Here is a 47,309-nt window from a genome sequence, read left to right on the forward strand (position 1 = left end):
GGCATCGGTTAAGTCGGCATTAATTAGGTTGGCATCGGTTAAGTCGGCATTAATTAGGTTGGCATTACTGAGGTCTGCATTACTGAGGTCTGCATTACTGAGGTCTGCATTACTGAGGAGAACACGACTTAGTTGAATACTGCTTAGTTTAGCGCCTTTCAAACTAGCATAGCTTAAGCTTAATTCAATAGAATCCCAGTTACTTATAAGTTCTGCATCGACTAGAAATCGTATAATAATACCTTTCCGTTCTCCATCTTTGTCAAGGCTACGCAGTGTAGTAAGCGTTCTTGCATATATTATATTTTTTATCAGTTCTAATAAAGGATCGTTGGGTTCTAGGGTATTTACTTTGTTATTAATCAGTAAATCTGATACACGGTCTAGATAACTTTGTAGTGCCTCCTCACGGAGAAAATTTATGTCTGCTACTTCTTTATCTTTGTGCTGAAGTTGATTACCTAGACACAAAAGCAGAAATGGAACTGCTAATAGTTCTAGAAAATCCCAAAGTGTTTTTCCAGACTGATCTTCATCAGTGAAAGTAACCTTTTCAATGGAACCATTTTCTCCACCTTTTCTCTCTGTGCTCTTTTTTTTGATTGTGTCTTCTCCAATTCCAGTCCAGTCAGCCCATTTCCATGCCCAACTTTTGCTTGCTAAAACTGGAGAGACTAAAGATATTCCAGCAGTAATTACAGAGCCTAAGGCGACTCCTGCAATTAGTAAGCGCCAACGATTAAACAAAGACGTTTCTCCCTTTGTACTGCTACTTAAAAGATATATATAGCAGTCCTAAATCATTTGTGAAAATTCTATATCTCTTTCTTCTTTCTTCCCTTTGTGTCCTTGGCGTTCTTGGCGGTTCGTTTCCTTATTTATATTTTTCACGACTCATTTAGGATTGCTATATAGCAATCCGATTTGATTCCTGAAGCTACTTTTATAGGTAAAGGACAGCGAATAGAGAACTTTTAACAGTAAAAGAGGAAGGTAGAGATGTACTAAGTTTTTTCAAAAATCAAATAGGATTGCTACGATCGCTGTTCAAAAATCTTAAACGAACTTAATCTTAATGTATAATGAACCTTTTAACTTATTAGTGATTGTTCCGAACCACCTATTTTTAAAAGGTTGTTTGCTCCATTGAGAAACATTCTTGAACCCAACCAGATGCTTCTAGTTTGAAACTTTGAACTAGAATTATAGTATCTCAGTCCCTCTTCACAAACTAGGACAGTACCACTTGCAATTTGCAAAACTCCATTTAAATATTCCTGAAATCTTTCTTTGATTAGTTGATAATCAAAATTATTACGATCAAATGTACGACCAAATTCACTCCTAAACGTTATTATCTTTGTATCAAGGTCTTGTAGTGATGGCAGGTTGATTTTAATTTGGTTATTGATGAAAGCGTCGTAGCTTACTACGCAAGAGTTGTCAAATTTATTTAGCCAATCTCTTTCCTGGTCAAATGTAGTATAGGACTGGCTCTTTGCCAGATCAGTATTAATGTGTTTGACCATTGGATCTTTATTCATGTAGTTTCTGAGATTGATGTATTTTCTCAATGTATCTGAACACTTATCCGCTAGGGTAAGTAGTTGCCCAACGTCTCTATATGTAATTTGATTTATATCATAATTATTCTCCTTAAACTTTCTTGCGATTATTACTACTGAACGCAAATGACCTTGTGCATTTTGTAAATGATTACTGCGTTCATTTTTGAGTGTACCTGTTGATGGCTCTCTATACTTTTCTTCGCTCATATTATTTCCCAGCACACTGTGTAAGTTACAGTATCAGTTCCAAAATACCAAAAACTTAGTTTCTTTAGGCTTAGTACTGTCCGTTCGCTTATTTCGACCTCAGTTTTCTTTCTTACTCACGACAGAATTGATGTTTCAGGCTTTCCAAAAATTGCGTAGGCATAGCCCGCCGCAGGCATCGCCTATGCGATCGCAACTTAGTAGTTCATTTGAACTATAAAGTGTGAATAAAAAGGGAGACGAAAAATTGTCTACCAAGGTCAAAACCCCTATCAGACATAGGTTTTAGAAATTAAAGTAGATGTCAAAATAATGAGGAACGGACAGCTAGTAAATCATTTTGGATCTTCTTTACAAGCACTAAAAGAAACCGAGTTTTTATCCTCGATTTTGAACAATCGACTAATGTTCTATATCTTACAATATCAACAAAATAGGTTGCTGAAATAAATTTAGATATGAAAGTTTTAGATGTGTTTTAGCTGAGGAATTTTCAGATGGATTAAAACTGAAAATAATTGCTGTGGGACAAGAGCATCCAAAAACTTGCAATTATTTTTCTTTTAACCTCTTGCTAGCTGTTCCTTAATCTAACTGGGATAGTTTAATGTGGGAGGTTTGGGAAGTTCTTAACCTCCAGTGATGGGACAGTGTGACATTGGTATCCAAGCTTCTACCTTGGGAAACGAAACTACTTACCTCAACTACTTTAGCTTTGAAGACTTACGTCCGGCGTTAAATGTGATATTTAGGTGCGATCGCTCTGATGGGCGTGGCCATCCTTTTTGGGCTGGCAAGAAGTGCGACTAACTTTGGACAAATTCCAAGGGCGATCGCACTTACATAAGTAAGCGCTCGCAGCTTATCTACAAGCTTAAAGAGAAATGCTCACTCAGTTTGGTTAAATAACCACTGTGCCTCAAGCACTCTTAATAGAAACAACTACACACAAATTTTTCACGAAATCATTCAAGGTAAAGACAAATGGCAGCAATTAATTTCACCGGGACTACTTACACTGAAAATTTTAACACCTTGGCGAGTACTGGAACGTCCAGTATTCTGCCAACTGGATGGGAGCTTTTGGAAACTGGAACAAGTGCCAATGTTAATACAAGTTACACTGCTGGTACTGGAAGCTCTAATGCGGCTGATACCTACAGCTTTGGGTCATCTGGCACTACTACAGAGAGAGCATTTGGTGGATTGCGGTCTGGTACTTTAGTACCCACCATAGGGGTAAGTTTTACAAACAATACAGGCAGTACAATTACTTCATTAGCAGTTAGTTATCGTGGTGAACAATGGCGATTGGGTACATTAAACAGGACTGATCGCTTAGATTTTCAATACAGCTTAAATGCAACTTCTCTCTCAACCTCATCTGGCACTTGGATAGATGTTGACTCTTTGGATTTTAGTTCACCCACTACATCTGGTACAATAGGCGCTCTTGATGGCAATGCTGCTGCTAACTCTACCAGTATTTTACCAACAACAATTTCTGGGCTGAATATTGCCAATGGTGCAACATTCTATCTGCGCTGGCAAGATTTGGATGCTAGTGGTGCTGATGATGGTTTAGCGATCGATGATTTTTCCTTAACTGCAACTACTGCTACTCCTACTGCACAAGGTGTCACTATTACCCAATCTGGCGGTAGCACAGATGTAACTGAAGGTGGTGCAACAGATTCTTACACAGTGGTCTTGAATAGCCAGCCAACGGCAAATGTTACCATCAATATTAATGGTGGCACTCAAACCACAACCAGTCCAACCACCCTCACCTTTACCTCTGCCAACTGGAACATCGCGCAGGCAGTAAGTGTGGCTGCTGTTGATGATACCTTAATAGAAGGAAATCACAATGGCACTATCATTCACACAGCAAGCAGTACAGATACCAATTATAACGGTATTACTATTGCTTCCATCACTGCTAACATCACTGATAACGATGTCATTGTAGCTCCATCAGTTCAGATTAGCGACATTCAGGGAGCGGGACATATCTCACCCTTGACAGGTCAGACCGTCAGCAATGTAGCGGGAATTGTAACGGTTACGGCTAGTAACGGTTTCTACTTGCAAGATCCTACCCCAGATAGCGACGATCGCACTTCTGATGCTATTTTCGTTTTTACAGGATCAGTAGCACCAACCGTATCCGTCGGAAGTTCCGTATTAGTCAGTGGAACAGTCACGGAGTTTCGTCCAGGCGGCAATGCCGATAATTTAACTAAAACACAAATCACTGCTCCTACAATTGTCACCGTTTCCACTGGCAATGCGTTACCATCTGCCACGATTCTAGGTGATGGCGGCAGAACCATCCCCACAACGGTAATCGATAACGACACTACTGGTAATATCGAAACTGGAACAACCACCTTTGACCCTGCTCAAGATGGCATCGACTTCTACGAAAGCTTGGAAGCAACGCTGGTACAGATCAATAACCCAGTCTCCACTTCACCTACTGCAAACTTTGGGACATCAGAAGAAATTTGGGTATTAGCAGACAACGGGGTAAACGCCACTGGGCGCACGGCTCGCGGCGGTAGCCTAATTAGTGCCTCAGACTTCAATCCTGAGCGGATTCAAATAGACGATCTCAACAATGCTTTAGTGCTACCTCAGGTGAATGTTGGTACGCAACTTAGCAATATTGTTGGTGTAGTTGACTACAACTTTGGTAACTATGAAGTTTTAGTGTCCACTGCTCCCACAGTAGTACAGAACAGTACCCTTGAAAGAGAAGTCACTAATTTAACTCCTACCACCAACCAACTGACAGTTGCTACCTTCAACGTCGAAAACCTTGATCCAAATGATGGTGCAACCAAGTTTAACAACCTTGCCAACCTGATTGTTACTAATTTGAAATCGCCAGATATCATTAATCTGGAAGAAATTCAGGACAATAACGGAGCGACTAATGACAGTGTAGTAGATGCCAGCGTCAGCTACAACACATTAATTGCTGCGATCGCTGCTGCTGGTGGCCCCACATATCAATTTCGTCAAATTGACCCAGTAGACGATACTAATGGCGGTGAACCTGGTGGAAATATCCGGGTAGGCTTCTTATTTAATCCGGCTCGTGTTGACTTTGTAGATCGCCCCGGTGGTACTTCCACCTCTAGCACCACAGTTACCAATGTCTCTGGTGTTCCCACCCTTTCTGATAGTCCTGGTTTGATTGACCCCACCAACACTGCTTTTGATAGAAGTCGCAAACCGTTAGTTGGTGAATTCACTTTCAACGGTGAAACTGTTTATATAATTGGCAACCACTTCAATTCTAAAGGTGGCGACGACCCCTTATTTGGCGTGAATCAACCGCCAATTCTCAGTAGCGAAGTGCAGCGTCAGCAACAAGCTACCATAGTAAAAAACTTTGTCGAGAGTATTTTAGCGATCGACCCCAATGCCAATGTCATAGTAGCGGGTGACTTGAATGATTTTGAGTTTTCCAACCCTGTCACCACCCTAGAAAGCGCTGGACTGACTTCCTTAATTGAAACTCTGCCAGCAAACGAGCGTTATACCTACAACTTTGAAGGTAACGCTCAAACCCTTGACCACATTTTAGCGAGTAGCAACTTGGTTAGTAAGCTGGATGGGTATGATGTAGTTCACGTCAACTCAGAGTTTGCCGATCAGGATAGCGATCATGATCCTAGTTTGGCTCGGTTTAATTTAAACGATGCTCCCACAGACATCGCATTGAATGCCACCAGTGTCAACGAAAATGTTCCAGCCAATACGGTAATAAGTACATTTACCACTACTGACCCTGACACAGGCAACACTTTCACTTACAGCTTAGTTGCTGGAACTGGTGCTACTGATAACACTGCCTTTGCGATCGCAGGCGATAGCTTGCAAATCAAGGCTTCCCCGGACTTTGAAACAAAATCTTCTTACAGCATTCGGGTACGCAGCACCGATAATGGTGGACTTTTTGTAGACAAGGTGTTAACTATCCAAGTTAATGATCTCAATGAAGCACCTACAGGCGTAAATGATGCAGTCAGCGTTGCCGAAGACGCAACTACATCTAATCTCTATCTCAGCTTACTGAGTAACGATACCGACCCCGATGCTGGAGACGCTAGAAACATCATTGCTGTTAACACTACAGGCACAACAGGGACAGTCTTCTTTAACCAGAACACTCAAAACCTGACTTACACTGCCTCAAGTTTTAACTCTTTATCTGTAGGACAGACTGGAACTGATCGCTTTACTTATACGATCGCCGACACCCAAGGATTGCAGTCTACTGCTACTGTTAACGTCAGCGTTACAGGTGTCAATGATGCTCCCACGGTGCAACCCCTTGACGATCAAATCATCTCCACTAACAATTCCTTCTCTTTCAATGTCAGCAACAAATTTGCTGACGTCGACCAAAATGACACCCTCAGCTACAGTGCTACGGGTTTACCCACTGGATCTAGTATCGCCGCTAATACAGGTGTGATATCCGGCACTATCCCCCAAACAGGTATTTTTGCAGTCACAGTTACCGCTGCTGATGGCCAAGGTGGTAATGTTAGCGATACCTTTGACCTGACTGTTGCCAATAACAGAGCGACATCTGGCAACGACATTATCTTTATCGACCAACTTAATGGTTTAAACAGAGTCAATGCTCTAGCTGGCAACGATCGCGTCATAGGCACTACTAACAGTGAGATAATCGACGGTGGAGCAGGTAATGATTACCTTGATGGCAAGGGCGGCAATGACAGACTTTCTGGGGGCAGTGAGGATGACACGCTCTTAGGTGGACTTGGCAATGACACGCTCTTAGGTGGACTTGGCAATGACACGCTCTTAGGTGGACTTGGCAATGACAGACTTTTTGGCGGTAGTGGCAATGACCGCCTAATTGGTTGGGGAGGTGGCACCAACGAAATCGACCAACTCAACGGCGAGCAGGGTGCAGATACTTACGTCTTGGGTGATGCAACTTCAGTTTTCTATGCCAGTTCCAGCAATAGCGACTACGCCAATATTGTCAACTTGCAAGCAACCGATAAGATTGAACTCAAGGGAGTTGCTAGCAATTACTCGCTAGGATCTGCATTAGCTGTGTCTCCCGATAGATTTGATGTGGGCATTTTCACCAACAATGGAACGGAATTGATTGCTGTTGTGCAAGACGGGTTAACCCTCACTAGCAACTTGGCAACAGATACTCGTTTCGTTTTTGTTTAATCGGTAAATTTAAGCGATCGCCCTTAAGGAAACTTGAGGGCGATCGTTTGGCTCACGCAGAGAGTAAGAGTTTTAAATAAACGTGAGTTCAACAGACCTCTCACTCCTCTGCGAGCTACCGTGTACACACAAATCTTTTAGAGTGACTGCATAACATAAAGTAGATTAATTTTTGCAAGTCAATGCAACAACAATACAGTTCAGATAAGACGAAAACATTTGTAGAGACGGCGATTTATCGCGTCTCAAAAACCCAAAATTTTGTACCAGTAGCCCTTAACTGAACCGTATTGAATGCAACAAAGGTGCAAGCCAATGCAACAAAGATGCAAGCCAATGCAACAAAGATGCAAGCCAATGCAACAAAGATGCAAGCCAATGCAACAAAGATGCAAGCCAATGCAACAAAGATGCAAGTCAATGCAACAAAGATGCAAACCAAGAGACTTGTGTGTACACCGTAGCCCTTGGGAGGAGATCGAGGAGCAACAAAATAATCTAGTTTTAAGCCTTTCTCCTCGGAGGAGAGAAGTCAAATTCCAACTATCGAACTCATGTTAAATAAAGGCTTTTCAATTCCCTGCTCGCTACTTTCAATTTTCAAACCAGTCTAATATTTGGAATCTACTTCATTAACTATGGTAACTACAGGCACAATTCGTTTTTCTCAGTTCAATGCTTCCCTAAACCGCAACGCTGAAGGTCAATTAGTAACCGATTTATCTACCCAGGGTAATGCTCAGGCAAAAGCTGTTGCGGAAATCATCCAGCGCAATAACCCGGATGTACTTCTAATTAATGAGTTTGACTACTCCCCAGAGGCAGTTCAGCTATTCCGGCAAAATTACTTAGCCGTGAGTCAAAATGGTGCAGCTGCCGTTGACTATCCCTATTTTTACATCGCCCCTTCCAACACTGGTATTGCCTCCGGGTTTGACTTGAACAACAACGGCGCAGTGGTAACAACCCCAGGCGCAGCCGGATATGGCGATGATGCTTTCGGATTCGGGAGTTTCCCTGGTCAATTCGGAATGTTGCTGCTGTCCAAATATCCCATTGACACTGCCAACATCCGCACCTTCCAAAACTTCCTCTGGAAGGATATGCCCAATGCCTTACTTCCCGATGACACCGCGACACCACAGGCAAATGATTGGTATTCTGAGGATGAACTAGCAGTTCTCCGCCTTTCTTCTAAAAGTCACTGGGATGTACCTATCCAAGTGAACGGTGAGACAATTCATGCCCTTGTTAGCCACCCCACACCACCAGTATTTGATGGCCCAGAAGACCGCAACGGTAAGCGCAACCACGACGAGATCCGCTTTTGGGCAGACTATATTACCCCTGGTAAAGGTGATTACATCTATGATGATGGGGGTAAAAATGGTGGTATTAATGCTGGGTCAAGCTTTGTGATTATGGGCGACCAAAATGCTGACCCATTAGATGGTGATAGTTTTGACAATGCTATTCACCAACTGTTGCAAAATCCTGGGATCAATACTAATGTAATCCCTACCAGTCTTGGTGGCCCCCAACAAGCAGCTTTGCAGGGTGGTGCTAACGCTAACCACACGGGTAATCCGGCTTTTGACACCGCAGACTTTGCTGATACTACTCCTGGAAATCTGCGGGCTGATTACGTACTACCCTCGGCTGATTTGACAATTGCCAATTCAGGAGTATTTTGGCCGCTGAATACTGACCCAACATTCTCCCCAGTCGGTACTTTTCCCTTCCCTAGTTCTGACCATCGCCTAGTATTTGCAGATGTGCAAACTGGAGCAACGGAACCAGGTAAAACTATTCCCAGTGTTGGATTTCTAGCAGAAACTACCTTCGTTACTGGCTTCATTCCTGCTGGCGTGGCGGGAATTGTGGATGGGGTACAGACTCCTGTGGGTGGATTATCTGGTGTTACATACGATGCTGTTAATAACCGCTACTACGCCATCTCAGACGATCGCTCTGTGAATGCCCCCGCCCGCTTTTATACTTTCACTGCCGATACCCAGGTGACTTTTACCAATGTCACCCCCCTGAAAGATAGCACTGGCAACTTTTTTGCAATTAACACTCTCGATCCTGAAGGCATTGCTTTAACTAACAATGGCACTGTTTTCATCTCTTCAGAGGGTGAAGCTAATCTTGGTGCAGGTCGTGTTAGCGATCCCTTTATTAAAGAGTTTTCGCTGACCACAGGGCAAGAAGTGCGTAGGCTTAGCCCGCCGCAGGCATCGCTACTTGTCCCCAGCAAATTCCTGCCACTAATTGAGGATACTAACGGCGATAGTATTGTCAATACAGGTGATACGCAGACATCAGGCGTTTACAATAATTTGGGATTTGAAAGCCTGACCATCTCACCTGACCAGAAAACTCTATTCACCGCCACTGAAAACGCCCTTTCCCAAGATGGATTAAGAGCTTCACTAACCAGTGGCAGCCCTTCCCGGATTTTACAATATAATTTGGTCACTGGACAGCCAGAAAAAGAATACCTCTACATCACCGATGCGATTCCCGAATCGCCCAATCCCAGCACAGGCTTCGCTGATAATGGTTTGGTGGATTTACTAGCGATCGACAACCGAGGCACCTTGCTGGCCTTGGAGCGTTCCTTTGCACAAGGTGTAGGCAACACCATCAAAATCTACGAAGTTTCTTTGCAAGGTGCAACAGACATTAGCTTTTACGATTCTCTCAATAATCTGAGTACTGAGCAACTAGCAGCGATCGCACCTGCTCAAAAACGTTTGGTGTTGAATTTAAATGACCTGGAGCTGCCTACCGATAACATCGAAGGCATCACCTTTGGCCCTAAACTAGCAGATGGTCGTCAGTCGATTGTGCTAGTGAGTGACAACAACTTCAACCAAAGTCAATTTACCCAAATCCTCACTTTGGGCGCAGACTTAGTTCCCACTGTTGCACCCACGGTAGAAACTCGCCCCGATTTGTTGGATGATGAGACACTCCCAGTCGATCAACGTGCCGACGCTGATGATCCTGCTGTCTATGTTAATGCCACAAATTCTGCTGATAGCCTAGTATTAACCTCAGTGAAAAATGCCGGACTGCGGGTTTATGACTTGTCTGGTAATTTGTTGCAAACAGTTAATCCGGGTGGCATTCGCTACAACAATATTGACCTGCAATACGGTTTTAAATTAGGCAATCAATCCATAGATATTGCCGTAGCTAGCGATCGCGGTAATGATAAACTAGCAATCTTCAAAATTAACCCCAACACCCCCGGACAATATCTAGAAGATATCACTGATAGCAATATTGGTACTATCTTCCAAGCAGCACCTTTTGAACCTCCTTATTCCGCATCAACTCGCAGTTCTTACGGACTTGCCTTATACCGTAGCCCCATCACTAATGATTATTATGTCTTTACCAGTCGCCGAGAAACTGGAGATATAGCTCAGTTCAAATTGATTGACAACGGTAACGGCAAAATTGGGGCTGAACGAGTACGAGAATTTACTGTACCGACAATTGGCGAACGCGATCCGCAAACAGAGGGTATGGTAGTAGACCAGGAAACTGGCTTCCTCTACATCGGACAGGAAAATGTGGGCATTTGGAAGTTCCAAGCAGAACCAAACGGTGGCACCACTGGCAAGTTGATTGATCAAGTCAAAGATTTGGGCGGTATTCACCTCACCGACGACGTAGAAGGACTGACCATTTATTACGGCAAAAATGGCACAGGCTACTTGCTAGCATCCAGCCAAGGCGACAACACCTTTGTTGCTTACACTCGTGAAGGCAACAACGAATATGTGGGTAACTTTGCCGTTGGTAACAATGGGGCAATTGACAGCGTACAAGAGTCAGACGGTGCAGAGGTAATTAACGTGCCACTGGGGCCTAACTTCCCATTTGGTTTGTTTGTCACTCAAGATGGTTCCAATGAACCTGCCACAATAGTTACCGATGGAGATGAAGCAGAAAACATCAGTTCTAACTTCAAGCTGGTGCCGTGGGAAAATATTGCCAATGCCTTCCCCAATTCTTTAGATATCGACACCACAAGTTACGATCCACGCAATCCAGTGGCTCAACCCAGGCTGACTATCTATGAATTTGAAAACCTACCCAAGTTAGGTACGACCTCTGAAAATCAAGATATTTTCTTGGGTGGTTTTTCTGGGTTGTATTTCCAAGGGTTTGCAGCAAATGGCAACCTAAAGTTTGTTACCCACACAGACCGAGGCCCCAATGGTGAACCCGTTGGCGCTAACAGACCATTTTTCTTGCCCGACTTCCAGCCAGAAATAGTCAGCTTTGAACTTAACCGCACCACAGGCGAAATCGGCATTACTAAGAGAACAGGATTATTCCGCCAAGATGGAACAACGCCATTAACGGGACTGCCTAATTTGCAAGCAGGAGCAAATGGCACAGCCTACACAGATGAAATTGCCGTTGACTTAGATAACAATGTCCTAGCTAACGATCCTTTGGGTGCTGATTTAGAGGGAATTGTAATTGCAGAAAATGGTGACTACTGGATGGTAGATGAGTATCGTCCGGCAATTTACCACTTTGATGTTAATGGTAAACTGATTGACCGCTTTATCCCTGAAGGAACTGCGATCGCACCCAGCCCAGATCAACCAGCAGGAACTTTTGGCACTGAGGCATTGCCAGCAGTTTATGCCCAACGCCGCAATAACCGAGGATTTGAAGCTGTGGCGCTGGAAGGTAATAAATTATATGCCTTTATTCAGAGTGCGATCGATAATCCAGATGTTGCCAATGACGCGACTTCTAGGGGTTCTTTCAACCTGCGAATTCTGGAGTTTAACATTGTCACCAAGCAGGTAATAGGAGAGTATTTATATCGCCTGGAAGGTCTACCGTTAACCGACAAAATTGGCGATGCAGTCTCATTGGGTAACGGCAAATTTGCGATCGTTGAGCGAGATGACAATGGTACATCTGCTGGCAATAAACTGATTTACCAAATTGATTTAGCTGGGGCGACCAACATCAACAACCCGGCTAACTTTACCTTACCAGCGGGTAAGACTATTGAACAACTGACCTCTGCGGAGTTAGCTGCTGCAAATATTACCCTTGTGACCAAAAGTTTGATTGCTAATGCTGCTGAGTTGGGTTACACCGGAGTCGAAAAATTAGAAGGTCTGGCATTAGTAGCACCGAACACTCTAGCTTTAATTAACGACAACGACTTCAACGTTACGGGCAATACGGCTGCTGAAAAACTCGGTATTCTTGAACTACCCAATAACCTGCAAGTTGTAGAGCCTCCTTTCCCAAACAGCTTTGGTTCTAGCAACGACGATAATGTTACAGTTCAGCCAGGAGAATTGTTCTTTGCAGGTGACGGAGCAGACTTTGTAGAAGCTACTGAAGGTAACACAATCATTGCCGGGAACGGTGATGACACGGTGCTTGCAGGTAGTGACTCCTCAGTATCCGGGAATAACGGTGATGATCAGATATTTATTGGTCAAAACAGCCCTGCTGAAAAGACCAGTGCCGATGGTGGCAATGGTGATGATCTGATTGTCGTGGTGGAAGCTAGTGGTAGTAACAATTTGTTTGGAGCAGCAGGTGATGATACTCTCACAGTAGTTGAAGGTTCTCGCCAATTATTCTTCGGTGGCTCAGGTAACGATACCCTTACCAGTAACGGCAGCAATAACCGTCTTTACGGTGGTTCTGGGGATGACAAACTCTTCTCTAATATCAATGACTCGTTGTTTGGTGGCGATGGTGATGATGTGCTATTTGCTGGTCAAGGAGGTGGCGATCGCCTGAATGGTGGTACTGGTGCTGACCAATTCTGGATTGCTAATGGCAGTCTACCAACTAGCAAGAACATCGTGACTGATTTTGCGATCGGCATTGACGTGATTGGGCTAGGTGGTATTGGCATCACTCAGTTTAGCGCTCTAACGCTATTACAACAGGGTAGTGACAGTCTGGTGAAAACTGGAAATACTGAATTGGTTTCATTACTTGGAATTACATCAACTAGCCTCACAGCAAACGATTTCACTTTCTCTGTGAGTGTAGTGGCTTAGGATCTTGGATTTAATTGTAGGGTGCGTTAGTGACAAATACTTGATGACCTTAACCTGTCACCAATGAACTGTACAGATTTTTTTAAAGCGAGGGAGTATTATTCCCTCGCTTTTTGTGTTTATTACCTACTTCTGCATCTGCGGCAAGGCAAGGCTTGGTTAAGGTGCGTAGTCCTTAAAGATCCACCTTTTGTCCTGAGTTTGTGATTTAATTGCGTTCTGAGAGCGTAGTTTACCGCACTTCTCTGCGAGAGGCTGCGCCAACGGCAAGGCTCAGTGACCACCGTAGGCGATCGCTTGCAAGTTTTGCAAGATAAAATGCAAGAGTATATTGATAATGACATATAAATCGGTTGGTTAATTAATAGAAAACAACGCCAAGTTTTTATTTATCGTTCTAATACTGCTATTGAAGTTTTAAATAATCCTAAAACCCTTTGCGGTGAAACGTTGCTACCTGGTTTTATTTTTGATTTAAATCAAGTTTGGTAGGCAGTAAGCTAGTTTTATAGTACCGAAAAAGGCTAATCTAGATACAATACCAGTGTTTATACAAAGAGCTAAAACAGTTACACTCAAAGCATGATCAAATAAAAATGCTAGGAATCTATGCCAGCGAAAGACATATTCCATGATGCAGTAAGACGAGCTTTAGAGAAAGAGGGTTGGCTCATCACTAACGACCCGCTTTTCCTCCGTTTTGGTGGTTTGGATATGTACATCGACCTCGGTGCAGAGAAAGTTTTAGCAGCTGAACGAAATCAAGAAAAAATTGCGGTTGAAGTTAAAAGCTTTGTTGCTCCATCTACTACAACTGAATTTAGTACTGCTCTAGGACAGTATCTCAAATATCAATTAGCACTTGAAGAAGAACAACCTGAGAGACTTTTATATTTAGCAGTTCCTTTAGACACCTATCGTTCTTTTTTTACTTTAGAACTGCCAAACTTATTAATCCAACGCTACCAAGTTCGGCTGATTGTTTTCGACCCAGAAGAGGAGGCGATCGTAAAATGGCAAAAGTAGAACAGTACCGTCAACTTATTCAAGAACTGTTGCTAGCTTACAGCGAAATTAAAGCCAGCAACGAAGAAGTCGAAGCAGAAGTTATTTTTGATAGAGAACGCGATCGCTACCAAGTTGTCAACGCGGGGTGGTCAAATAAGCGCCGTGTATATGGCTGTGTTTTGCATCTAGATATTAAAAACGAAAAAATTTGGATTCAACACGATGGTACTGAAGGAGGTATCGCCAATGAACTTATTAGTCGAGGTATACCCAAAAAAGACATCGTTTTGGCTTTTCATTCCCCCTTTAAACGACAATTTACCGAGTTCGCTGTTGGTTAATATAGCTGAGGATTGAAAGCAACCCAATCACTCTTGATTAATAGAGTTGAGTTAGAGTAATTTCAATCGCTAAACTTTTCGTAATTTAAGATATAGCCAGAAGCTCAACAAACGGCTAACTCTAGGCATGACAATATAAGTCAACAGCAAAACCATTGTAATGGTAATGATCAACGAAATAATCAAGGGTGGTAAACCACGAAGCAGAAGAACTAAGAACGTACTCAAAATATATGAACACAACACCCTCTAAAAGCGAAACAGATGAAATGTTCAAGTGGTTAAATCGTAACCGCCAGATGTTATTAGACTTAATATAAAAATCAATATATTGCTTACAATGCAAATGGAATAATTGCTCACAGCGAAAACTTACGCGAAGTTTTAGCATTAGGTAATGCTGCAAAACAGCCTTTTTTAATTTACCTAGTTCCCCGTCGCACTGCTTCTATAGAAATAAATTTTACCAATTCGCTTCAGCACCCTCACTCACCATGATTGTTAACAATCTGGCTCACTAGCTTAAGGGTTCAATCAACCCACGTTTGACAGCTTCGCTCAACGCAGTGGCTTTTCTTAAAAGTCCTTCTTGATATACCTGCATCAGGGTTTGTAACTCTAAGCGATCGTTTTCAGTAAGAGTCCCTGATTGTTGGCGATCGAGTAGTTCACTTAATCGTGCATCCTGTGCCGATTCCATTTGCAATTCAGTCAGCACCAGGACTTGTTCATCAGAAAGGGCAAATACAGGCTCAAGGTCGGTAATGTCCCCACTGACAGGCGGAATTGAAAGTTGAATGGTATCTACTAAAATACTGGCAACATCACGATTTGCCAACCGTGCAAAGCGTTCTGCACGTTGGTAAATCTCGTCTGGAAGGGTAATGATAATTTGGGTACTCATAGCTCTTGTAAATACTTCTCTCTATTCTCACTTGCAATTAGTAATTATGTGTTTCACAGTAACAAAAACTGAAGAATCTAATTTAAGACACTGTGCAGCGAAGCGTTACTACCTGGGTTTGTTTTAGATTTAAGTCAAGTTTGTTAGTAAAAATTTCAAAAGATGAGGTTTAAACATACATTATGGGCAAACTAACCTAGTGGTCAAATTATTATCACTAGATAAAAACCGAATCGGACAACACCATTATGTACGAACCCATCAATCTTGATAAATTAAGAGATCAATCTGCTAACCACCACTCTAAAACACCCTTCCAGCATCAAATTGAGGCATTTGAAGCCCTGAGTCAAACATTTAAATTTGGCAGTGAAAAACCGGGTAGTGGAATTTTAGTACTTCCTACGGGTGCTGGCAAGACATTTACGGCTGTCAGATGGTTATGTGATCATGTAATCCCTAAAAATATTAAGATTCTTTGGTTAGCTCCTTCATTTTACCTGTTGGATCAAGCATTAGCTACTTTTAAAAATAGTGCCACAAATATTCCAGAGCCGAAGAAAACGTTAAAGATTCGGTGCTTTTCTAGCAATCCTTCTCATGCGAAAGCATCATCAATACAACTAACTGATGATATTGTCATCATGACAATACAAACAGCTATCAATTATTTACATACTGATGGTAAAGACAACTCTGGTCATAAAGTTGAAACAGCGTTCAAGAAATTTATTGATAGTTGTAAAGAAACAGGACTTTTTGTAGTAGTCGATGAAGCTCATCATTCACCAGCCTATGGTTGCAGAAACTTATTAATTGGTGAAAAAAGTTCTGCTTTAGGGCTTCGCGGTTTAGTCCCAGGATTACATCTGTTAGGTCTAACAGCTACACCAACTTATAATGATAGGGCTAGAAGGGGTTGGCTTTGGAAAATATTTGAGAATGAAATTATTTATGAAGCTAAAAAAGAAAGTTTAATATTACAAGAAATTTTAGCTAGACCTAAGTATATTGAAGTTTCAACTGGGAAAGAATTGGAAGTTGATGACGGATTATATGATCGGTTAGTTAAACAACATAAAGACCTCCCAGAATCAATTATTAACAAGCTTGCAACTGATAAACACAGAAACAATTTCATAGTAGATACTTATGCATCAAATAAAGAAGCTTATGGGAAAACCATTATCTTTGCTGACCGTTGGTTTCAATGCGTCTATATAAAAGAAAAGCTTATCGAAAAGGGCAAGCTTCTTGAAAAGGAGATTAGAGTAGACGCAATTTATTCACATATAGATGCTGATCCAGGTTCTGCGGAGGCGAGAAATAAACGTACTCAAAGTGATAATCAAAGGATTATGGAGGAATTTAGAGATGGTAAGCTTGATGTTTTAATCAATGTACGAATGCTAACAGAGGGTGTTGATGTTCCTAATGTTCAGACAGTATTTATTACTCGCCAAACAACAAGCTCTATCTTAATGACTCAAATGATTGGTAGAGCATTAAGGGGTAAAAAAGTAGGAGGTAGCAGTGAGGCAAATATAGTTTTATTCTTCGATGAATGGAAACGTTTAATTGATTGGGCAGACCCAAAAGCTGGTGAAACAATTGATGATACAAAACCTGTTGTAATAGGACATTATCCACTGGAATATATATCAATTCGTCTAATCGAAGAATTATCGAAGTCAATTGTGACTGGTGGAGATTATCGAATAGAATACAAAAAAATATGTCCTATTGGATGGTATAAAACTGAAATTGTATATCCTAACGCTGACAATAAGCATAAATCAACGGAAGCATCTACTGAATTTGTGATGGTATATGAACATACGAAAGATAAATTTAAGGATTTTATTAAATTCATTCTTTCCGCAAACTTACTAGATGAATCGTCTAAAGAATATCTTGATGATGAATTGATGCAGCCTAAAGTTGAAAAATGGATAAATAAATGTTTCGACCGCAAAACTGATGATATTGGACAAAAGCTTGAGCCAGATTTAATTAAAATTGTTCGCCACATTGCTCAAGATCCATATCAATCTGCACCAGAATACCATTCATTTGAGCAAAGAGAAACCTATGACTTAGATAAAATTGCTTATAAAGTAATTGATTTTTCATCTCGCTTAAAATACGAATATTTAGACAAGGAGTTTTCTCAGCCCGAAACATTGTGGAAAGTTTTTTACAAAAGCTTGATTCGATTTGAAACAGCTGTTGATGCAGCAATTAGAAACATTATTAATCCTAAGCCTGAAGGTAAAATTACTCCATCTGAGATTATTCCACCAGAAATAATAGAACTAAACGAAGTAGAAAAAGAAGAAGTTAAAAAACGAGACGGGTATACTTGTCTATGTTGTGGAGTCAATACCAAAGGTAAATTACAAATCGATCATATTAAACCGTTTTCTATGGGTGGTGAAACATCTAAAGAAAACTCACAAACTCTGTGTGTTACTTGCAATAGATGTAAAGGCCAGCATGAAATTGATTTTAGGTGTAATACAACAAAATTGATTACTCAACAAAATCTTGATTTATCATTTATATCAGATCGTGAAAAGCCTATAAATACTCTAACAAGAGTAGTTAACTTCTTTTATCATTGCAAAGCAGTTTCCAAAATTGATTGGGAGGTATATACTTACACTTACAACATATATTTGTACCCTAGTAACAATCCTGAATGGTTGCTTCGACATAAAGCAGAACTTCTTAAGTTAATTAAAAATAAGCCTGATTGTCATGCTGAACACATCAATGTTAGTACGATGAAATAAAATTACTAATTTTAAATTAGTATTGACTAGACTAATTAACAAAATCATTCATATTGCATAAATTTTATTTAACACAACCGAGGACAAAATGATGACCATTATCACAATAGATGATGAACTAATTAATGAAATTATCGCACTCAGTCACTATGAAAATCCACAGGAAGCAGTCATTAAAATATTATCCAATTACTTGCAGCAGCAAAAAAAAGACCTGCCTTTGTTTGAGCGACTACGTTTTATAGACGACGAATCTGCCGAAGATGATATCGCCTCGTTGTTTGAACGTGATAGAGACACAGGCAGGAATTTTGAACTATGACTTATCTAATAGACACCTGTGTAATGTCTGAGTTTGTTAAAAAAGCTCCCAACCCCCAAGTTAGTCAATGGTTTAATCAGCAACCGATTGAACAACTGTTTTTAAGTAGTATTACCATCGCTGAAATAAAAAAAGGGATTTATAAGATCAAAGACTCACAACCTGAACTATATCAAAAACTAAAAATATGGCTGCAAAAAGTAGAAACTGAATTTTCTTCTCATATTTTACCGATAAACGATGATATTTTAGATAATTGGGCAAAATTTTCTGCTTCTTCAGAATTGAAAGGTAAAAAATTAGCCGTAATGGATAGTCTGATTGCCGCAACAGCACATCATTATAAATTAACTTTAGTTACCCGCAATGTTGATGATTTTAAACTGACACCAGTTAAAATTATAAATCCTTACAGTCTTGAGTGAATTATGACCACCCAACCCGAAGCCGAACTAGAAGAATCCTTAATCGCCCAACTGGATTATGCGTGTAGCTCAAACGCAAAATAGCCCTTATAAAAATCGGGACTGAGAAATAAATCTCAGTCCCGATAAAAAAGCGGGTTAACCGCTATTTAGATGGTTAACCCGTGCAGCTTTGGGAACGCGCAGAGGAATTGTTATTGCAATACCAACTTCACGTTAGCGTTTTGCAGACCGCGTTGTTTTACTTCAGCCAAAGTTTTGTTAACTGCATACTTTTGGTTGATAGAGTTGATCAACTCGGTTTGATTGTGCTTCTTAGCAACTCCCCACAAGTCAGCAATTAGGTCAAAAGAACCATCGCTGTTGCGAGACCAGCCGAGGTCATATTCGCCATCCAACATCGCAACGATGTCAGAACGGACACGCTGACCGTTATAACCACGGACATCAGCTTCAGTCTTTACGCTGATACCGAGGTCGCGCAAGGAAGCCTTGAGGATTTCGGCATCGGTGATTTTGGTACGCAGGGTGCTAAAGTGAGACATTTGGGTTTCCTCCAGTGAGAAGATTGAGAAAAACGACAACGGTTTGTTTTGGTCGAAGCCGCGCTTAACAGGATGCGGCTTTTCTTATAACTGCTAGCATTCAGAGCTAGCCTTTCCCCCTGGGATGGCAGAGGAAAGCTTTTAAAACTCCATTCGCTGATATTCAGCTACGGAGGATGCTGCGGGGCGTGCGCGCTGTCTGGCCCAATCTCTCAGAGCCGTTACTTGTTCTTGCATCGTTCGAGACAGCGGCAATGTTGCCTTCAGTGCAGCAATAATATCTAGTTGGGTGAACTCCCGATCTTGGGCAAAAGCTTCATACATTGCCGCAACGATCGCTTGCTCAACTTCTGCCCCAGAAAAGCCATCAGACATCTTGGCTAGTTGCTCAAGATCGAATCGAGAGATGTCTTCACGGCGTTTCGTCAGGTGAATATTGAAAATCTGCTGGCGTTCTTCAGGTGTTGGCAGATCCACAAAGAAAATTTCATCAAAGCGTCCTTTCCTCAAAAATTCGCCAGGTAAGCGTTCTACTCTGTTGGCAGTTGCCATCACAAACACTGGTGATTTCTTATCTTGCATCCATGTGAGGAAAGAGCCGAAGATTCTACTGGAAGTCCCCCCATCAGAATCAGACGAACCTCCACTACCAGCAAAGGATTTATCCAATTCATCGATAAACAAAATCGCTGGGGAAATAGATTCTGCTGTTTTCAGGGCGTTTCGCAGATTTGCCTCACTTCGTCCCACCATTGAGCCGTCGTAGACTCGCCCCATATCCAACCGCAACAGTGGTAAACCCCACAGCCGGGAAGTAGTTTTAGCAATTAACGACTTACCACAACCGGGAACTCCGAGAATTAACATCCCCTTTGGTTGAGGCAAACCATACTCTCTCGCTCTTTCTGTAAAGGCGTTGGAGCGTTGTTTGAGCCATCTTTTTAACTCTTCTAAGCCACCTACAGCATCAATGGTTTCATCTTCTTCGATGTATTCTAAGATGCCATTGCGCCGAATTAGTTGCTTTTTCTCAGATAAAACAATATCTACTTCATCTTCCGTCAAACGCCCTGTAGTTACCTGTGCCTTCCGATAGACTTTCTCAGCTTCATCTTTAGTTAAACCCAAAGCTGCTCTGAGAAGCTTTTCTCTGGCTTCTGTTGTCAGTCGCCGACCACGGTTTTGCTCTGTATGAGAAGTAAGTACTTTATTCAACTCAGCCATATCTGGCAATGTAAAATCAAGAACTACAACTTCCTTTTCCAGTTCTATGGGCACTTGCTGCATCGGCGACATCAAAATGATGTTCTTTTGCGTACCTTTGAAGCTGGCGATCGCATCGCGCAACGATCTGTTGGTTGCAGGCGCATCTATAAATGGATGTAAATCTTTAAGAATAAATATACTTGGTTCTTTCTGCCGGATGATCCACTCGATCGCCGCCTCTGGAGACACGGTATTATGTTGGGTGACATTCCGGGGTTGACCATACTCCACAATCCCGTGTGTTACTGTCCAAATAAATACTCGACGCTGGGGCTTTAACAACTGGGCGATGGTAGAAACTGCTAACTCAGCCCGCTCTTCCTCGGAGGTCACAAGGTAGATTAAAGGGTATTGAGCTTGAATTAGGATATTGAGCTCTTCTTTCATACTTCGACCTACTTGAGACCTTATAGAGACAGTAGAGACATTGCTTCTGGTAAAGATAACCGAATCATGAATAATTCATAATTCCTATCTAGCAAGGAACTAACTCTTCCTCACCCTTGGAATGGGTTTCATCTTCATCCATTTCATCAATAGAAAGATGTTGTTGACCAACTACTCCTGGTTGATTGCCCAAAGTAACCAGTTCGCCATCACGTAAGACTAGTGAACTATCACAAGTTGGGCATGAATAAACTCTATGAGTCCGCCCATAAGTAGAATCTTCTACCTCGTCAACCAATTCTGAATTAGATAGGTAAAAAACGAGGGCACGCTCGGCTAGTTCTGACATTGGTTCGGAATCGACTGCTGAACGAATCTTCAGTTTTCTGTGCAACTCTGGCGATAAATACAAAGTGACCTTTTGCTTAGTTGGCGTTTGCATATAACTCTTTAACGGTCTTACCCGGGTATGTATATCAAGTTATCGGTTCTTTTATTGGTTGTCAAGACTGCAAAACGTTTTAATGGCAATTTCGTTACATTTGTTTACATTTTGAGGTAAAATGCTGTTTAATTGGGCGATTAAATCCCTCATTACGAACCTCTCAGAATTAATCAGGATCTTAGGAACTCAAAACTTGAAACCTAGACGTTAATTGGCGATCGCTAAATCAACAATAAAGCTAATGATTGCCTGACCGAAGGAGGAAAGCATACAAACCCCTAAATTTATTTATGGGGATTTGAATTTTTTTGAATTCCCCGTTCGCGTAGCGTCTCGCAGAGAAGGAGTTGACTTGGCTTATTTTTTCATTATTTGGAGCGTAAGCGGATTAAAGTTGAACACCTTTCCGGTTGTAAACAACTGATATCCACAGGAGATGCCAGCGAATGACACCAGCATTGAAAAAAGAGAAACTGAGCCGATTACAACACCACTGGCAATAAATAGAGCAATTCCGATGCCAATCAACACCCATCCCAGTTTCCGATTATTGCCCCCACCCCAATTCAGAGCTACTACACCTCCCATACACAGCAAAATTCCAGGTGTGCTACGTAAATAAACACTGATATAAATGCTTGTACTTAAAAATGTAATCCCTGCGAGGATTAATCCTAAGCCAATAAGCTTACTGGCAAGGACTACTTGATCTTTCTCTTCTTTAGCGATCGCAGGCGCTGTAATTTTTGTTGGCGCGGAGTTTGGTGTAGGATTTTTTGTGGCAGATGCAGAGTGTTGCTGCACCCTAAACATAAAAGTTATTTTGTCTCCCTGCCCAAGGGAAACTCTGTCTCCCGGATGCAGGGGAGAAAAAACTTGAGGTTGAAGTTTTACACCGTTAATATATGTACCATTAGAACTGCCCAAATCGGTGATATGGTATTCATCCCCATTTACCCAAATTTGCGCGTGGATGCGAGATGCCACATCCGAATCTGGTAAGCCAGAAACATCAATGTCTGGTGGTTTTTGGTCGTTTGGCTTACCGATGGAAATCACAGAAAGATTCGGTGGAAATTGTAAAGATGTGTTGGTTTGGAAGTGAAAAAGCTCCAAAGTTAGCTCGTCGGCTGTCTGAGATACACTGTACATAAATTGTGTTATAAAGCACTTACTCTAAGTTCTTCTACCGGGAACTCAAAAGAGAATCGTAAATATCCTGAAAAAATATTAAATTTTTAATGAACGCTCTTCTGGTGCAGTTTATCCAGCAGTTTCCCGATTCGGGAATAACTCGTAAATTGGCGAAGGCATTGTTGGGGCGAAGAATTTATCGGTTTCCCGCCAGCGTTAGCGGAGCCATTGCCCTGTTTATAATTCTGTGGGGTTGTACTGCATTTGATTTTAATGCTGGAGCGATCGCCTGGAAAACTTATAGCAACTCGCGTTATGGCTTTGAATTTCCATATCCAAGTAACTGGATTTCTTTAGCAGCCCCAGAAAATGCTGATGGAATGACGTTTATTTCACCACTGGATAACACCGTAGAAATTCGGGGGTGGGCAAGTCATCAGCTACCAAATTCGTCTGTAAAAAAAATAAATCCCAACTTTCAGACTGCTCAAGGAGTATCTGGGATGATGGTTGTAGAAGTTGATCAACGAGTAGGTTCGATGACATTGACAATAACTCAGAATCAAGTGAAATACTCTTGGCAGGGACGAAGCAAGAGCCAAGAATTTCAAGATTACTATCGTTTGTTTTATTACATTGCCCAGCAGTATCGGATTTCAAAGTCTTGAAATATCGGGCATTGGGCATTGGGCATTGGGCATGGTTATTTTCCTTGTCCCCCTTGTCCCCCAAAATCCACATCTCCCTCAGAATAATAATTAATAGGGACATAAACCTGATAGATTTAGCTATCAGCGAGTAAAAACTGGTTAAGATGAAAGTCCTGGTTATTGGTGGCGATGGGTATTGCGGTTGGGCAACTGCTCTTTACCTTTCCAATCGAGGTTATGAAGTTGGAATTTTAGATAGTTTGGTGCGGCGGCACTGGGATAATGAACTGGGTGTTGAAACTCTCACCCCGATCGCACTAATTCAGCAACGTCTCCAGCGCTGGCAAGATTTGACAGGTAAATCTATCGACCTGTTCATCGGCGATATTACTAATTACGAGTTTCTCAACAAAGCGTTACATCAATTTCAGCCAAACGCTTTAGTGCATTTTGGTGAACAGCGTTCGGCTCCATTTTCGATGATTGATCGTGAACACGCAGTTATCACCCAGGTAAATAACGTAGTTGGTACGTTGAACTTACTGTATGCCATGCGGGAAGATTTCCCAGACTGTCATTTGGTGAAGTTGGGGACGATGGGTGAATACGGTACACCCAACATCGACATCGAAGAAGGGTACATCACCATTGAACACAATGGACGCAAGGATACCCTGCCTTATCCCAAGCAGCCTGGTTCAATGTACCATTTAAGCAAAGTCCATGATAGTCATAACATCCACTTTGCTTGCCGGATTTGGGGATTGCGGGCAACGGATTTAAATCAGGGTGTGGTTTATGGTGTCTTAACCGAAGAAACGGGGATGGACGAATTATTGATTAATCGGCTGGATTACGATGGCGTGTTTGGTACAGCACTGAACCGCTTTTGCATTCAAGCTGCGATCGCACACCCCTTAACCGTCTACGGTAAAGGTGGGCAAACTCGCGGATTTTTGGATATTCGGGATACAGTCCGATGTGTGGAATTAGCGATCGCTAACCCTGCCGAAGCTGCTGAATTCCGCGTATTTAACCAATTTACCGAACAATTCAGCGTCGGCGACATCGCATTGATGGTGAAAAAAGCCGGTAACGCTATGGGATTGAAGGTAGAAATCAATCACCTAGATAATCCTAGAGTCGAGAAAGAAGAACATTACTTCAACGCTAAAAACACTAAATTGCTCGATTTAGGTTTACAGCCTCACTTGCTTTCTGATTCTTTACTCGATTCTCTGTTAAACTTTGCCATCAAGTATCAGAAACGAGTTGATCACAAACAAATTCTGCCTAAAGTCTCTTGGCATAGAACTTAGGGTAAACCCCAGTAAATCGTGGGTTTAACACTGGTCGTCATGTCTTAGCACAATATGACGACCAATTAGTTATTATTTACCCTGCGTATCGTCCAGTTATTAAGCTGATGCGCGTCTAAACTATATAAACACTTTTGATGTTGTTGACTGTTGACGTGTTTTCAGTCATCAGTCATCAGGTAAATGTACAAATTAAATGCGTAACAGCTTATTAAATTTGCTTTTACCATAGTTATTTTGACTGTGCAGAATTGATTACAGCACGCGAGACAGTTTACTCTGGATTTAATAGCAAAATGCACTCTAAGCTGAGATTATCTGCCTGTACTAAATAGTTTTATATGAGAATTGCCCTATTTACCGAAACCTTCTTGCCCAAGGTTGATGGCATTGTAACGCGCCTGCGCCATACTATTGATCATCTACAGCGCAATGGTAATCAAGTGCTGGTAATTGCCCCTGATGGAGGCATCACAGAACACAAAGGCGCTAAAGTTTACGGCGTTACTGGCTTTCCTCTGCCATTGTATCCAGAATTGAAAATGGCACTTCCCCGCCCAGCCATTGGGTACGCTTTAGAAGAGTTTAAGCCAGATATTATTCATGTCGTAAATCCAGCAGTTTTGGGTTTATCTGGGATATTTTATAGTAAAATCCTCAAAATCCCCTTAGTAGCGTCTTATCATACCCATTTACCCCAATATCTTCAGCATTACGGCTTGGGGATGCTGGAAGGTTTTCTTTGGGAACTGCTCAAAGGCGCTCATAATCAAGCAGCTTTGAATCTGTGTACCTCCACAGCAATGGTGGAGGAACTGACAGCACATGGTATTGAACGGGTAGATTTGTGGCAGCGTGGCGTGGATACGGAACTATTTCACCCCGATTTGGCTAGTGTAGAGATGCGATCGCAACTATCACAAAATCATCCAGAAAGTCCCTTGTTACTTTACGTCGGGCGGCTTTCGGCTGAAAAAGAAATTGAACGCATCAAACCAATTTTAGAGGCAATTCCCCAAGCGCGGTTAGCATTGGTTGGGGATGGCCCCCACCGTCAAACACTGGAAAAACACTTTGCTGGCACAAACACTTATTTTGTTGGGTATCTCATGGGGCAAGAGTTAGGCTCTGCCTTTGCTAGCGCTGATGCCTTTATCTTTCCCTCCCGTACAGAAACACTAGGCTTAGTACTACTAGAAGCGATGGCTGCTGGCTGTCCGGTTGTAGCAGCTCGTTCTGGAGGAATTCCCGATATTGTGACAGATGGGATAAATGGATATCTTTTTGAGCCAACAGCAGACGTTCAAGGAGCGATCGCAGCTACTGTCCGCCTCCTACAACAAAAACGACAACGAGACATCATTCGTCAAAATGCTCGCCGGGAAGCAGAAAGTTGGGGTTGGGCAGCTGCCACCTGTCAGCTACAAAATTACTATCAAAAGATGATATTTTCTGAACATTTGGCAAAATTGGGGAGTAGGAAGTAAAAGACAAGGGTAACTAGAGACTCGTTCATCTCCCTCAAAGACTCATTAGACTTCTTGCAAAATTCCTTCTTTTCAACTTCTTCTTTGCGCCTTTGCGCCTTTGCGTGAGACAAAAAATTATTTATGCAAGAGGTCTATTAATGAAGCTCAGAACCTCAAACCTCTCAATCCCCAAAATCTAAAATCTAAAATCTAAAATCTAAAATCTCCATGACACTCCCCAATCCTGGCAGCGTCTTGGCTACATTAACTGAACTTACTCAAGTTAATCGCACTCACGCCTTACTAGGTCGCGTTAAAGACTTATCTGTTAATGAATTTGTTTGCTTACTCGACTTCATAACCGCCGAGTTCCAGCAATTTCTCAGAGCCATTGAACTAATCAATAATGAAGCTCTAGAAACTATGTTGGAAAAGGTGCTAGAAGCTATCACACTCAAAATTGGTCAAATTCTCCAAGCAGAACATACAGCTATTTTTTTAGTTGACTATGACAAAGGTCAACTGTGGTCAAAAGTTCCCCAAGATAATACCCAAAAATTCTTAGAAATTCGTACTCCCATCACAGTGGGTATTCCTGGTCATGTTGCTAGTACAGGTCAATATCTAAATATATCTGAAACTTATACTCACCCCCTATTTAGCCCAGAACTTGAAAAACAAATGGGCTACAAAATCCACAATATTTTATGTATGCCTGTTATCAGTAGCAAAAACCAGACTGTAGCGGTAGTGCAACTCGCTAATAAAACTGGGAATATTCCGTTTAATCATGATGATGAAGAACGTTTTCGAGACTTTGCCGCTTCTATTGGGATTATCCTGGAAACTTGTCAATCTTTCTATGTAGCAGCTCGCAATCAAAGAGGTGTAACAGCTTTGTTACGGGCAACTCAGACATTGGGGCAAAGTCTGGATTTAGAAGCAACTTTGCAGATAGTCATGGAGCAAGCTCGAATTTTAATGCAAGCAGACCGTAGTACGCTGTTTTTGTATCGTAAAGAGATCAGCGAACTCTGGACAAAGGTAGCGACGGTGGATGGCACAAGCTTGATCGAAATCCGCGTTCCCGCTAACCGTGGCATTGCTGGCTATGTGGCTTCCACTGGTGAAGCCCTAAATATCTCCGATGCCTACAAAGACCCCCGCTTTGACCCGACTACAGATAGAAAAACTGGATATATAACTCGCAATATCCTATGTTTGCCAGTATTTAATTCTGCAAATGAATTGATTGGGGTCACGCAATTAATTAATAAGCAACAAAGCAGTTTTACTGCTTCTGATGAAGAATTTATGCGGGCTTTTAATATTCAGGCGGGAGTTGCTTTAGAAAATGCTCGCCTGTTTGAAAATGTGCTGATAGAAAAACAGTATCAAAAAGACATTTTACAAAGTCTGTCAGATGCAGTAATTTCTACAGATATGGCAGGACGGATTGTTACGATTAATGATGCGGCACTGGAGTTGCTGGGTTGTCCGAGAACAGACGCTAATAGCAAAAACAACAAGCTTTTGTGGGAACAAAATTTGATTGGCCGCCTAGTTTGGGAAGTTGTGCCGATTGAAAATCTCCAAATGCGACTAGAAGATAGTTTAAAAACTGGAGCTAAACATTATGTTCCAGAGCAAAGTTTGATAGTGGGACTATATCAAGTTATGAGTGAGGAGTTAGAAGTTAAAAGTGAGACTCAATACTCAAGACTCAGGACTCAGCATTCAATTTTAGCAGTACGCGATCGCACCAACCCCGATGTTTTCATTGCCTGGAATCTACCCCTCACTCCCCAATCTGAGTTTCTCACCTCTGATCAGGTGCAAAAATTAGAACGCAGTATCAATCTCACTGTTAATCCCCTAACTAACCCAGAAGGCAGTGTCAGAGGTGGTTTGGTGGTGTTGGAAGACATCACTCAGGAAAAACGGATGAAAACTACCATGTCCCGCTACCTAACGCCTCATGTAGCTGAACAAGTTATGGCACTGGGGGAAGATGCTTTAATGGTGGGTGAGCGGAAGGAAGTAACCATCTTGTTTTCTGATATTCGAGGTTACACAACACTTACCGAAAATCTCGGTGCAGCTGAGGTGGTATTGCTGCTCAATCAGTATTTTGAAACGATGGTGGAGGCGGTTTTTAACTATGAAGGCACTCTCGATAAATTTATTGGTGATGCCTTAATGGCAGTATTTGGTGCACCATTACCACTTACAGAAAATCATGCTTGGAAGGCAGTGCAATCAGCCTTAGACATGAGACGCCGCTTAGAGGAATTTAATCAGAGGCGAATTATCGAAGCGCAGCCACAAATTCGTATTGGCATTGGGATTAGTTCTGGCGATGTGGTTTCGGGTAATATTGGTTCCCGCAAACGCATGGATTACACCGTAATTGGGGATAGTGTAAATTTGAGTTCGCGCTTGGAAGCGGTAACTAAAGAATATGGTTGTGATATTCTCTTGAGTGAATTTACTTACCAATTGTGCAGCGATCGCATTTGGGTACGCCAGTTAGATAAAATTCGCGTTAAAGGCAAGCACCAGGCAGTGAATATTTACGAGCTAATTGGCGATCGCACTACTCCCCTTGATGCCAACACTCAAGAGTTTTTATTTCATTATCATACTGGACGAATAGCTTATTTATCGCGCAACTTCTCACAAGCGATCGCCTCTTTTCAAGCCGCCAAATGCATCCAACCCCAAGATCAAGCTGTTGATATCCACCTAGAACGGGCGCGTAATTACCAACAAGCCCCGCCCCCAAAGTCCTGGGATGGTATTTGGACAATGCTTACTAAATAGTCATGGAGCATTGGGCATGGGTTATTAATTCTTCTCCCCCTGCTCCCCTGCTCCCTGCTCCTTCAACCTTCAACCTTCAACCTCCCCCTGGTCATCCTGAAACGGGTCTTCGCCAATTCTTAGCTCTTTTTTTGAGCGTTTCAACTGTTTCCATAAATCCTTTATTTGTTCGTAAGCTTGACCTGGAGGCATTTTTCCACCTGTTTCTAAATTGCAAATGTAGCTTACTCGTTGGGCAAATTCCTGTAGATTCGCATTAAAAACCAAGTTTTCTGGCTTTACCTGACCGTAGTAGCGACCACGAGGGTAGAGAAAATCATCCTTATTCACTATTTTGTTCTCCAATTTATTCAACTCCCCTTCTGTTTTAATTTCTAAAGCTGAATCACTAGCTACCCTGATCTTTACTTTCGTCAGACTACGGCAAATCGAATCATCGAATTCCTTTTACAATTATTTATACGGGAATTGTTGCTTCAGATTTTCTGACTAGAGGACTAAGCTTGAAATACTTAACTGTAAATGTTACAAAAAAAGTTTATACTAAGGGACTAGAGAGAATGTTTGACTTTCCTCCCAGTTGTCAATTTATCTCATCTTAATTTATGAAGTTCAGATTGTAATTAACTTCAGTTGAAACCCTGAGCTACAAGCTATTAAAGCATATCCGTATGTGTTAGTAATTATTTGTGCAAAAATAATTACTAATTTTTTGAGGTCAAACTACTTAGGCAAACACACTATGCACAAAGTTAATTGTCCTCATATAAAAGTTAGAGATTTACAACTGAATCTTTAGCAACTTTCTACTGATCAGTGCCCAAAAAGAGGTAAAGGATTAAGTAGGGTAGAGGGGAAAATCTTCCTCTTTACCCAATTAACCGTGTCCCCGCATCCTCTTCAATAATCATCAATGGCTAATAGTTAAAAACTAAAGATAAAATGGTGAAGCCTCAAAGGACAACTTTTGTCCATCGCCTAGAACTTACCTGCCACCATGTCTGTTAATTCCAAGTTATACGAAGGCAAAGCGAAAATTCTTTACACAACGGACGATCCAGAAGTCTTGTTGGCGGATTTTAAGGACGACGCCACGGCGTTTAACGCCCAAAAGCGTGGCAGCATCCAAGGGAAAGGAATGATTAATTGTAGTATTTCCAGCCAACTTTTTAAACAGTTGGAGGCAAATGGTATAAAGACTCACTTTATCGACAGCCCTGCCCCGAATCAGATGCGGGTAAAGGCAGTAAAGATTTTACCCTTAGAAGTAGTTGTCAGAAATATTGCTGCTGGCAGTCTGTGTCAGCAAACAGGGTTACCACTGGGTAAGGTTCTGAAAAAGCCTTTGGTTGAGTTTTATTACAAAAATGATCCATTGGGAGATCCTTTATTGACAAGCGATCGCCTTTACCTACTAGAATTAGCAACTTTGGAACAAGTGGACGCAATTACACATCTAGCATTGGAAATCAACGAATTTCTTGGTAACTTTTGGCAGAGGTGCGGCATTACCCTAGTAGATTTCAAACTAGAGTTTGGTTTGGACTCACAACAGCAGTTGCTCTTGGCAGATGAAATTAGCCCCGACACCTGCCGTTTGTGGGATATTGCAGAAGAGGACTTAAACCGCCGGGTAATGGACAAAGACCGCTTTCGCCGGGACTTAGGGAACATAGAGGATGCCTACCAGGAGGTTTTACAACGAGTGCTAAAAGCAGTAGAAACGACAAGCTAAACAAGTAGAAACCAAAAGTTAAGAAGGAATTATATTTGACTTTTGCCTTTTACCTTTTGCCTTGTAAAGTAAAAAAGCAAAAGAAAAAAATTATGTTTTGAGTTTTACCTTTGGTATAAGGGCATTATTGCCTTGTGATGGTGTGTGTGGTCGTGAAGAGGAATCATAAGTAAAATGCGTTTATCTCCCGTATTGCTGGCAGTAGTAGCAATAACAGTCCCATTGGGTGGCTCACTAAGTGCAAATGCACAAACCGCCAACAGTTTAAAACAGACAACAGAAGTTTTGACATTAGGAACAAATCAGCAGCCAGAAAAAGACACTAGTCAGGGTGACTCTAGTGAAAATCTAGAATCTCGACCTAATTTCACAGGGGTTGCAGAGGCAGAACATCTTCAATCCCGCGTTGTTGCAGTTTACCCTACCAATCCAGCAGCGATGCCTGCGGCGGGCTACGCCTACGCAACTTCAGAGGTAATAGTACCAACCTCCACAGCACCAAAAACTGCACAAACCCCTCAAATAAATCCCAGCCCTACTCAACAGCCATCTCCCGCTCCAGACATTCCATTCCCAGATAGTCAGCAACGAACACCTACCCCAACTCCTGAGACTACTCCAGTCCCAGAAAATGTCAATCCACCGACAACCGAACCAGTATTACCGACAACTCCAGAACCATCTTCCGCTCCAGACATTCCATTCCCAGATAGTCAGCAACGAACACCTACCCCAAGCCCAGACGCTACTCCCAGTCCGCAGAATGCTAACCCGCCAACAACACCGGGAAATACTGAACCCAATGCAATCCCAGAAGCAAATGACCCCCGCGTGCTGGTGTCGGAAGTATTAGTTAGATCACAGGCTGGGCAACTATCACCAGAACTAGAAGACCAAGTTTACAAAGTAATCCGTACCCAACCAGGACGAACGACAACCCGCAGCCAACTGCAAGAAGATATTAACGCCATCTTTGGTACTGGTTTCTTCTCCAACGTCCAAGCAGCGCCAGAAGATACTCCCTTGGGAGTGCGAGTGAGCTTTGTTGTGCAGCCCAACCCCGTCCTCACAAAGGTCGAAGTCCAAGCCAATCCCGGCACTGGTGTTCCCTCCGTACTACCACCTAACACTGTAGATGAAGTCTTTCGCGAGCAGTATGGCAAAATCCTCAACTTGCGTGACTTGCAAGAAGCCATCAAGCAGTTAAACAAGCGTTATCAAGACCAAGGTTACGCGCTAGCAAACGTAATTGGAGCGCCCAAAGTCTCTGAAAACGGAGTTGTTACTTTGCAAGTAGCAGAAGGGGTGGTAGAGAATATCAGAGTCCGGTTCCGTAATAAAGATGGTCAGGAGACAGACGAGAAAGGACAACCGATTCGGGGACGGACACAGCCTTACATCATCACACGAGAATTGGAATTAAAGCCAGGACAAGTATTCAACCGCAACACGGTGCAAAAAGACCTACAGCGGGTATATGGATTGGGACTATTTGAAGATGTAAATGTCTCCCTTGACCCTGGTACTGACCCCAGCAAGGTGGATGTAGTAGTGAATGTAGCTGAACGCAGCAGTGGTTCTATTGCGGCTGGGGCAGGGATTAGTTCTGCTAGCGGACTTTTTGGCACAGTTAGCTATCAACAGCAAAACCTGAATGGCAGGAATCAAAAACTGGGTGCAGAAGTACAGGTGGGAGAACGAGAACTCCTGTTTGACGTGCGGTTTACCGACCCCTGGATTGCCGGAGATCCTTACCGGACTTCCTACACAACCAATCTTTTTCGCCGCAGTTCCATTTCGTTGATTTTTGATGGCAAAGATGAAGATATTAGAACCTTCAACCCAGATAATCTCACTAATACAGATTCTCAGGATCGCCCGCGCATTCTCCGTCTAGGTGGTGGTGTCACTTTTACCCGTCCCCTGTCCGCCAATCCCTACAAAAGTTCCGTATGGACAGCCTCAGCCGGTTTACAGTATCAACGAGTTTCCGCCCGTGATGCTGATGGCAATCTCAGAGAAACAGGAGCGGTGTTTGACGATAATGGTAACCGCACCAGTGATGAAATTCCTCTTAGCTTCTCTAACACGGGTCAAGACGATTTACTACTGTTGCAACTGGGGGCACAGCGCGATCTCCGTAATAACCCCCTGCAACCTACTAGCGGTTCTTATCTCCGGTTTGGAGTCGATCAGTCAGTCCCTATAGGACTAGGTAACATTTTTCTCACCCGATTGCGGGGTAGCTACAGCCAATATTTACCCATCAAGCTTATTAGTCTCAGCAAGGGGGCGCAAACCTTAGCATTTAACTTACAAGCCGGAACCATCGTTGGTGACTTGCCTCCCTACGAAGCCTTTACCATTGGCGGTAGCAACTCCGTTCGGGGTTATGAAGAAGGAGCATTGAGCAGTGGACGCAGTTATGTACAGGCATCTGTTGAATATCGGTTCCCAGTTTTTTCAGTAGTGAGCGGTGCACTATTTTTTGATGTCGGCAGTGATCTGGGAACTACTACCAGAGCAGCTGAAATACTGAACAAAAACGGCAGTGGTTTCGGCTATGGTGTCGGCGTTCGCGTCCAGTCTCCACTGGGGCCAATTCGGATTGACTATGGTATCAACGATGACGGTGATAGCCGGATTAATTTTGGTATTGGCGAAAGATTTTAATTTGTCATTAGTCAGTTGTCATTAGTCATTGGTCATTAGTGAATCACAAAGGACAACTGACAAAGGACAAATGACAATTAACTTTTTTGGATTAGCTTGCTAATTTTTACATTTACCTCAATACTGTTCCGATAAAGGGATTATTTGCATTTTTAGGAGAATATCAGGGATTCTACCAAAACAGACGATGAACAATAGTAAACGAAATATATTGACTTTTCGGCTATGCAACAGCACACTCTAGCAGCAGAAATCACCCAAACTGGAGTGGGACTGCATAGCGGTGTGAGTACCCAGGTGCGGATACTACCAACTGAAGCAGGAAGTGGGCGCTACTTTGTGCGGGTGGATTTACCGGATTTGCCGATAATTCCAGCCCAAGTTGCGGCGGTTAGCCAAACTGTTCTCTCAACTCAGTTAGGTAAGGGTGAGGTATGTGTTCGCACGGTAGAACATTTACTTGCAGCGCTTTCGGGTATGGGTGTGGATAACGCCCGCATTGAAATTGACAGCCCAGAAGTTCCACTTTTAGATGGTTCGGCAAAGGTGTGGACAACCAATATTGCTCAAGTTGGCTTAGTATCACAACTAGTTAACAACCAAGAATTTTTGGCTGTTAAAGAGCCAATATGGGTCTATCAAGGGGATGCTTTTGTATGTGCTCTCCCAGCGCCGGAAACCCGCTTTAGCTACGGTATTGATTTTGACTTGCCTGCTATAGGTAATCAATGGCATAGTTGGTCACCAACGGTTGAACTAGGAAACGCTTCTGCTAGCTTTGCTGCGGAAATTGCTCCTGCCCGGACTTTTGGCTTACTGCATCAAATTGAACATTTACAACAAACAGGTTTAATTAAAGGTGGGAGTTTGGATAATGCACTCATTTGTGGGCCAGATGGCTGGTTAAATCCACCATTAAGATTTGCAAATGAGCCAGTCCGTCATAAAATATTGGATTTAGTAGGAGATTTAAGTTTACTAGGAGCTTTTCCTATTGCTCATTTCTTAGCGTATAAAGCCAGCCACAATTTACACATTCAGCTGGCTCAGAAAATTTTAGATTTTGCGGAAAGTTGCTAGGAGACTTTCCAAGACGGATTTTAGATTGTATCTAAAGCCTAAAATTAAAATTTTTTAAGTATTTACACGCATAAGCACGCAACTTCCAGATTAAAAATCAACCACACGGCTCATGTCAATCCTTACCGAAGTTAATAGCATCAATGCGATCGCATCTACATCTACCGAACAAGATACTACAAATGAAACTACAATCACATCTGAGATTAAAACAACTTTTACATCTGAAGAAATTCAGAAACTGTTACCTCACCGCTACCCATTTCTACTTATAGATAAAATAAGGGACTACGTTCCAGGAAAACGAGCCGTGGGCATTAAAAATGTCACCGTCAATGAACCTCATTTTCAAGGTCATTTCCCTGGACGTTCACTGATGCCAGGAGTGTTAATTGTCGAAGCAATGGCACAAGTCGGAGGTATTGTCCTAACTCAAATGTCTCCGGTAGAGGGCGGACTATTCGTCTTCGCTGGTATCGATAAAGTCCGCTTTCGCCGCCAAGTTGTACCGGGAGATCAACTAGTAATGGCGGTGGAACTGTTATGGGTAAAACAACGTCGTTTCGGTAAGATGCGAGGTATTGCCGAAGTTGACGGTGAACTCGCTTGTGAAGGCGAATTAATGTTTTCTCTAATTAACTAAAAGTTTGCTTTCGTGGTATTCGCATAGCCGTGAAGTGCCCCGACTGAATCCTGAAAAAGGATTTCAGTGAAAAAAAATCCACAACAGCATCTTAATAATTTCTTGATTTTCGACGCCCTCTTTACGAGACGCACTCTCATTCACACTTAACTTGCTTTGCCCGACACTTTCGTTCACTGAAATACTTCACGCTCAACAATGCCAGTTGCCTCAATGGGACGGCAGCCGCTACGACTCTTTTAACCAGAGCAACGCGATGCCTCGAAAACTCCCGCACGGCGCTGGCTTATCAAGACAGTTCTGGAGATTCACCCTTGAAAACGCTTATTCATCCAACTGCTGTAATTCATCCTAAATCGGAACTCCACCATACAGTGCAAGTCGGTGCCTATGCTGTAATTGGAGCGCATGTCAAAGTGGGCCCTGAAACAATAATTGGCGCTCACGTAGTGTTAGAGGGGCCTTGTGAAATTGGGGCGCAAAATCAGATTTTTACAGGTGCAGCCATCGGTATGGAACCCCAGGATCTCAAGTTTGTAGGAGAACCAACCTGGGTCAAAATTGGCGATAACAACTTGATTCGTGAGTACGTTACCATTAACCGCGCTACTGGTGCCGGTGAAGCGACGGTAATTGGCGATGGGAATCTGCTGATGGCTTATGTTCATGTAGCTCATAACTGCGTGATTGAAGACCAGGTAGTGATTGCTAATTCTGTGGCGTTAGCAGGTCATGTCCATATAGAATCACGCGCTAGGCTGAGTGGGGTTTTAGGTGTCCATCAATTTGTACATATTGGTAGACACGCAATGGTAGGGGGCATGGCACGTATTGACCGGGATGTGGCTCCATATATGCTGGTGGAGGGAAATCCGGCGCGGGTGCGAACCCTAAACCTTGTCGGACTCAAACGGTCTGGGATAGACTCAGCAAATTTGCAATTGCTGAAAAAAGCTTTCCGCATTCTCTACCGCTCTGACTTGTTTTTTAAGGATGCCTTGGAGCAGCTGGAACTGTTAGGGGATAGCGAACAATTGCAGCATCTGCGTCGTTTCCTGCTACTTTCTCAGATGCCAGGAAGGCGTGGTTTGATTCCCGGTAAAGGGAAAAAAGGCGCGAGTGATGAGTTATGAATTAAATTTTTAAGTCCTAACTCCTAATACCCCCAGGCTTCTAGCTTGGGGGTACACAAACAAAGCCCGCCGACCTGGGCTAAACTACGTATTTTTATACATAAATAGTATAACTACTCACTCCTTACTGCTAATTTTTAGTAACACAATTATCAAATGCGGATATTCATCAGCACTGGCGAAGTCTCTGGCGATTTGCAAGGGTCGCTGCTAATTACAGCACTGAAGCGTCAAGCTGTGGCGATTGGGTTGGAATTAGAAATTTTGGCGCTGGGTGGAGAAAAAATGCTAGAGGCTGGGGCAATACTACTGGGAAATACGAGTAGTATTGGCTCAATGGGGATTTTAGAAAATCTACCTTATATTTTGCCAACTATTCGTGTGCAACGTCAGGCGATCGCTTCCCTAAAACAAAATCCACCTGATTTAGTGGTGCTGATTGATTATATGAGTCCCAATATAGGAATTGGGACTTATATGAAACAGCAATTACCAGATGTGCCTGTGGTATATTATATTGCTCCCCAAGAGTGGGCTTGGTCATTAAGTTTGCGTAGGACTAACAGAATTGTTAGCTTTACAGATAAGCTGCTGGCAATCTTTCCACAAGAAGCCCGTTACTTTCGGGAGAAAGGCGCAAAAGTTATTTGGGTAGGGCATCCTTTGGTTGACCGAATGCAGGACGCTCCTAGTCGAGAAGCAGCCCGTGCAGCACTGGGGATTGCAGCAGAACAAATTGCGATCGCACTCCTTCCCGCTTCTCGCCGCCAAGAATTAAAATATCTTTTACCAGTAATTTTTCAAGCTGCCCAAATTATTCAAGCTAAATTACCTGAAGTTCATTTTTGGATTCCCCTGTCTTTAGAAATCTTTAGACAACCAATTGAAGAGGCAATTGAGCGTTACGGTTTGCGAGCTACAGTTTTATCAGGTCAACACAAAGAAGTTTTTGCAGCTGCTGACTTAGCCATTAGCAAATCTGGTACTGTCAACTTAGAACTTGCCCTGTTCAACGTGCCGCAAGTTGTAGTTTACCGTCTAAGTTCCCTGACTGCGTGGATAGCTCGTAAAATCCTCAAAGGTTCTATAACCTTCGCATCGCCACCCAATTTAGTAGTGATGAAGCCGATTGTGCCGGAATTTTTACAAGAGCAAGCCACACCAGAGAATATTATCCAAGCGGCGATGGAACTGCTGCTTAATCCCATTCGCAGACAGCAAACTTTGCTAGATTATGAAGAAATGCGGCAGAATTTGGGAGAAATTGGAGTGTGCGATCGCGCTGCTCTAGAAATTTTGCAAATGCGACCAAATAATTCGTAATTCGTATTAGATTGTCATGGCTCATGAGATGAGAAAACAACGAGCGATCGCAGTTGATTTGTTTGCCGGTGCGGGCGGTATGACTCTCGGCTTTGAGCAAGCCGGTTTTGATGTGCTGGCATCTGTGGAAATTGACCCCATCCACTGTGCAACACATGAATTTAATTTCCCTTTTTCCTCAGTGTTATGTAAAAGTGTTGTGGATACAACTGGGGAAGAAATTAGGAATCGGTCTGAGATTGGCGATCGGGAAATTGATGTGGTAATTTGTGGCTCACCTTATAACAACAACAATTTTATATTACATAATATAGATAAACAACAACAAATAGCTTATTCTTCATGGTAAAGTTACTAAAGTAAAACTTCCACGATGTAGAAAGTGATAAAGCTAGAAAGAGCAATTGATCCTCAAACAGAGGAAAAATTTTGCTGTGTATTTGACACAGACACTTGCTTGCCAATAGAACCAATCCAGCGATACTTAAACTACTGCCGTAAGCGTCAATTAGCAGCTAATACCGTTAACACCTATGCTTGCCGATTAGTAGATTTCTGGCAGTGGCTAGAATATAAATCTCTTAGCTGGCAAGATGTAGGACTCCAAGAACTGGCTGATTTTGTCAACTGGTATCTCCTTGGTGGCGAAGTAGAAGTCATCTCTGAAGAAGTACGTGAAATAGTTTCCAAACGTAGCCCAAAAACAGTCAATCAAGCAGTTACAGCTATACAAGGACTCTATGAATTCCACATTGTAGAAGATAGAATTGACGAAAAACTTTTTACCAAATTGGTTCATGGATGGGGCAAACGAGGTGGCTTCTTACGAGGCATAGTTAAAAACACCCCAGAAAAACGCAAACGGATTAAAGTAAAAGAGCCAAAAATATTCCCTGGTTGTCTGACCGACGAACAAGTAGGTCAACTAGCAAATGCCTGTTACAGCTACAGAGACAGGCTGATAGTCATGCTACTGAGAGAAACGGGAATACGGAGAGGAGAATTATTAGGCTTACATTTAGTAGACGTACAGGACTTTGATACTAGAGGAAGAATTAGAGTTGTAAGGCGGGACAATAATCCCAATGACGCAATAGCTAAAGGCACAGAAAGAGAAATACCAGTCCTTCATAACAGAGAGGCGGTTCAAGAAACTTTTCATGCTTATCTATTAGAAGAATATCCCTCAGAAGCAGAAAAACTCGGACATGGGATGCTGTTCGTTAATTTGGATGCCAAGTATATTGGAAAACCCATGACCAGTGCAAGATTAAATAGTCTGTTTTATCAACTAAAAGATAGAACAGGAATTGAAGCACATCCTCATTTATTCAGGCATACTTTCGCTACTAGGTTGCTTCAAGCTGGTTATGCCGATCATTTTGTACAGCAACTATTAGGGCATAGTTCAATTGCGACTACTAAAGATATTTATTCTCATGTACTGAATGAAATGAATCTAGATGCTTATTTAGTAGCAGATGAGTAAGAATAATTATGTTAATTCTAGAAGTATTAAAAGAACGACTAATAAAATCTGAATTAGGTCAAGAATGGATAAAAAATCCTCTTTTATCTCAGGATATTTGGTTTCTTGAAAAACTTGGCTATACCGAAGAAGAATGCAAAAGAGGAAAACAGAAAAATATTTATTTTGATGGTTTTTCATTATCTTGGCTAAAGTTGCTAACGAAATTAACAGTTTTAGCTACTATTAGACAAAAACTTTCATTAAATACTGCTATTCATCGAATTACCTACTTAAGGCAGTTAGATGAGTTTTTATTAATTAAAGGCTATAGTCAACCAGAAGATTTAACAGATACTTTATTGCGAGAGTATGTATCTCAAAGAACGACAAGATATCGTCAAGATTGCATAGCTTATGCAGTAAGACTATGGGATGAAGAGGGATGGGTGAAATTAAGTTATACTCACATTAAAATTAAAAAAAAGTTACCTAAAATTGAGACAATTCCAGAAGAAGTTCTTTATCAAATTTACAATAAGTTCGATCTTTTTCCAGCGCCACTAGAAAGGTTATTTAGACTACAGCTTGTTTTAGGATGCCGTATCGGAGAAATGCTCAGGATGCCTCGCCAATGTTTGAAGCAAGAAGGTAATAAGTTGTTTCTGCTGCGTTGGATAGAGAAACGTAAACAATGGCGATTCTATGAAATTCATCATTTGGTAGCTGAATTGGTTCGAGAACAACAGAAATTTTTAGATTTTGAATTGGGGGCTGACTCCAAATTTGATAATTTATTTTGTAAAGTTGATGTTTCAACTCATCATTCTAGAGGAAGATTTAAAGTAGAGCCAGTTTATCAACCAGAAATTCTAACTTATCCAGGAATCGCATATTGGTTAAAAGATTTTCGAGAAGAAGCAGACCTTAAAGATAAGTACGGTAATAAGTTTGAACTTACCAGCCATCATTTTCGCCGTACTAAAGCTAGCATCATGGCTTATTGTGACGCAGAAGATGAATATATTGCTGCGGTTTTAGGTCATGGTTCTTTAGATATGTTGCCACATTATCGTAAGCGTTCTTTAGAGCGATTGGAGAAAGAAGCTAATTCTAAAGGTTATGTTGATAAGTATGGTCAAGTTAGTAGCTTTAAACCTAGAAAACGTAGATACGAAAAACTAGCTGAAATTTTGAAAGTTAGCACTCCGCTAGGAGAATGCCATCGACCAATTATATTAGGTGATTGCGAGTCTCGTTATGCCTGTCTGAGTTGCGATCACCATCGAGTCACTTTAGAAGATAAAACTAAGTTAGAAGCTGATTGCGAAAGCTTATACCAAGACTTACAAAAAGCAAAAGTTGTAGGGCAAGAAAGAAGAATCACTGAAATTAATAGATTATTAGATTTGCTTAAAATCCGATTAAGAGGATTGGAAGAACTACAAAATTGGAAAATGAAATAAATACAATGCATCAACATAAATCTAAGCAAATTTCCCTTCATCCTACTTTATATGACCAATTAGAAGTAGATTGGAAAAAAGAGTATCAAGGTGAATTTATTTGCCCCAACTGTCATAAAACCAACCTTCATAAAACATCGTATAAAGAAGGTGCAATATGTAAACTTAGATTTAAATGTACTACTTGTAATAAATTTATACCCCTGACTTGCCGAGTTCCTGCCTTTATCTACAACTACCGCTCTGATATAGAATGTCCCAACCCACTTTGTACTCAATTAGGACATGATAGGCAAAAAGGATGGATATATAGAATAAGAAATATATATGAACAGTATAAATGTCGCTTTTGCGAGACTAAGTTTGATCCTAATTCAACTTTTTACTCAAGTTGGGTTAGGAGCCAAAAAAAAGATAAATTGTTACCTTTTTGCATTGATGATGATATTTGGGATTTAAGGCATTTCTATGATAACCCTTCTCCACAAACAATTAATTTTCAAAATAAATTACCACACTGGTACATTTTAGAAGTAAAAAAATATCTGCAATATCTACTAAATTCAAAAGCATATTCTTCTCCATCTGGAGTGAGACATACTCTAACAAATTTAAAACAATTTGGACATATTATAGAAAAGAATAAAATCAAACAAACTGCTGATATCAGTCGCGAATCTGTACTAAGTTTTTTAGATAGTTATAAGGATTGTAATAACAAATCTATCAATCATAAACTGAGATATCTAAAAAATTTTTTTGAATGGTTAGAACTTGATGCATCACACTTAATTCGTAGCCGTGATTACCTCAAAGAAATAAAAAATGATGCTGACTGGCTAGATGAATTAACGCGCACATCTATTAAAGAACACTTGTCGAAAATTCCTAAACCTATTGCTTGCTATTACTTGGTACAGGAGTATACTGCTGCTCGTCCAGTAGACATTTGCCAATTGATATTTGATTGCTTAATAGAGGAAAATGGCAAATGGTATATCAAATTTTATCAACAGAAAACTAAGCGATGGCATCAAATACCTGCCACTCGTGAAATTAGGCAATTAATTGAAGAACAACAGCAATGGATAAGACAAACCCTCGGATCAGAATATTCATATCTGTTTTGTAATTTCAGGAATGTAAGATATGAGGCTTACCCTACTTTTACTAGTATGAAGCCTCTACCGCAACGACCTCATTTAAATATAGGCGGAAATAAGATGGTATGCATTATCCGTTTACTGATAGAAAAAGAAGACATCCGTGATGCAAACGGACAAAGACCTCACTTTGTAGGTAAAATCACTCGTCATAATAGATTACAAGAAATACGAGTAAAACATGGTATTGAAGCTGCTCAACTTTATGCTGACCATGTTAGAAGTACTACTACTTTTCAAAACTATACACCTCCTACTAGAGAACAAGTAGCAGCAGTAGACTTGCCTTTTCAGGAACTGTTAATGAATCGCGATAATAAGTTCCTCCCTTGGCAATCTTTGCCAGAAAGCCTACTCAACAACCCTAAAGCACACGAACTCGATCTCGAAATTGCTCCACGCTTAGTGGTCTATGGACACTGTGCCCTCGACCCGAAAACGCCCTGTCCTGTTAATCTTTATCCCAAATGCTATGGCTGTTCCAGTTTTCGTCCTAGCACTGCTAAATTACCTCTCTACGAACGCCAGTATGAAGGAGAACAACAAAGACTAACTCAAGCAGAACTAGCAGGTGCAGAATTAGCAAAAGAAGAAGCCAAAGCCACTATCGAGGCAATGGATAAATGGCTAACAGAACTAAAAAATTTAGCAAATGGCTAAAAATCATAATCGCGATAAACAAGCTGAAGTTCTGCGTCGTACTCAAGCTCAAAGAAAGGAACAAAAAAAAGAGCAAGTATTAAAAGCTATTCAAGAAATACTTGCTCAAAAACAGCCATTGACATTTGCAAATATTGCTAATGTTGCTGGCTGTTCTATTTCTTATCTATACAAATGGGATGAGATTAAGGCATATATCCACGACATTCAACATGAAAAGGAGACTCAATTAAATCCCTTAGAAGAAAAAGACCCAAGACCCCATAGCCTTAAAACTCTACATGAAGTTGCCAGACAAAGAATTAGACAACTGGAAGCTGAGATTAGGGAACTCAAACATCAGAATGAAAAACTCAAAGGTCATGTCGCAGAAATCTACGAACTTAGAGATGAGTGCGATCGCCTCCGATCGCAGTTACGAGAGAAAGCTTCTACTAACTCATCAACAAAGATAGTTCCCATAAGAATAAATCAATCTGAGACAAGTTCCTCTACAACTAATATACATAGGCCCAGCGAAGTTGATGCTGCTGATATTCAACCAGAAGACTCTGATATCTTTCAATTAATTTACGAAATGGGGGTTAAGGTAAATTCAAAGCTAAAGCAGGAAATAGCAAATCGTGAATATCATAAAGTTAAGTTATCAATTGAAGCTTTTCAGGAATATTGTAGTAAAACTGATGTAGAGAATCCTGCTGCTTGCCTACTAACAATGATACGTGACGAAGCAAAGCCTAATATCGTAGAAAAATCGACACCTCAACCATCAAATCAACCTTCAGTAATTATGAAACATAATCAGAAAAAATTAATTTCTCAGGATCAGCTCAAACAACTTAGCAGGTTATTTAACGAAAAGAATGAAGAATAGGCTAAAAAGACCAATAGCAATAGATTTATTTGCTGGTGCAGGAGGGCTAAGTTTAGGATTTGAGCAAGCTGGATTTGATGTGAAAGCTGCTGTTGAAATCGATCCAGTTCATGCTGCTGTTCATAAGTTTAATTTTCCTTATAGCGTAGTATTACCTTGTTCGATAACTGAGTTATCAGGGAAAGATATTCGAGAAAGAACTGGAATTGGTAATCAAAATATAGAAATTATAATCTCTGGATCACCCTGTCAAGGGTACTCCTACATGGGTCGCCGAGCATTAGACGACCCCAGAAATTTTTTAGTAAAAGATTTTGTAAGAATAGTTTTAGAGCTAAAGCCTTCTTATTTTGTTTTTGAGAACGTCAAAGGTTTGACGATTGGCGAACATAAATGCTTTCTACATGAACTAATCGAAATTTTTAGTAATAATAATTATCAAATACTTTTACCTTGGAAAGTTATTAATGCTGCTTATTATGGAATACCACAAAAGAGAGAGAGACTATTTCTCATTGGCGCAAAAAAAGGTTTTATCTTGCCTGAGTATCCTGCTCCATGTAGCCAACTACCTTCTGCGAAGTTAGTCAATGCTATTTTACCTCTTACCCCATCTTGTTGGGATGCCCTCAAAGATTTACCAGAAGCAGAAGAATTTGAGGAATTACTATATAGTGATTGTGTAGAAACGGAACAATGGAGCAATCCGAGCAACTATGGGCGAGAAATGAGATGTTTAGATGATAGGAGTTGGCATTTTGGCTATAGAAGAAATTGGAATCCTTTGCTTTTGACTTCGAGCATAAGAACTAATCATTCGCAAATCTCACGAGATAGATTTCATGCCACGGAACAGGGAAAGAAAGAACCTATTTCTCACTTTTTCAAGTTGGCAGAAAATGGCATAGCCAACACCTTAAGGGCAGGAACTGATGCTGCTCATGGCTCACACACATCTCCAAGACCTATTCATTACAGTAGACCTCGCTGTATTACTGTGCGAGAAATGGCACGATTACATGGATTTCCTGATTGGTTTCGTTTTCACATCACAAAATGGCATGGTGCGAGACAGGTAGGAAATTCAGTTCCGCCACCTTTGGCGAGAGCAATTGGTGCAGAAATTATGAAATGTTTGGGAATGAATCCAACTACTCCTGAAGATGTTTTTGATCTGGGAGATCCCAAAGTTTTATCAATGAATATCAAACAAGCTACAAATTATTGGCACTTTCTTATAGCGAATAAACATATTATAAATGTCTAATAGTAATCAATTTCTAGGAAACGTCGAAGCAGAAGAAGCTATATTGGGGGGTATCTTACTCGACCCAAATGCTATCAGTGTAGTTGCTGATATTCTTCCTTTAGAGGCTTTTTGTACTCATGGTAATCAACAAATTTATAGAGCAGCTTTAGAGCTATATCAAAATGATAAACAAACAGATTTAATAGCTGTTTCTACTTGGTTATTAGACCATAAATTATTAGAAAAAATAGGAGGGAATAATAAACTATGCCAACTTCTAACTCGTACTGTATCAGCAATAAATATAGACCATTATGCTGCATTAGTATTGGATAAATATCAACGCCGTCAATTAGTAGTAATAGGACATAGGATAGTAGATTTAGGATGTGATACGAGCATCGAATTAGAACAGGTACTTGAGCAATCTGAACAACAACTATTTAGTCTTACAACTAACAAGAAAGCTAAATTTCAACCTAAACCCATTAATGAGTGTTTAGCTAATATCTTGAATAAGATAGAGCAAGGTTCATCTCCTGCTTATCCTACGGGTTTAGCAGACTTAGATGCTCTCATTGGTGGCTTAATTAAACAAGACTTAATTGTGGTTGCTGCTAGACCATCTATCGGTAAAAGCTGGTTCGGCTGTTATCTGGCTAATTATATTGCAAGCAGTGTTCAGAAGCCAGTATTGTTCTTTAGTGCAGAGATGTCTGAGGAACAACTGGCTAAAAGATTTCTCTCTATGCACACAGGCATTGATTCCCAAAGGCTCATGCACAATCAAATTTATGAGGAAGAATATGATTCTCTAATAAAAGGTTTATCTAATCTAGCTGAACTCCCTATTATCATTGATGATACTCCTGCGGGTGAATTAACTCCCACTAAAATTCGTTCTGCACTTCGTAGGATAGAATCTGAAAGAGGAGAGTTAGGATTAGTGGTATTAGACTACATTCAAAAGCTTGGAGATAGAGCAGCAGGAAATCGAGCGCAAGCCATTGGTAAATATTGTGGTGCTTGTAAGGATATTGCTAAAACCTTTAATGTCCCATTTGTAGTTCTAGCTCAAATCAATCGTGGTGTAGAAAGTCAAAGTAATAAACGTCCTTCTATGGCTGATATTAAGGACTCTGGCGATATTGAACAGGATATGGATGTAGGGCTGCTTCTTTATCGAGATGAATATTATGATTCTAATACCCCAGACAAAGGTGTAATGGAGATTAGCGTAGCAAAGAATCGAAATGGTGCTACTGGAGTTTGTAAAGTGCTTTTTGATGGTAGCATCGGAGAAATTCGTAATATAACAGTTTGATTTAAAATAAATAATTCACTTAAACTACCTGTGTTAATACCCCATAACTTAAATCATTTGCTGAATTAAAAAATCCTGTGTGGGTTATTGGGTGAGAAATATTGCAGGAGTATGCTAGTTAAACTGTTAGCCAGTACTTTCAGTTGGAACGAAACTCAGGGTTTGCTCAATTGATTTCAACGCTGATTGAATATCTCCACTCAGTGCATCTGCCTCAACTTTAATCACAGTCACACCCTTCCCAATTTCCGTCAGAGATTTTTTGATAGTTCTGATTCGTCCCAAAGCTGTGCGGATTTGCTGAATCTGTTGTTCAACAGCAGTCACATCCAGCTCTGATTCAAAGGTACGCAATTTATTTAACCTTTGCTGGATCACCAAAAAGCGGATAGCAATAATTAAAAATGGATGGGTTGTAGCGATCCAATAACCCGACTCAGAAACTCCCTCTGCCCAATCACCGATTTCCTGCGCTAATCCCTCACGCGAATAACTTAAAAAAATTGCCGAATTTGCAGAACGCCGCACCATTGCTGACTGTAAATGTTGAGTGATTGCTTGGCGACCAAAAGGTTTTGAGGGTCGTTTTCTAGCTTCAATCACTATTGACAGTTCAATTACAGCTAACGATTTACTGGTGAACTTTACGAGAATATCGCCAGTATCTCCATCACGGCCAATATGCTCCACCTCTACACCACTCAATTTTGACCAATTTCGCAGTTCGACAACCACTAATTCCTCAAAGTTGATGCCTTTTGCAGTTGTCTGCTCAAGTACTTGTTGTGTCACCTGTTGATCTCGAATTTCTCTGGTCAGCTTTTCCACTTGTTCGGTTAATGGTTTGACAGACTCAGAAACCACATCTTTAACTGCCGCAGCCAAAGTACCATTTTCCTTAGTGGCATTTATTAATGCTGCTTTAAATGCGCCTTGAATGGAATCAGAGCGTTTAGCATCTAATAGTTGACGTAATGAAGAGAGAAAGCGGCCAACAACAGAAGTTTCTCTGGCGGGGTCTATTTCCTGTGTAAGCAAAGTGCTGACACTATTGAGTTTTTCATTGAGGATGGCTGAAGTGAGATTAATTTGAGTTTGGAGTGGAGCTAATAATTGGCCATTCTCTGTCCCTACTTGATTAACTAATTCCTGCTGGAAAGACTCTGCAATTACTTTGACCGACCGCTGAAACTCCACCAATAAAGATTCCATCTGCTGCTTAATTAATTCGTTGCCATGACGAGTTTGAGCAGTTTGTAAGCAAAGAAATCCTAACTCAAAAGCATCCAGGCAAATATCCTCGTATTCTGACTGGGGAAATTGTTGTAAGTAGCTGATGGCATTTTTAAGAGGGATTGCCAAGCGATGAATCAGGACATGGTTTTGTGTCAATTCAATACTGGAGGGCAGGTAATAGGAGTCATTGCTGGAGCGGTTCATGGAGCAGTGGGTAGGCTGGTGACGATAAATTGCACCCTACTACCTATTTTTTACGTCAGTCAAGGTGATGAAGAAAAGTTTTGTCAATTTGCAAAAACTGAAGGATTAATTCGGGTATTGAGGATTATGCCACTGTTCCAACAGAGGATGAATTACTTCGGCGTTGG

36 protein-coding genes and 2 pseudogenes are annotated in these 47,309 nt (G+C 41.4%); 28 read left to right on the forward strand and 10 right to left on the reverse strand.

Translation table 11 applies throughout. The annotated features are described in order from the left end of the window. Together F8S12_RS40780 and F8S12_RS20260 are read right to left on the reverse strand one after the other, a co-directional pair. Positions 1-747: pentapeptide repeat-containing protein (locus tag F8S12_RS40780; RefSeq protein WP_230968150.1), on the reverse strand; the 747-nt coding region annotated here is incomplete at its 3' end. Between the two features lie 344 nt (positions 748-1,091). Then, the gene (locus tag F8S12_RS20260; protein WP_196517880.1) at positions 1,092-1,775 is read right to left on the reverse strand and encodes a hypothetical protein; all 684 of its coding nucleotides are present in this window, start codon (positions 1,773-1,775) and stop codon (positions 1,092-1,094) included. A 642-nt stretch (positions 1,776-2,417) separates the two neighbouring features. On the opposite strand from F8S12_RS20260, the gene F8S12_RS20265 reads away from it, so the two are divergent. From F8S12_RS20265 to F8S12_RS20290, 6 genes are all read left to right on the forward strand, one after another. Then, positions 2,418-2,585: a hypothetical protein gene (locus F8S12_RS20265; RefSeq protein WP_196517881.1), complete on the forward strand. Its 168-nt coding sequence runs from the start codon at positions 2,418-2,420 to the stop codon at positions 2,583-2,585. A gap of 174 nt (positions 2,586-2,759) precedes the next feature. Then, positions 2,760-7,007, forward strand: a complete 4,248-nt coding sequence (locus F8S12_RS20270; protein WP_196517882.1) for an Ig-like domain-containing protein — start codon at positions 2,760-2,762, stop codon at positions 7,005-7,007. Positions 7,008-7,297: 290 nt separating this feature from the next. Next, positions 7,298-7,471 carry a hypothetical protein gene (locus F8S12_RS20275; RefSeq protein WP_196517883.1) on the forward strand — a complete coding sequence of 58 codons (174 nt, stop codon included), beginning with the start codon at positions 7,298-7,300 and terminating at the stop codon, positions 7,469-7,471. 174 nt (positions 7,472-7,645) lie between these two features. Beyond that, entirely contained in the window at positions 7,646-13,078 is a 5,433-nt protein-coding gene (locus F8S12_RS20280; protein ID WP_196517884.1) for a phytase, read from the forward strand. A gap of 609 nt (positions 13,079-13,687) precedes the next feature. Beyond that, on the forward strand, positions 13,688-14,104 hold the full coding sequence (locus F8S12_RS20285) for a XisH family protein (RefSeq protein WP_196517885.1): 417 nt from the start codon (positions 13,688-13,690) through the stop codon (positions 14,102-14,104). Next, positions 14,092-14,427: a XisI protein gene (locus F8S12_RS20290; RefSeq protein WP_196517886.1), complete on the forward strand. Its 336-nt coding sequence runs from the start codon at positions 14,092-14,094 to the stop codon at positions 14,425-14,427. Before F8S12_RS20285 ends, F8S12_RS20290 begins: the two co-directional genes overlap by 13 nt. Before the next feature lie 69 nt (positions 14,428-14,496). On the opposite strand, the pseudogene F8S12_RS40785 reads toward F8S12_RS20290, so the two are convergent. Continuing rightward, positions 14,497-14,658, reverse strand: a pseudogene (locus F8S12_RS40785) (antibiotic biosynthesis monooxygenase); the annotation flags it as partial. A 123-nt stretch (positions 14,659-14,781) separates the two neighbouring features. Between F8S12_RS40785 and F8S12_RS40790 the strand changes: the two are divergent. Next, entirely contained in the window at positions 14,782-14,925 is a 144-nt protein-coding gene (locus F8S12_RS40790; RefSeq protein WP_331001419.1) for a hypothetical protein, read from the forward strand. 19 nt (positions 14,926-14,944) lie between these two features. Here the strand turns inward: F8S12_RS40790 and F8S12_RS20295 are convergent, their stop codons facing one another. Continuing rightward, on the reverse strand, positions 14,945-15,331 hold the full coding sequence (locus F8S12_RS20295) for a hypothetical protein (protein ID WP_196517887.1): 387 nt from the start codon (positions 15,329-15,331) through the stop codon (positions 14,945-14,947). A gap of 248 nt (positions 15,332-15,579) precedes the next feature. Here F8S12_RS20295 and F8S12_RS20300 point away from each other — a divergent pair, with 248 nt between their 5' ends. The 3 genes from F8S12_RS20300 to F8S12_RS20310 all read left to right on the forward strand — a co-directional run bounded on the left by F8S12_RS20300 (position 15,580) and on the right by F8S12_RS20310 (position 18,873). Beyond that, positions 15,580-18,126 carry a DEAD/DEAH box helicase family protein gene (locus F8S12_RS20300; RefSeq protein ID WP_230968151.1) on the forward strand — a complete coding sequence of 849 codons (2,547 nt, stop codon included), beginning with the start codon at positions 15,580-15,582 and terminating at the stop codon, positions 18,124-18,126. A gap of 88 nt (positions 18,127-18,214) precedes the next feature. Continuing rightward, positions 18,215-18,448, forward strand: coding sequence for a type II toxin-antitoxin system VapB family antitoxin (locus tag F8S12_RS20305; RefSeq protein WP_230968152.1), 234 nt, complete (start codon positions 18,215-18,217; stop codon positions 18,446-18,448). Beyond that, the gene (locus F8S12_RS20310; protein WP_196517888.1) at positions 18,445-18,873 is read left to right on the forward strand and encodes a type II toxin-antitoxin system VapC family toxin; all 429 of its coding nucleotides are present in this window, start codon (positions 18,445-18,447) and stop codon (positions 18,871-18,873) included. The genes F8S12_RS20305 and F8S12_RS20310 overlap by 4 nt, the downstream gene beginning before the upstream one ends. A 194-nt stretch (positions 18,874-19,067) precedes the next feature. Here F8S12_RS20310 and F8S12_RS20315 read toward each other — a convergent pair whose 3' ends face one another. The 4 genes from F8S12_RS20315 to F8S12_RS20330 form a co-directional block, all read right to left on the reverse strand. Then, positions 19,068-19,418: a DUF1257 domain-containing protein gene (locus F8S12_RS20315; protein ID WP_012407317.1), complete on the reverse strand. Its 351-nt coding sequence runs from the start codon at positions 19,416-19,418 to the stop codon at positions 19,068-19,070. A 141-nt stretch (positions 19,419-19,559) separates the two neighbouring features. Further along, positions 19,560-21,071 (reverse strand): stress-responsive protein Ycf46, encoded by a 1,512-nt coding sequence (gene ycf46 / locus F8S12_RS20320; RefSeq protein WP_196517889.1) that lies wholly within the window; start codon positions 21,069-21,071, stop codon positions 19,560-19,562. 88 nt (positions 21,072-21,159) lie between these two features. Further along, complete coding sequence (locus tag F8S12_RS20325) at positions 21,160-21,513, reverse strand: hypothetical protein (protein WP_196517890.1); 354 nt, start codon at positions 21,511-21,513, stop codon at positions 21,160-21,162. 360 nt (positions 21,514-21,873) lie between these two features. Then, positions 21,874-22,668, reverse strand: coding sequence for an FHA domain-containing protein (locus F8S12_RS20330; protein WP_196517891.1), 795 nt, complete (start codon positions 22,666-22,668; stop codon positions 21,874-21,876). Between the two features lie 89 nt (positions 22,669-22,757). Between F8S12_RS20330 and F8S12_RS20335 the strand changes: the two genes are divergently transcribed. The 4 genes from F8S12_RS20335 (at position 22,758) to F8S12_RS20350 (ending at position 28,911) form a co-directional block, all read left to right on the forward strand. Next, positions 22,758-23,318: a hypothetical protein gene (locus F8S12_RS20335; protein WP_230968153.1), complete on the forward strand. Its 561-nt coding sequence runs from the start codon at positions 22,758-22,760 to the stop codon at positions 23,316-23,318. A gap of 146 nt (positions 23,319-23,464) precedes the next feature. Further along, a complete protein-coding gene (locus F8S12_RS20340) occupies positions 23,465-24,619 on the forward strand; it encodes an NAD-dependent epimerase/dehydratase family protein (protein WP_196517892.1) in 1,155 nt (384 codons plus the stop codon). 341 nt (positions 24,620-24,960) lie between these two features. Then, positions 24,961-26,106: a glycosyltransferase family 4 protein gene (locus tag F8S12_RS20345; RefSeq protein ID WP_196517893.1), complete on the forward strand. Its 1,146-nt coding sequence runs from the start codon at positions 24,961-24,963 to the stop codon at positions 26,104-26,106. A gap of 210 nt (positions 26,107-26,316) precedes the next feature. Beyond that, the gene (locus F8S12_RS20350) at positions 26,317-28,911 is read left to right on the forward strand and encodes a GAF domain-containing protein (RefSeq protein WP_196517894.1); all 2,595 of its coding nucleotides are present in this window, start codon (positions 26,317-26,319) and stop codon (positions 28,909-28,911) included. Between the two features lie 69 nt (positions 28,912-28,980). Here F8S12_RS20350 and F8S12_RS20355 read toward each other — a convergent pair whose 3' ends face one another. Beyond that, on the reverse strand, positions 28,981-29,244 hold the full coding sequence (locus F8S12_RS20355) for a DUF7219 family protein (protein ID WP_331001420.1): 264 nt from the start codon (positions 29,242-29,244) through the stop codon (positions 28,981-28,983). A 664-nt stretch (positions 29,245-29,908) separates the two neighbouring features. Between F8S12_RS20355 and purC the strand changes: the two genes are divergently transcribed. The 13 genes and pseudogenes from purC to dnaB all read left to right on the forward strand — a co-directional run bounded on the left by purC (position 29,909) and on the right by dnaB (position 45,702). Beyond that, entirely contained in the window at positions 29,909-30,646 is a 738-nt protein-coding gene (gene purC / locus F8S12_RS20360) for a phosphoribosylaminoimidazolesuccinocarboxamide synthase (protein WP_196517896.1), read from the forward strand. A 174-nt stretch (positions 30,647-30,820) separates the two neighbouring features. Beyond that, on the forward strand, positions 30,821-33,319 hold the full coding sequence (locus F8S12_RS20365; RefSeq protein WP_196517897.1) for a BamA/TamA family outer membrane protein: 2,499 nt from the start codon (positions 30,821-30,823) through the stop codon (positions 33,317-33,319). Between the two features lie 225 nt (positions 33,320-33,544). After that, the gene (lpxC, locus tag F8S12_RS20370; RefSeq protein WP_196517898.1) at positions 33,545-34,399 is read left to right on the forward strand and encodes a UDP-3-O-acyl-N-acetylglucosamine deacetylase; all 855 of its coding nucleotides are present in this window, start codon (positions 33,545-33,547) and stop codon (positions 34,397-34,399) included. Positions 34,400-34,511: 112 nt separating this feature from the next. Then, positions 34,512-35,042 carry a 3-hydroxyacyl-ACP dehydratase FabZ gene (fabZ, locus tag F8S12_RS20375; RefSeq protein WP_196517899.1) on the forward strand — a complete coding sequence of 177 codons (531 nt, stop codon included), beginning with the start codon at positions 34,512-34,514 and terminating at the stop codon, positions 35,040-35,042. Positions 35,043-35,356: 314 nt separating this feature from the next. Then, a complete protein-coding gene (gene lpxA, locus F8S12_RS20380; RefSeq protein WP_196517900.1) occupies positions 35,357-36,175 on the forward strand; it encodes an acyl-ACP--UDP-N-acetylglucosamine O-acyltransferase in 819 nt (272 codons plus the stop codon). Between the two features lie 156 nt (positions 36,176-36,331). Beyond that, complete coding sequence (lpxB, locus tag F8S12_RS20385; RefSeq protein ID WP_196517901.1) at positions 36,332-37,498, forward strand: lipid-A-disaccharide synthase; 1,167 nt, start codon at positions 36,332-36,334, stop codon at positions 37,496-37,498. Positions 37,499-37,526: 28 nt separating this feature from the next. Next, a pseudogene (locus tag F8S12_RS20390) lies at positions 37,527-37,778 on the forward strand (DNA cytosine methyltransferase); the annotation flags it as partial. 102 nt (positions 37,779-37,880) lie between these two features. Then, on the forward strand, positions 37,881-38,987 hold the full coding sequence (locus F8S12_RS20395) for a tyrosine-type recombinase/integrase (RefSeq protein ID WP_331001418.1): 1,107 nt from the start codon (positions 37,881-37,883) through the stop codon (positions 38,985-38,987). An 8-nt stretch (positions 38,988-38,995) separates the two neighbouring features. After that, positions 38,996-40,432: a tyrosine-type recombinase/integrase gene (locus tag F8S12_RS20400; RefSeq protein ID WP_196517902.1), complete on the forward strand. Its 1,437-nt coding sequence runs from the start codon at positions 38,996-38,998 to the stop codon at positions 40,430-40,432. Further along, positions 40,417-42,255 carry a site-specific integrase gene (locus F8S12_RS20405; protein WP_230968154.1) on the forward strand — a complete coding sequence of 613 codons (1,839 nt, stop codon included), beginning with the start codon at positions 40,417-40,419 and terminating at the stop codon, positions 42,253-42,255. Before F8S12_RS20400 ends, F8S12_RS20405 begins: the two co-directional genes overlap by 16 nt. Continuing rightward, entirely contained in the window at positions 42,248-43,129 is an 882-nt protein-coding gene (locus F8S12_RS20410) for a DUF6262 family protein (protein WP_196517903.1), read from the forward strand. The genes F8S12_RS20405 and F8S12_RS20410 overlap by 8 nt, the downstream gene beginning before the upstream one ends. Continuing rightward, positions 43,119-44,396 (forward strand): DNA cytosine methyltransferase, encoded by a 1,278-nt coding sequence (locus F8S12_RS20415; protein WP_196517904.1) that lies wholly within the window; start codon positions 43,119-43,121, stop codon positions 44,394-44,396. The genes F8S12_RS20410 and F8S12_RS20415 overlap by 11 nt, the downstream gene beginning before the upstream one ends. After that, positions 44,389-45,702 carry a replicative DNA helicase gene (gene dnaB, locus F8S12_RS20420; protein ID WP_196517905.1) on the forward strand — a complete coding sequence of 438 codons (1,314 nt, stop codon included), beginning with the start codon at positions 44,389-44,391 and terminating at the stop codon, positions 45,700-45,702. Before F8S12_RS20415 ends, dnaB begins: the two co-directional genes overlap by 8 nt. A gap of 126 nt (positions 45,703-45,828) precedes the next feature. Here dnaB and F8S12_RS20425 read toward each other — a convergent pair whose 3' ends face one another. After that, complete coding sequence (locus F8S12_RS20425; RefSeq protein ID WP_230968155.1) at positions 45,829-47,064, reverse strand: hypothetical protein; 1,236 nt, start codon at positions 47,062-47,064, stop codon at positions 45,829-45,831. A 3-nt stretch (positions 47,065-47,067) separates the two neighbouring features. On the opposite strand from F8S12_RS20425, the gene F8S12_RS40795 reads away from it, so the two are divergent. Then, the coding region (locus F8S12_RS40795) for a hypothetical protein (RefSeq protein ID WP_230968156.1) at positions 47,068-47,309 on the forward strand (242 nt) is incomplete at its 3' end.

The sequence above is a fragment of the Nostoc sp. WHI genome (assembly GCF_015714725.1).
Lineage (GTDB): Bacteria > Cyanobacteriota > Cyanobacteriia > Cyanobacteriales > Nostocaceae > Nostoc.

What these genes read in the sequence shown, in the direction of transcription:
- F8S12_RS20260 (WP_196517880.1), bottom strand. Translation starts at nt 1,775, where the DNA reads ATGAGCGAAGAAAAGTATAGAGAGCCATCAACAGGTACACTCAAAAAT.
- F8S12_RS20265 (WP_196517881.1), top strand. Translation starts at nt 2,418, where the DNA reads ATGGGACAGTGTGACATTGGTATCCAAGCTTCTACCTTGGGAAACGAA.
- F8S12_RS20270 (WP_196517882.1), top strand. Translation starts at nt 2,760, where the DNA reads ATGGCAGCAATTAATTTCACCGGGACTACTTACACTGAAAATTTTAAC.
- F8S12_RS20280 (WP_196517884.1), top strand. Translation starts at nt 7,646, where the DNA reads ATGGTAACTACAGGCACAATTCGTTTTTCTCAGTTCAATGCTTCCCTA.
- F8S12_RS20285 (WP_196517885.1), top strand. Translation starts at nt 13,688, where the DNA reads ATGCCAGCGAAAGACATATTCCATGATGCAGTAAGACGAGCTTTAGAG.
- F8S12_RS20290 (WP_196517886.1), top strand. Translation starts at nt 14,092, where the DNA reads ATGGCAAAAGTAGAACAGTACCGTCAACTTATTCAAGAACTGTTGCTA.
- F8S12_RS20295 (WP_196517887.1), bottom strand. Translation starts at nt 15,331, where the DNA reads ATGAGTACCCAAATTATCATTACCCTTCCAGACGAGATTTACCAACGT.
- F8S12_RS20300 (WP_230968151.1), top strand. Translation starts at nt 15,580, where the DNA reads ATGTACGAACCCATCAATCTTGATAAATTAAGAGATCAATCTGCTAAC.
- F8S12_RS20305 (WP_230968152.1), top strand. Translation starts at nt 18,215, where the DNA reads ATGATGACCATTATCACAATAGATGATGAACTAATTAATGAAATTATC.
- F8S12_RS20310 (WP_196517888.1), top strand. Translation starts at nt 18,445, where the DNA reads ATGACTTATCTAATAGACACCTGTGTAATGTCTGAGTTTGTTAAAAAA.
- F8S12_RS20315 (WP_012407317.1), bottom strand. Translation starts at nt 19,418, where the DNA reads ATGTCTCACTTTAGCACCCTGCGTACCAAAATCACCGATGCCGAAATC.
- ycf46 (WP_196517889.1), bottom strand. Translation starts at nt 21,071, where the DNA reads ATGAAAGAAGAGCTCAATATCCTAATTCAAGCTCAATACCCTTTAATC.
- F8S12_RS20325 (WP_196517890.1), bottom strand. Translation starts at nt 21,513, where the DNA reads ATGCAAACGCCAACTAAGCAAAAGGTCACTTTGTATTTATCGCCAGAG.
- F8S12_RS20330 (WP_196517891.1), bottom strand. Translation starts at nt 22,668, where the DNA reads ATGTACAGTGTATCTCAGACAGCCGACGAGCTAACTTTGGAGCTTTTT.
- F8S12_RS20335 (WP_230968153.1), top strand. Translation starts at nt 22,758, where the DNA reads ATGAACGCTCTTCTGGTGCAGTTTATCCAGCAGTTTCCCGATTCGGGA.
- F8S12_RS20340 (WP_196517892.1), top strand. Translation starts at nt 23,465, where the DNA reads ATGAAAGTCCTGGTTATTGGTGGCGATGGGTATTGCGGTTGGGCAACT.
- F8S12_RS20345 (WP_196517893.1), top strand. Translation starts at nt 24,961, where the DNA reads ATGAGAATTGCCCTATTTACCGAAACCTTCTTGCCCAAGGTTGATGGC.
- F8S12_RS20350 (WP_196517894.1), top strand. Translation starts at nt 26,317, where the DNA reads ATGACACTCCCCAATCCTGGCAGCGTCTTGGCTACATTAACTGAACTT.
- purC (WP_196517896.1), top strand. Translation starts at nt 29,909, where the DNA reads ATGTCTGTTAATTCCAAGTTATACGAAGGCAAAGCGAAAATTCTTTAC.
- F8S12_RS20365 (WP_196517897.1), top strand. Translation starts at nt 30,821, where the DNA reads ATGCGTTTATCTCCCGTATTGCTGGCAGTAGTAGCAATAACAGTCCCA.
- lpxC (WP_196517898.1), top strand. Translation starts at nt 33,545, where the DNA reads ATGCAACAGCACACTCTAGCAGCAGAAATCACCCAAACTGGAGTGGGA.
- fabZ (WP_196517899.1), top strand. Translation starts at nt 34,512, where the DNA reads ATGTCAATCCTTACCGAAGTTAATAGCATCAATGCGATCGCATCTACA.
- lpxB (WP_196517901.1), top strand. Translation starts at nt 36,332, where the DNA reads ATGCGGATATTCATCAGCACTGGCGAAGTCTCTGGCGATTTGCAAGGG.
- F8S12_RS20400 (WP_196517902.1), top strand. Translation starts at nt 38,996, where the DNA reads ATGTTAATTCTAGAAGTATTAAAAGAACGACTAATAAAATCTGAATTA.
- F8S12_RS20410 (WP_196517903.1), top strand. Translation starts at nt 42,248, where the DNA reads ATGGCTAAAAATCATAATCGCGATAAACAAGCTGAAGTTCTGCGTCGT.
- F8S12_RS20415 (WP_196517904.1), top strand. Translation starts at nt 43,119, where the DNA reads ATGAAGAATAGGCTAAAAAGACCAATAGCAATAGATTTATTTGCTGGT.
- dnaB (WP_196517905.1), top strand. Translation starts at nt 44,389, where the DNA reads ATGTCTAATAGTAATCAATTTCTAGGAAACGTCGAAGCAGAAGAAGCT.